Annotated in this window: 47 protein-coding genes and 1 riboswitch (1 of these 48 running past the window's edge); of the genes, 24 read left to right on the top strand and 23 right to left on the bottom strand. The window is 66.1% G+C overall.

The window, feature by feature from the left end; genetic code table 11:
• Positions 1-619, bottom strand: partial view of a TonB-dependent receptor gene (locus ASE50_RS07900; protein WP_056398172.1) — the beginning only. The gene continues 2,177 nt to the left of window position 1, outside the view; only the first 619 of its 2,796 coding nucleotides appear in the window; its start codon is at positions 617-619; its stop codon lies beyond the left edge, outside the window.
• A gap of 484 nt (positions 620-1,103) precedes the next feature.
• On the opposite strand from ASE50_RS07900, the gene ASE50_RS07895 reads away from it, so the two are divergent.
• The 6 genes from ASE50_RS07895 (at position 1,104) to ASE50_RS07870 (ending at position 11,549) form a co-directional block, all read left to right on the top strand.
• Positions 1,104-1,841: a GntR family transcriptional regulator gene (locus tag ASE50_RS07895; protein ID WP_056398169.1), complete on the top strand. Its 738-nt coding sequence runs from the start codon at positions 1,104-1,106 to the stop codon at positions 1,839-1,841.
• A gap of 31 nt (positions 1,842-1,872) precedes the next feature.
• Positions 1,873-2,931, top strand: coding sequence for an SIS domain-containing protein (locus tag ASE50_RS07890; RefSeq protein ID WP_056398166.1), 1,059 nt, complete (start codon positions 1,873-1,875; stop codon positions 2,929-2,931).
• Complete coding sequence (nagA, locus tag ASE50_RS07885; RefSeq protein ID WP_056398163.1) at positions 2,928-4,055, top strand: N-acetylglucosamine-6-phosphate deacetylase; 1,128 nt, start codon at positions 2,928-2,930, stop codon at positions 4,053-4,055. Before ASE50_RS07890 ends, nagA begins: the two co-directional genes overlap by 4 nt.
• A gap of 75 nt (positions 4,056-4,130) precedes the next feature.
• A complete protein-coding gene (gene ptsP / locus ASE50_RS07880) occupies positions 4,131-6,635 on the top strand; it encodes a phosphoenolpyruvate--protein phosphotransferase (RefSeq protein WP_056398160.1) in 2,505 nt (834 codons plus the stop codon).
• A complete protein-coding gene (gene nagE / locus ASE50_RS07875; protein WP_056398154.1) occupies positions 6,632-8,314 on the top strand; it encodes an N-acetylglucosamine-specific PTS transporter subunit IIBC in 1,683 nt (560 codons plus the stop codon). Before ptsP ends, nagE begins: the two co-directional genes overlap by 4 nt.
• Before the next feature lie 214 nt (positions 8,315-8,528).
• Entirely contained in the window at positions 8,529-11,549 is a 3,021-nt protein-coding gene (locus tag ASE50_RS07870; protein WP_082438896.1) for a TonB-dependent receptor domain-containing protein, read from the top strand.
• 60 nt (positions 11,550-11,609) lie between these two features.
• Here the strand turns inward: ASE50_RS07870 and ASE50_RS07865 are convergent, their stop codons facing one another.
• Together ASE50_RS07865 and hemW are read right to left on the bottom strand one after the other, a co-directional pair.
• A complete protein-coding gene (locus ASE50_RS07865) occupies positions 11,610-12,614 on the bottom strand; it encodes a N(4)-(beta-N-acetylglucosaminyl)-L-asparaginase (RefSeq protein ID WP_321163373.1) in 1,005 nt (334 codons plus the stop codon).
• A gap of 61 nt (positions 12,615-12,675) precedes the next feature.
• The gene (hemW, locus tag ASE50_RS07860; protein ID WP_056398151.1) at positions 12,676-13,839 is read right to left on the bottom strand and encodes a radical SAM family heme chaperone HemW; all 1,164 of its coding nucleotides are present in this window, start codon (positions 13,837-13,839) and stop codon (positions 12,676-12,678) included.
• Between the two features lie 20 nt (positions 13,840-13,859).
• Between hemW and ASE50_RS07855 the strand changes: the two genes are divergently transcribed.
• Positions 13,860-14,423, top strand: a complete 564-nt coding sequence (locus ASE50_RS07855) for a CAP domain-containing protein (protein WP_235512245.1) — start codon at positions 13,860-13,862, stop codon at positions 14,421-14,423.
• A gap of 665 nt (positions 14,424-15,088) precedes the next feature.
• On the opposite strand, the gene ASE50_RS07845 is transcribed toward ASE50_RS07855, so the two are convergent.
• The 3 genes from ASE50_RS07845 to ASE50_RS07835 form a co-directional block, all read right to left on the bottom strand.
• Positions 15,089-15,904, bottom strand: coding sequence for an oxidoreductase (locus ASE50_RS07845; RefSeq protein WP_082438895.1), 816 nt, complete (start codon positions 15,902-15,904; stop codon positions 15,089-15,091).
• Positions 15,905-16,146: 242 nt separating this feature from the next.
• A complete protein-coding gene (locus tag ASE50_RS07840; protein ID WP_056398138.1) occupies positions 16,147-17,148 on the bottom strand; it encodes an NADP-dependent oxidoreductase in 1,002 nt (333 codons plus the stop codon).
• Complete coding sequence (locus ASE50_RS07835) at positions 17,145-17,483, bottom strand: SDR family NAD(P)-dependent oxidoreductase (RefSeq protein ID WP_200909498.1); 339 nt, start codon at positions 17,481-17,483, stop codon at positions 17,145-17,147. Before ASE50_RS07835 ends, ASE50_RS07840 begins: the two co-directional genes overlap by 4 nt.
• 89 nt (positions 17,484-17,572) lie before the next feature.
• Between ASE50_RS07835 and ASE50_RS07830 the strand changes: the two genes are divergently transcribed.
• Entirely contained in the window at positions 17,573-18,172 is a 600-nt protein-coding gene (locus tag ASE50_RS07830; RefSeq protein ID WP_235512244.1) for a TetR/AcrR family transcriptional regulator, read from the top strand.
• A complete protein-coding gene (locus ASE50_RS18735) occupies positions 18,169-18,312 on the top strand; it encodes a hypothetical protein (protein ID WP_156347354.1) in 144 nt (47 codons plus the stop codon). Before ASE50_RS07830 ends, ASE50_RS18735 begins: the two co-directional genes overlap by 4 nt.
• A 26-nt stretch (positions 18,313-18,338) precedes the next feature.
• Here the strand turns inward: ASE50_RS18735 and ASE50_RS07825 are convergent, their stop codons facing one another.
• From ASE50_RS07825 to ASE50_RS07760, 15 genes are all read right to left on the bottom strand, one after another.
• Positions 18,339-19,205: an alpha/beta hydrolase gene (locus tag ASE50_RS07825; protein ID WP_162236179.1), complete on the bottom strand. Its 867-nt coding sequence runs from the start codon at positions 19,203-19,205 to the stop codon at positions 18,339-18,341.
• Between the two features lie 41 nt (positions 19,206-19,246).
• Positions 19,247-19,420, bottom strand: coding sequence for a hypothetical protein (locus ASE50_RS19685; RefSeq protein ID WP_156347353.1), 174 nt, complete (start codon positions 19,418-19,420; stop codon positions 19,247-19,249).
• A gap of 59 nt (positions 19,421-19,479) precedes the next feature.
• The gene (locus ASE50_RS19680; protein WP_056398126.1) at positions 19,480-19,695 is read right to left on the bottom strand and encodes a hypothetical protein; all 216 of its coding nucleotides are present in this window, start codon (positions 19,693-19,695) and stop codon (positions 19,480-19,482) included.
• A 26-nt stretch (positions 19,696-19,721) separates the two neighbouring features.
• Positions 19,722-20,060, bottom strand: a complete 339-nt coding sequence (locus ASE50_RS19675; RefSeq protein WP_156347352.1) for a hypothetical protein — start codon at positions 20,058-20,060, stop codon at positions 19,722-19,724.
• Between the two features lie 241 nt (positions 20,061-20,301).
• Positions 20,302-21,921, bottom strand: coding sequence for a glycoside hydrolase family 27 protein (locus ASE50_RS07810; RefSeq protein WP_056398120.1), 1,620 nt, complete (start codon positions 21,919-21,921; stop codon positions 20,302-20,304).
• 73 nt (positions 21,922-21,994) lie between these two features.
• On the bottom strand, positions 21,995-24,481 hold the full coding sequence (locus tag ASE50_RS07805) for a TonB-dependent siderophore receptor (RefSeq protein WP_056398118.1): 2,487 nt from the start codon (positions 24,479-24,481) through the stop codon (positions 21,995-21,997).
• 310 nt (positions 24,482-24,791) lie between these two features.
• Positions 24,792-26,732 carry a methyl-accepting chemotaxis protein gene (locus ASE50_RS07800; RefSeq protein WP_082438893.1) on the bottom strand — a complete coding sequence of 647 codons (1,941 nt, stop codon included), beginning with the start codon at positions 26,730-26,732 and terminating at the stop codon, positions 24,792-24,794.
• Between the two features lie 67 nt (positions 26,733-26,799).
• Complete coding sequence (locus tag ASE50_RS07795) at positions 26,800-27,021, bottom strand: hypothetical protein (RefSeq protein ID WP_414881938.1); 222 nt, start codon at positions 27,019-27,021, stop codon at positions 26,800-26,802.
• A gap of 376 nt (positions 27,022-27,397) precedes the next feature.
• A complete protein-coding gene (locus tag ASE50_RS07790) occupies positions 27,398-28,318 on the bottom strand; it encodes a metallophosphoesterase family protein (protein ID WP_056398113.1) in 921 nt (306 codons plus the stop codon).
• Between the two features lie 68 nt (positions 28,319-28,386).
• Complete coding sequence (locus tag ASE50_RS07785; RefSeq protein WP_056398107.1) at positions 28,387-30,900, bottom strand: TonB-dependent receptor domain-containing protein; 2,514 nt, start codon at positions 30,898-30,900, stop codon at positions 28,387-28,389.
• A 79-nt stretch (positions 30,901-30,979) separates the two neighbouring features.
• Positions 30,980-31,912: a FecR family protein gene (locus tag ASE50_RS07780; protein ID WP_056398104.1), complete on the bottom strand. Its 933-nt coding sequence runs from the start codon at positions 31,910-31,912 to the stop codon at positions 30,980-30,982.
• Positions 31,882-32,454 carry an RNA polymerase sigma factor gene (locus ASE50_RS07775; RefSeq protein WP_056398100.1) on the bottom strand — a complete coding sequence of 191 codons (573 nt, stop codon included), beginning with the start codon at positions 32,452-32,454 and terminating at the stop codon, positions 31,882-31,884. Before ASE50_RS07775 ends, ASE50_RS07780 begins: the two co-directional genes overlap by 31 nt.
• 222 nt (positions 32,455-32,676) lie before the next feature.
• Positions 32,677-33,453: a transglutaminase-like domain-containing protein gene (locus tag ASE50_RS07770; protein ID WP_056398097.1), complete on the bottom strand. Its 777-nt coding sequence runs from the start codon at positions 33,451-33,453 to the stop codon at positions 32,677-32,679.
• Positions 33,454-33,576: 123 nt separating this feature from the next.
• Positions 33,577-34,419: an SUMF1/EgtB/PvdO family nonheme iron enzyme gene (locus ASE50_RS07765; RefSeq protein WP_056398096.1), complete on the bottom strand. Its 843-nt coding sequence runs from the start codon at positions 34,417-34,419 to the stop codon at positions 33,577-33,579.
• Complete coding sequence (locus ASE50_RS07760) at positions 34,416-36,221, bottom strand: arylsulfatase (RefSeq protein ID WP_082438892.1); 1,806 nt, start codon at positions 36,219-36,221, stop codon at positions 34,416-34,418. The genes ASE50_RS07765 and ASE50_RS07760 overlap by 4 nt, the downstream gene beginning before the upstream one ends.
• 172 nt (positions 36,222-36,393) lie before the next feature.
• Here ASE50_RS07760 and ASE50_RS07755 point away from each other — a divergent pair, with 172 nt between their 5' ends.
• From ASE50_RS07755 to ASE50_RS07685, 15 genes are all read left to right on the top strand, one after another.
• Positions 36,394-38,781, top strand: a complete 2,388-nt coding sequence (locus ASE50_RS07755) for a TonB-dependent receptor (protein WP_056398223.1) — start codon at positions 36,394-36,396, stop codon at positions 38,779-38,781.
• Positions 38,782-39,054: 273 nt separating this feature from the next.
• A riboswitch (cobalamin riboswitch) is annotated at positions 39,055-39,278 on the top strand.
• Positions 39,279-39,404: 126 nt separating this feature from the next.
• Positions 39,405-40,382, top strand: coding sequence for a putative oxygenase MesX (locus ASE50_RS07750; protein ID WP_056398092.1), 978 nt, complete (start codon positions 39,405-39,407; stop codon positions 40,380-40,382).
• Between the two features lie 29 nt (positions 40,383-40,411).
• Positions 40,412-41,440 (top strand): methionine synthase, encoded by a 1,029-nt coding sequence (locus ASE50_RS07745; protein WP_056398088.1) that lies wholly within the window; start codon positions 40,412-40,414, stop codon positions 41,438-41,440.
• A 124-nt stretch (positions 41,441-41,564) separates the two neighbouring features.
• Positions 41,565-43,964, top strand: coding sequence for a TonB-dependent receptor (locus tag ASE50_RS07740; protein WP_200909497.1), 2,400 nt, complete (start codon positions 41,565-41,567; stop codon positions 43,962-43,964).
• Between the two features lie 19 nt (positions 43,965-43,983).
• A complete protein-coding gene (locus ASE50_RS07735; protein ID WP_056398085.1) occupies positions 43,984-44,667 on the top strand; it encodes a Fe2+-dependent dioxygenase in 684 nt (227 codons plus the stop codon).
• Positions 44,664-45,293: a PepSY-associated TM helix domain-containing protein gene (locus ASE50_RS07730; protein ID WP_056398082.1), complete on the top strand. Its 630-nt coding sequence runs from the start codon at positions 44,664-44,666 to the stop codon at positions 45,291-45,293. The genes ASE50_RS07735 and ASE50_RS07730 overlap by 4 nt, the downstream gene beginning before the upstream one ends.
• Before the next feature lie 21 nt (positions 45,294-45,314).
• Complete coding sequence (locus ASE50_RS07725) at positions 45,315-45,803, top strand: DUF2271 domain-containing protein (protein ID WP_056398079.1); 489 nt, start codon at positions 45,315-45,317, stop codon at positions 45,801-45,803.
• A 20-nt stretch (positions 45,804-45,823) separates the two neighbouring features.
• The gene (locus tag ASE50_RS07720; protein ID WP_056398077.1) at positions 45,824-46,669 is read left to right on the top strand and encodes a DUF4198 domain-containing protein; all 846 of its coding nucleotides are present in this window, start codon (positions 45,824-45,826) and stop codon (positions 46,667-46,669) included.
• 17 nt (positions 46,670-46,686) lie between these two features.
• Entirely contained in the window at positions 46,687-47,643 is a 957-nt protein-coding gene (locus tag ASE50_RS07715) for an FAD:protein FMN transferase (RefSeq protein ID WP_235512241.1), read from the top strand.
• A 315-nt stretch (positions 47,644-47,958) separates the two neighbouring features.
• Positions 47,959-48,816, top strand: a complete 858-nt coding sequence (locus tag ASE50_RS07710) for a fatty acid desaturase (protein ID WP_056398073.1) — start codon at positions 47,959-47,961, stop codon at positions 48,814-48,816.
• Positions 48,809-49,597: a phosphate/phosphite/phosphonate ABC transporter substrate-binding protein gene (locus ASE50_RS07705; RefSeq protein ID WP_056398072.1), complete on the top strand. Its 789-nt coding sequence runs from the start codon at positions 48,809-48,811 to the stop codon at positions 49,595-49,597. Before ASE50_RS07710 ends, ASE50_RS07705 begins: the two co-directional genes overlap by 8 nt.
• Before the next feature lie 463 nt (positions 49,598-50,060).
• A complete protein-coding gene (locus ASE50_RS07700) occupies positions 50,061-51,110 on the top strand; it encodes an AraC family transcriptional regulator (protein ID WP_235512239.1) in 1,050 nt (349 codons plus the stop codon).
• Positions 51,107-52,576, top strand: coding sequence for a S41 family peptidase (locus ASE50_RS07695; protein WP_056398069.1), 1,470 nt, complete (start codon positions 51,107-51,109; stop codon positions 52,574-52,576). The genes ASE50_RS07700 and ASE50_RS07695 overlap by 4 nt, the downstream gene beginning before the upstream one ends.
• A gap of 291 nt (positions 52,577-52,867) precedes the next feature.
• Complete coding sequence (gene nadB, locus ASE50_RS07690) at positions 52,868-54,457, top strand: L-aspartate oxidase (protein ID WP_056398065.1); 1,590 nt, start codon at positions 52,868-52,870, stop codon at positions 54,455-54,457.
• Positions 54,458-54,551: 94 nt separating this feature from the next.
• Positions 54,552-55,664 (top strand): serine hydrolase, encoded by a 1,113-nt coding sequence (locus ASE50_RS07685; RefSeq protein ID WP_056398063.1) that lies wholly within the window; start codon positions 54,552-54,554, stop codon positions 55,662-55,664.
• 40 nt (positions 55,665-55,704) lie between these two features.
• On the opposite strand, the gene ASE50_RS07680 is transcribed toward ASE50_RS07685, so the two are convergent.
• Positions 55,705-56,787 (bottom strand): glycoside hydrolase family 43 protein, encoded by a 1,083-nt coding sequence (locus ASE50_RS07680; protein WP_082438890.1) that lies wholly within the window; start codon positions 56,785-56,787, stop codon positions 55,705-55,707.
• Positions 56,765-57,367: an HAD-IA family hydrolase gene (locus tag ASE50_RS07675; RefSeq protein ID WP_056398059.1), complete on the bottom strand. Its 603-nt coding sequence runs from the start codon at positions 57,365-57,367 to the stop codon at positions 56,765-56,767. The genes ASE50_RS07680 and ASE50_RS07675 overlap by 23 nt, the downstream gene beginning before the upstream one ends.
• Positions 57,368-57,671: the final 304 nt, after the last annotated feature.

Genomic DNA, 57,671 nt, shown 5'->3' with positions numbered 1-57,671 from the left:
TGTACAGCGCCGAACCGCGGAAGCTGCCGCGCTTCGCACGGTCGTTATATTCGCCGCCGGCGGTCGCGGCGATCGTGTTCGACTTCAGCTCGAGCGGCTTGCGGGTGACGATGTCGACGGTGCCGCCGATGGCGCCTTCCTGAAGCCGGGCTTCGGGCGTCTTGTACAGGACGGCCTGGCTGATGATCGTCGGCGACAGCAGCGAGTAGTTGAACGAACGGCTCGACCGGTCGGACGGGTTGCCGCCCCAGTCGGCCGAGGCGACCGAGTGGCCGTCGATGGTCACGCGGTTCAGCGCGGGTTCGGTGCCGGCGATCGAGAGCTGCTCGCCTTCGCCGAACTGGCGGTCGACGGTGACGCCGGGCAGGCGGGCGAGCGAGTCGGCGATGTTGCTGTCGGGCAGCTTGCCCACGTCTTCGGCCGAGATGACGTCGACGATCGAATCGGCGCGCCGCTTGGTCGCGATCGAGTCGGCGATCGACTTGCGGATGCCGGTGACGGTGATCGTGTCGTCTTCAGCCGTCGAGCTGGTCGGTGCGGGCGCTTCCTGCGCCAGTGCCGGCGTCGCCACGGCGACCAGCGCGGTGGAGGCTAGATATGCGAAACGCGAAAAAGCCATGGTCCCTACCCCTTCTATCCGGGCGCGAAATGCGCCCTCCCCGATTGGCCGCGACGGGCAACGACGCCATGCGCCACGCTTTGGTACTATATTGGTACCATGCAAGCTCGTTTTGGTCGGTCGCAATGTGACCAATTACGATAATAAAATCTACATAAAAATGAAAAAGAGTTGCACCGGTGAGAAAATATGATGCTGCACCGCGCGAAATTGGCCAATTCACACCGTTATCCGTCAATGACACGCAATATACTTACAAAAACACGTAAGGGCTGGTCAACCGTATACAGTAGTAGGTACCGATCAGGCGGTGGTTCGAGGTAGTGCCAATAATGGTACAACGACGCCGGACGACCGGCTAATGCCCCCGGTTTTCGTACCGCTCGCGCACTTGCGTAGTACCAAAAACATACCTATCACGGTGATTGTGAACGTCCAGACCGCCCTTTACGTTGATCGCCCGATGGGTATGAAGGGCGTGGGTATGGAATTTTCAGATCGGGTCGGCCGGCTGCGCGACGACGCGCACGCGCCGCTCTATGTCCAGTTGCAGCAGCTGGTCCGCACCGCGATCGAGCGGAAGATCCTGCAACAGGACGACGCGATCCCGCCCGAACGCGACCTGGCCGTCGAATATGACGTGTCGCGCATCACCGTGCGCAAGGCGATCGAGGGGCTGGCCAAGGAAGGACTGGTCGTCCGGCGGCGCGGGGCGGGGACCTTCGTCGCGGCGCGGGTCGACAAGAGTTTTTCGAAACTGTCGTCCTTTTCGGAGGATATGGTCGCGCGTGGCCGGGTGCCGAGCAGCGCGTGGGTGTCGAAATCGACCGGGCTGGTCACGCCCGAGGAATCGATGTCGCTGGGCCTGTCGCCGGGCGCGCCGGTCTATCGGTTTCAGCGGATGCGCTACGCCGACGACGTGCCGATGGCGGTCGAATATGCGACGATCGCGGGCAATTGCCTGCCGGGCGTCGATGCGGTCGGCGACTCGCTCTATGCGGCGCTGGAGGCGGCGGGATCGCGGCCGGTGCGTGCGTTGCAGCGGTTGCGCGCAATGGCGTTTCCCGCCGAACAGGCGCGGCGGCTGGGGGTTGAGACCGGTCATGCCGGGCTGTTCATCGAACGGCGCGGGTTCCTCGCCGATGGCGACACGGTCGAATTCACCCAATCCTATTATCGTGGCGACGCGTACGACGTCGTCGCCGAACTCAACGCAAGCTGATCCGGCGCGGGCCGGCACCAAGAGGGGGTTCATGACGTCCACCGTCGAAACCGGGCCGAAGCCGGTCGTTGCCGAGCATACCGCCATGCACCGCGAAGCGGGGGAGGGCGGTGCGTCCGCCGCCCGTTTCCTGTCGCGCAATGCGCAGGCGCTGGCCGATCTTGGCGCATCGCTGCGCGCCGATCCGCCGGCGCTGGTCGTCACCTGCGCGCGCGGGTCGTCGGATCATGCCGCGACCTATGGCAAATATCTGGTCGAGACGCTGTGCGGCGTGCCCGTTGCCAGCGCCGCGCCGTCGGTCGCGTCGGTCTATGCGACGCGGATGGAGCGGATGAACGCGCTGGTGATCGCGGTGTCGCAATCGGGCCGCAGCCCCGACCTGCTGCGCACGGTCGAAAGCTACAAGGCGGCGGGCGCGCGAGTCGTCGCGCTGGTCAATGTCGAGGATTCGCCGCTCGCCGCGCTGGCCGACACCGTGCTGCCGCTGTCGGCCGGGCCGGAAACGTCGGTCGCGGCGACCAAATCGTTCATTGCGTCGCTGACCGGCCTCGCCGCGATCGCCGCGCACTGGAGCGAGGATGCCGCGCTGCTGGCGGCGCTGGACGCGCTGCCCGCACAGCTGGAGGCGGCGTTCGGGCTCGACTGGACGGCGGTTGCCGACACGCTGGTACAGGCGCGCAACCTGTTCGTGATCGGGCGCGGCTACAGCTTCGGCGTGGCGCAGGAAGCGGCATTGAAGATGAAGGAAACCTCGGCGCTCCATGCCGAGGCGTTCAGCAGCGCCGAAGTCCGCCACGGGCCGATGGCGATCATCAACGACGGCTTCCCGCTGCTCGGTTTCGCGACGTCGGACGATGCCGGCGACGACGTTCGCGCGGCGGCGGCGGAATTCGCGTCGCGCGGCGCGGCGGTGCATCTGGCCGATGCGTCCGATGGCGACAGCCACCCGCCGACGATCCGCAGCCATCCCGCGATCGAACCGATCCTGATGATCCAGAGCTTCTACCGCATGGTCAACACGGTGTCGCTGCGCCGGGGCCTGAACCCCGATCAGCCGCCGCATCTGCGCAAGGTCACTGAAACGCGATGAGCAGCTTCGTCTTCCGCGGCGGGCGCGTGCTCGCCGACCAGTGCCAGCAGGAAAGCTGCGCGTTCCGTGTCGAGGGCGGCGTCATCACCGATTTCCACGCCGGTGACGATGCGCAGGTGATCGACCTCGACGGCGGCTGGCTGGTCCCGGGTTTCGTCGATACGCAGGTCAATGGCGGCGGCGGGGTATTGTTCAACGACCACCCGACCGTCGCGGGCATCGCCGCGATCGGCGCGGCGCATGCGACCTATGGCACCACCGCCTTCCTGCCGACGCTCATCAGCGACCGGCTGGACGTGGTTGCCGCGGGCCTCGACGCGGTCGATGCCGCGATCGAGCAAGGCGTGCCGGGGGTGGTCGGCATCCATGTCGAAGGGCCGTTCCTGAACCCGCTACGCAAGGGCATTCACGACGCGAACCATTTCCGCGCACTGGACGATGCGGCGATCGAGTTGCTCACCCGGCCGCGCAAGGGCGTGGTGATGGTGACGTTGGCCCCCGAACGCAACGAACCCGCCGCCATCGAGCGGCTGGTCGCGGCCGGGGTGATCGTCAGCATCGGCCATAGCGATGCGACCTATGAAGAGGCGCGCACCGCGATCGACGCGGGCGCGCGCGGCGTCACGCATCTCTACAACGCGATGTCGCCGCTCAAGCATCGCGATCCGGGCGTGGTCGGGGCGGTGCTGGAGGACAAGTCGGTCTATGCCGGGCTGATCGTCGACGGCGCGCATCTGCATCCCGCCGCGATCCGCGTGGCGCTGGCGGCACGGCCGATCGACCGGTTCATGCTGGTGACCGATGCGATGCCGACGGTCGGTGCGAAAGCCAAGGAATTCGTGCTCAACGGGCAACCGATCCATGTCGAAAACGGCGTGTGCGTCGATGCCAACGGCACGCTGGCCGGATGCGATCTCGACATGGCGACGGCGGTGGCCAACACCCACGCACTGGGTGTCGCGTTCGAGGATGCGGTGGCGATGGCATCGGCCAATCCGGCCGCGTTCCTGCGCCTGTCGCACCGGATCGGCAGCCTCGATATCGGGCATAGCGCCGATTTCGTCTGGCTCGACCGGGACCTGACCGTGCGCGGCACGTGGATTGCGGGCAACCGCATCGTCTGACCCCGGTTCGCCGGGACGAACAACAGCATCCGCGCGGATCGCCGGGGGGCGGACGTGCGCACGAAGGGGCCGACCATGACCGCCATCCTGCTGACCGCACCGCTGCAAGGCTGGGCAAACGCGCTCGACGAGGTGCCCGACGCGGTGTTCGCGGGGCGGATGCTGGGCGACGGGGTCGCGATCGACCCGACCGGCGGCACGCTGCACGCGCCGTGCGACGGCGAGGTCCTCACGCTCCATGCCGGCGGCCATGCCATCACCCTGCGCGGGGAGGGCGGGGTCGAGCTGTTGATGCATGTCGGGATCGACACGGTGCAGCTGGGCGGCCGCGATTTCACCGCGCGGGTAGGGGTCGGCGACCGGGTCGAGCGTGGTCAGCCGCTGATCGATTTCGACCTCGACGCGCTGGTGCGGGCGGCACCGTCGCTGATGACGCCGCTCATCGTCACCAATGCCGATGCCTTTCGCATCGTCCGGCGTGAAACCGACCGCGTCGTCGGGATCGGCCAGCTGCTGATGACCGTCGAGCCGATCGCGGCGACGGCACCCGCCACGCCGTCGGCCGAGGGCGAGCGGATCGTGGAGCAGGTGCGCGTGGCGATGGCGCACGGTCTGCACGCGCGGCCGGCGGCGAAGATCGGTGAGGTCGCGCGTGGCTTCGTCGCGACCAGCTGGCTCGGCAAGGACGGGGCCGAAGCCCGCACCACCGGTGCGGTCGGCCTGCTCGGGCTGGGCGTGCGGTTCGGCGACACGATCGACGTGATCGCGAGCGGCCCCGACGCGCGGGAAGCCGTCGCCGCGCTGGTGACGCTGATCGAAAGCGGTATGGGGGAGCGCGCCAAACAGGCCGCGCCCAGTCCCGTGGTCGCCCCGCCACCGCCGCCGCCGGCGGTCACCTTGCCCGAGGGGCAGTTGGCGGGCACGCTGGCGGCGCCGGGCTATACGATCGGCACCGCCCGCTGGCTGCGCGTCGCCGAGATCGCGGTGCCGGTCGACGGGCAGGGCGCGGCGATCGAGGCGGCACGGCTTGATTCGGCACTGTCGGCGGTGCGCGAGACGCTGGCGACGACGACGGGTGAGGGGGCGGCGATCCGCGCCGCGCATATCGCGTTTCTCGACGATGCCGATCTGCGCGAGGCGGCCAATACCGCCATCGGGGAGGGCCGCGATGCCGGCCATGCTTGGCGCGCGGCGACGCGGGCGCAGGCGGCGACGCTGCGCAATCTCGGCGACGCGCGGCTGGCCGAGCGTGCCGACGATCTGCTCGACCTCGAACGGCAGGTGCTGGGCGAACTGACCGGCACGCAGGCGGAGGCGATGACCTTCCCCACCGGCACCATCCTGCTCGCCGACGATCTGCTGCCGTCGCAGGTGATGGCGATCGATCCGGCGAGCGTCATCGGCCTTGCGGTCGAACGTGGCGGGCCGACCTCGCACGTCGCGATCCTTGCGGCGACGATGGGGCTGCCCGCGCTGGTCGCGATCGGCGCGCCGCTGGGGGCGGTCGCAGATGGCGCGACGCTGATCCTCGACGCCGATGGCGGCGTGCTGCACGTCGATCCCGATGCGGCGACGCTGGCCGAGGCACGCGCCCATGCCGATCGCCGCACCGCCGACCGCGACGCCGCGCTGGCCCGGGCGACCGAAGCCTGTGTCACGCTCGACGGCGTCCGGATCGAGGCGTTCGCCAATCTCGGGTCGATCGAGGATGCGAAGGCGGCGATGGCCAATGGCGCGGAAGGGTCGGGGCTGCTGCGCACCGAATTCCTGTTCCTCGACCGCGACAGCGCGCCTGATGCTACCGAACAGGCCGCGCTTTACGGCGCGATCGCCGCCGAACTCGACGGACGGCCGCTGATCGTGCGGCTGCTCGATATCGGTGGCGACAAGCCCGCCCCCTATCTGCCGATCGCCCCGGAGGAAAATCCGGCGCTGGGCCTGCGCGGCATCCGCGTCGCGCTGGCCATGCCCGATATTCTCGAAACCCAGTTGCGCGGCATCCTGTCGGTGCAGCCGGTCGGGCAATGCCGGATCATGATCCCGATGGTCGCGAGCGTCGCCGAAATCGCCGCCGTGCGCACGGTGGTCGACCGGCTGCGCGCCGAACTGGGCATCACCGACCGGGTCGAGGTCGGCATTATGGTCGAAACCCCCGCCGCTGCGGTCACCGCCGCGACGCTGGCGGCGCATGCCGATTTCCTGTCGATCGGCACCAACGACCTGACCCAATATGCACTGGCGATGGATCGCGGCAATCCGGCGGTCGCCTCGGGCATCGACGGGCTGCACCCCGCCGTGCTGCAACTGATCGCGCACACGACCGACGGGGCGGCGCGGTATCGTCGCTGGGTCGGGGTGTGCGGCGGGCTGGCATCGGATCGGCTGGCGATCCCGCTGCTGGTCGGGCTGGGCATCACCGAATTGTCGGCGTCGCCCCGATTCGTCCCCGAATTGAAGGCGCTGGTCCGGCGGCTCGATACCCATCGCTGCCGCCTGCTGGCGGTCCGCGCGCTGGCGGCGGCATCGCCGGCCGAGGTGCGGACCATGGTTCGCGAATTTCTTCAGGAGCAGGGCGTATGAAGTCGATCGTCGAAACGCTGCAGCCGATCGGCCGTGCGCTCATGCTGCCGATCGCGGTCCTGCCGGTGGCAGGGCTGTTGCTGCGGCTGGGCCAGCCCGACCTGCTCGACATCGCCCTGCTGGCGGCGGCGGGCGATGCGTTGTTCAACAGTCTCGGCCTGCTGTTCGCGATCGGCGTGGCCTGCGGCATCGCCCGCGACGGCAACGGCGCGGCGTGCCTTGCCGGCGTGGTCTGCTATCTGGTCGTCAAGAATGGCGGGCCGGTGTTCCTGACCGTACCGGCCGACGTGACGCAGGGCTTCGATGCGGGCGTGGCAGCGACGCTGTCGGCGGCGTGGAAGGCAAAGGCCTTTGCCAAGCTCGACGTGCCGATCGGGATCGTTGCCGGGCTGATCGGCGGCCATGCCTATAATCGCTATGCGACGATCAAGGTGCCCGAATATCTGGCGTTCTTCGGCGGGCGGCGGTTCGTGCCGATCGTCAGCGGCGTGGTGGGCATCGGCATCGCCATCGTGGTCGGGCTGAGCTTCGGCGGCATCACCGCCGCGCTCGATCTGCTCAGCCGTGGACTGGTGGCGTCGGGCAGCTTCGGCCTGTTCGGGTTCGGCCTGCTCAACCGGCTGCTGCTGGTCACCGGGCTGCATCATATCCTCAACAACGTCGCGTGGTTCGTGCTCGGCGATTTCGGGGGGACGACCGGCGATCTGCGTCGCTTCTTCGCCGGCGATCCGACCGCGGGGGCGTTCATGGCCGGCTATTTCCCGGTGATGATGTTCGGCCTGCCCGCCGCATGCCTTGCCATGTACCGATCGGCGCTGCCCGACCGGCGCAAGGCGGTGGGCGGCATGTTGCTCAGCCTCGCGCTGACCAGCTTCCTGACCGGCGTGACCGAGCCGATCGAATTCTCGTTCATGTTCCTCGCACCCGTGCTGTACGCGATCCATGCGGTGCTGACCGGGCTGTCGATGGCGCTGATGGACTGGCTGGGGGTGAAGCTCGGCTTCGGCTTCTCGGCCGGCCTGTTCGACTATGTGCTTAATTATGGAAAGGCGACCCGGCCGCTGATGCTGCTGCCGGTGGGTGCCGTCTATTTCGCGCTGTATTACGGGGTGTTCCGCTTCTTCATCGTGCGGTTCGACCTGAAGACGCCGGGCCGCGATGCCAGTGCGCCGACGATGACCGGCGCGCCGGCCACCGGCGATGGCGCGCGCGGGCGGGCGTTTCTTGCCGCGCTGGGCGGCAGCGGCAACCTCGTCAGCATCGGGGCATGCACCACCCGGCTACGGCTGGTCGTTGCGGACCAAGCGCTGGTCGACGAAGCGGCGCTGAAGGCACTGGGCGCGATGGGCGTGCTGCGCCCCTCGGCCCGCGCGGTGCAGGTCGTGGTCGGCCCGATCGCCGATCAGGTAGCGGAAGAAATTCGCGAAGCCGGGGCCAACGGTCCGGCCGCCCCCCCGGTCCCAGCCCCGCCAGCCGAAGTGCCTGTCACGCAGCCGACCCTTCCGGCGGCGCTGATCGAGGCGTTGGGCGGGGCAGGTGCGATCCTGCGCGCCGAACCACTGGCGGGCCGGATGCGCGTCGAACTGGCCCAACCGGCGACGATCGATCCCGCGACGTTGCCGGGCGTCCGCGCGGTGGCACAGCCGAGCGCGACGGTGGTGCATCTGTTGCTGTCATAGTCCGAAGGTGTGTTGCGGAATTAGCACGGCTGTTAGCAATACGTGTCGCATATATGGTATCTAGTTTTATTCGATATTGACCCTTGTGCGTGCTGGCGGAAAACTGTCGCACAGGTGAACAGGCCGTGAGATGTGACGGGTGACGGTGCGACCCGACTGGGCCGGACTCTTCCTCAAGCGAAAAACGCGACGCTGCGCCAACAAGGGGGAACCAATGAAATCTATCACGAAGCTGCTTGCCACATCCTGTCTCGCGACGATGCTGGCTGGTACTGCCCATGCGCAGGTCGTGCCCGTAGAGGCACTGCCCGATACGAACACCGCGACGACCGACAACGACGACGATGCGATCGTCGTCACCGGCACGCGTATCCGTCGGCCCAATGCCACGTCGGCCGCGCCGATCCAGTCGGTTACGTCGGAAGAAATCCGCTTGCAGGCGGCCGTCAATGTCGAGGACGTTCTCAACCGCTTGCCGCAGATCGCACCGGATGCGCAGCAGAATTATCAGGATTCGGACGGTCGCCAGCGGATCAAGTTGCGCAGCCTCGGCTTCGAACGCACGCTGACGCTGGTCGACGGATTGCGGCTGGGTACGCAGAACGGCGTCGACGCCGGTATGATCCCAGTGGCGCTGATCGAACGCATCGACGTCCTTTCCGGCGGTGCATCGTCGGTCTACGGCTCGGATGCCGTCGCCGGGGTCGTCAACTTCATCCTGCGCAAGGACCTGGACGGCATCAATCTGAATGCGAACTACAATTTCTACAATCACGAGAATAAGGACACGCTGGTCAGTCCCTATGCCCGCGCGGCGGGGTTCCCGGTGCCGCGTGGCCTGACCAACGACGGCGCGCGTGTCGATTTGACGCTGTCGGCGGGCACGAAACTGTTCGACGACCGGCTGAGCGTCATGGGCTTCGTCAACTATCGCAAGGCTGACCTGGTCCCTTACGATGCCCGCGCCAGCTCGGCATGTCAGCTGGTCGAGGCCGGGATCGATGGCCCGCTCAGCTGCTCGACCTCGACCTACACCCAGTACGGTTACCTTAGCCCGCGCGGCGGCACGCAGGCGAACCGTGTCTATGCCAACAACCCCGATGGTACCCGGACGTTCGTTCCGTTCGGCGTGGGCATCCAGGCGAATCCGTTCGACGGGTATTCGTACCAGCGCGAAAGCAACCGCCTGAATGCCGGCGGGTTCGTATCGCTGAAGCTGTCGGACGCGGTCGAGCTGTATGGTAACGGCTTGTGGTTCAAGGACAAGTCGTACAATCGTTTCCCGGCACGGGTGTTCAGCTTCACCGCCTATGGTTCGACCCCGTTCAGCGTGAACTGCAACAACCCGCTGATGTCGACGGCACAGCAGGCCGCGATCTGCGGTACGGCGGCGGGTACGTCGACGCTGTTGCCGATCGAGGTACGCTATCGCTTTAACGCGCTGCCCTATTCGGCCGATCTGTACGAGAATCAGGGCATTCGCGCTGTCGGTGGCGTGCGCGGGACCATCGCCGAAGCGTGGAGCTATGACGTCGCCGGCGTCTATGTGCGCAGTCAGCAGGACGTGACCAATGGTCCGTTCCCGGAATTCGCGAAGATCAACCGGTCGCTGAACGTCGTCAACGTGGGTGGCACGCCGACGTGCGCCACGGGTACCGCCGACGGCTGCGTCCCGTTCGATGCCTTCACTGCGAACAACAACAATACGGCGCTCTACGATTATCTGTTCAGCGGTCGCGACGGTACGTACGGCAACGTCACTCAGTTGTTCGACGTGGTGGCCAACCTGTCGGGTGATCTGGGCAAGTACGGTATCACTGCGCCATGGGCGGACCAGGGCGTGGCATTCGCCATCGGTGCCGAATATCGCAAGGACCGTTTCCTCGGCACCGCCAACCAGGTGTACCGTGAGCAGATTGGCGGCGAGAATTTCCAGCTGCGCCAGAGCGTGAAGGAAGCCAACGTCGAAGTGCAGGTGCCGCTGGTCGAGAAACAGCGCTGGACCCATTTGTTGCAGGTCAATGCCGGCTATCGCCTGTCGAAGTACGATACCAATCCGGATACGTTCAGCACGTATAAGATCGAGGCGCTGTGGGCTCCGATTCAGGACGTCACCTTCCGCGGCGCGTTCAACAAGGCGCAGCGCGCGCCGACCGTGATCGAGATCCGGCAGGCGACACAGCGGCAGTACGGCACGCAGGGTGGTTCGCAGAACGACTTCTGCGCCAGCACAACCATTCAGGTACCCGATCCCACTGATCCCACGCGCACCATCACGCAAACCGTAGCACCGCGTGCGTCGATCGACGTCTGTCGCGCCACCGGCCTTGCGGATTCGCTGTATGGCAGCCCGACGCTGAACTGCCCGAACAACCAGTGCACGGTGTTCACCGGCGGCTTTACCGTCGATCCCGAAACCGCTTGGACCAAGACGTTCGGGGTGGTGCTCAAGCCGCGCTTCCTGCCGGGGCTGACCTTTTCGGTCGATCGCTTCCTAATCGATATCGATGACTCGATCGGCTATGCGGATTACAGCTATTGGCAGGAAGGCTGTCTGACGTCAGGCGGCGACTCGTATTTCTGCGACAAGATCGTCCGCGCGCCGACCACCGGTATTCTGTACAGCGCGCCGGCGACCAATCCGACCTCGGGCTATATCCAGCAGGGTACGACCAACACGTACAAGACCAAGGCGCATGGTTGGGACTTCCAGGGCCAGTATGTTCTGCCGATCGACCGGTTCGGTACGCTCGACTGGATCTTTAACGGATCGTGGACGACGCTGGCTGGCAATCAGGAATCGCCGATCCGCGACGAACGCAACTGCACAGGGCTTTTCGGCAATGGTTGCGGGCAGCTGATCCCGAAATGGACCCATGGCTTGCGCACCACCTACATCACGCCGGACAAGGTCGCGTCGATCTCGTTCAACTGGCGCTATGTCGGCTCGCTGACCCATGCAAAGAACTCGGGCGACTCCGCCGTCGGCGGTACGCCGGAGGACGCACGCAAGACCTTCTATCGCTTCGATCCGGTCAGCTATTTCGATCTGGCGGCGACGTTCGCGGTGGGTAAGCAGTTCACGCTCCGCTTCGCTGCCAACAACCTGCTCGACAAGGTGCCGCCGATCCTGCCGAACTCCTATGACGTATCGCTGGCGCGCAACAACACGATCCCGGCGCGCTACGACTCGCTGGGTCGTCAGATTTCGATTGGCGCTACCGTTAACTTCTGATCCTGCTTTTCGGGTAACGAACTGGCCCTGTCACCATCGCGGTGACAGGGCCTTTTCGCGTCAGGCGCTGCGCAGGCTCGCCGACTTCGACACCGTGCTGCGTCCGTCGTCGCCGGTGACGGCATAGGTGAAGCCCGGCAGGATCGCGAAGGCGCCGACCTGTCCACGCGCGTCCATCGCGAGGAAACCGACCTGCACCCCGTCGAGCGCCGACCCGCGCAACCGGGCGATATGCTCGACCGCTTCGCGACAGGCCGCCATCGGCGACATGCCGGCGCGCAACGACGATACGACGCGGGCGGTGCCGGCGATCCGAGTCACTTCCTCGCCCAGACCGGTGGCGGTTGCGGCACCTACCCCGGCCTCGACGAACAGGCCGCTGCCGACCTGCGGCGAGTCACCCACCCGGCCGTGCAGCTTGAACGCCATGCCCGACGTCGTGCAGGCACCGGCCAGCGATCCGTCGGGCGCGCGCGCGATCATGCCGATCGTGTCATGGTCGAGCGACCCGCCGAGCGGGGCACGGGCGTTCTCGCTATTGGCGGCCGGCGCATATTTCGACGTTTTCAGCCATTTGCGCCATTCGGCCTCGGCTTCGGGGGTCAGCAGCTTTTCGGCGGTGAAGCCGTTGGCCAGCGCGAATTGCCGTGCGCCGTCGCCGACCAGGAAGGTGTGCGGGGTACGCTCCATCACCGCGCGCGCGACCGAAATCGGATGGGCGATATCCTCCATCGCCGCCACCGCGCCGACATGGCCCTTGTCGTCCATGATGACGGCGTCCAGCGTGACGCGCCCGTCGCGATCAGGATAGCCGCCCTTGCCCACCGAATGGTTGGTCAGGTCGGCTTCGGGCACCTGCGCCCCGGCTTCGAGCGCGTCGATCAACGTGCCGCCGCGCTTGAACCGGGCAACGGCGGCATCGTTCGCGGCGGCACCGAAGTCCCATGTCGAAGCGACGCGCAGGACGCCGCCGGCACGCGGCCGGGCGGGCAGGGTCGCCGATGCGGTGGCGGCGGCGAGGCCGGCGATCGCGGTGCGGCGGGTGATGGTCGGCATGGTCGGCATGGTCGGCCCCGTTTTTACTGGTGATGCGCGGTTGTGCGCAGTCGCCGGGAACGGGGCAAGCCTATACCGCGATCTCGCGCAGCACCGCGTCGAGCACCGGAAACCCCGCCGGGGTCAGCGCCAGCCGGTCGCCCTCGCGCGCCACCAGTCCCTGCCGCGCCAGCAGCGCCACCGCGGGGGCGCGCACTACCGCGTCGATCGGTCGTGCGCCCAGCGCCGCGACGCGGGCAAGGTCGATCCCCTCGCGCATCCGCAGGCCCATCACCAGCGCCTCGGTCACGCGTTCGTCGGGGGTCAGCGCATCCTCGCGTTCGATGCCATGGCCGTTGCGCGTCACCGCCGCGATCCAGTTCTCGGGCTTCTTGCGTCGGACCGTCGCCATGCCTCCACGCCGGCCATGCGCGCCCGGACCGATACCGGCATAGTCGCGATAGCGCCAATAGGTCAGGTTGTGGCGGCTCTCCGCGCCCGCACGGGCATGGTTCGACACCTCGTACAGCGGCAGACCGGCGACCGACGTCATCGCCTGTGTGGTTTCGAACAGGTCGGCGGCACGGTCGGGATCGGGCAGGGTCAGCGCGCCCCTGGCCGCCAGCGTCGCGAAGCGCGTGCCCGGCTCGATGGTCAGCTGGTACAGCGACAGATGCTCGGTCCCGAACGACAGCGCGCGGGCGAGTTCGGCTTCCCATGCCGCCAGCGACTGGCCGGGCCGGGCATAGATCAGGTCGAAACTGACCCGCGCGAAATGGCGCTGCGCGACGCCGAGCGCGGCCAGCGCCTCCTCGACGCCATGCGCGCGTTCGAGGAAGGCGAGGGCATCGTCGTGCAGCGCCTGCACGCCCAGCGACACGCGATTGACCCCGGCGGCGGCGATATCGGCGAAGCGGGCGGCCTCGACCGAGGACGGATTCGCCTCCAGCGTGATCTCGATATCGTCGGTCGGCGGCCACGCGCGGCAGGCGGCGTCGATGATCGCCGCGACCGTCGCCGGCGGCATCAACGACGGCGTGCCGCCCCCGAAGAAGATCGACGCCAGCCGCCGGTCGGGCAGTGCGGCGACCTCATGGGCCAGATCGGCGAGCAGCGCCTGCAACCACGCCGCCTGATCGACCGTATCGCGGACATGGCTGTTGAAGTCGCAATAGGGGCATTTCGATACGCAGAACGGCCAATGGACGTAGAGCGCCAGCGGCGGCAGCGTGAGCGGAGGTTGGTCGGGCACCATCGCCGTCCCATATGGGCGTCATGCGATCGATACAAATACTGGCGCCGGTTTTGCTGCTGACCGGCTGTTCGTCGGGCGGCGAGGCAGGCCCCGAACGCATCGTCGAGCCGCGCGCGTTCGAGGGGCCGGCACCGCGCGGGCCGGCGCTGTTGCGACAGGCGATGGACGCGGGCCACCGGGCGGCGCGGGCGGCGGCGGGACTGGCCCCGCTCGGCTGGGACCCTGCACTGGCGCGCGATGCCGCCCGCTATGCCGATACGCTGGCAAAGACCGGTCGGTTCGAACATTCGGCGCAACCGCGCGGCGTTCCCGAACAGGGCGAGAGTCTGTGGACCGGCACGCGCGGTGCCTATCGCTACGACGAGATGGTCGGACATTGGGTCGCCGAACGGCGCGACTATGTGCCGGGCGTGCTGCCCGCTGTGTCCCGCACCGGCAAGTTCGGCGATGTCGGGCATTACACCCAGATCATGTGGCGGACGACGCAGCGGTTCGGCTGTGCCGAGGCGAGCAACGTGCGCGACGACTATGTCGTGTGCCGCTACGTGCCGGCCGGCAATGTCGCGGGACAGCGCGCTTATTAGTAGAGGCGACGGTCCTGCAGCACCTTCCACGCGACGCCGCTGAGAAGCGGTCCTATCCCGCTGGCGGTCGATGCGCTCGATCGACTGTCGGTCTCCATCCGTGCGCCGGTCATCCTCACCCAGGTCGACGTAGCACCAACGCAGTCTACGAACGTCGTCGTTGCCTTGGGTGCCTCTGTCGCCGAAGGTGCCGGTTCCACCATCAATGCCTTTCGGGGCTGGACCGATCGGCTGGCAGCGCGACCCGGGCATCAACGACATCGACCGCAGCTTAGATCAACGGGGGGCGATCCAGTCACGGCTGATGCCCTGATCGCGGCCGACAAGCAGATCATCGAGCGCGCGGACGATCCCGCCCTGACAGGATACTGCCGGTGAAAGCGAGCGATGCGAGGCTGTACGGCAGGCGCTCGACCGCTTCGGCCGTGATCGCTGACAAAGCCGATCCTCGGTACCGCGACGGTGATAAACTTCCCCCAAAAGACGTCGGCTACAAGGTCATGGCAGACGCGATCGATCTGGCTGCAAACACTGGAAATTGACGGCGACGCGGCGCAGGCATCTTGGGATGCATGATCGCACCGCCGGGGGCTGAGCAATACCCGCGCATCGTTGCTTGATGGCCCGTCGTAGGGCTGTCGCCGCGCGCCGTCCGGGGCGCGGGCTCAGGTCGGCATGCGGAACTGCTGCCGCAACGCCTTGTCGAACAGCCTCGCGGGCATGAGGCGACGCAGCAGGCTGATTTGCCGCGCGACCTTGCCGACGGGGTAACGCTGGCGCGGCTGTGCGACCGTGGCGGCCAGACGTACGGCGTCCGCTACGTCGTCGGGAGTGTCGGCGGTGAGCTTGGACTTGGTATAGAAGTCATGCACCCAAGCGCGGCCTGCCGCGTATGCCGCCAGCTTTGCATCCGGTTCGAGCGAGCTATGGTCGAACGAGCCCTGGACGGTGCCCGGTTCGATCAAGGCCACGCGCACGTTGAACGCCCGGACTTCGTGGTCAAGCGATTCCGAATAGCCTTCGAGTGCGTATTTGCTTGCCGCATAATGCGCTGAATATGGTGCGGGAACGAAACCGAGGGCCGAGCTGATATTGACGATACGTCCTGCTCGCTGCAGCCGCATCGACGGCAACACGGCGTTGGTCATGCGCATCACCCCGAACAGGTTGACGTCGAACAGCTGCTGGACCTGGGCCACCGAAGATTCTTCGGCACCCCCGAACATGCCCAGACCAGCGTTGTTGACCAGCACGTCGATGCGGCCGGCGCGTTCGAGTATCGTCTTCACCAGTGCTGCGACGGACGCATCGTCGGTCACGTCGCACGCCAGCATCGTGACGTCTTCAGGGCTCCCGCCACTCGGCCTGCGGCTCGTGCCGAAAACCGTGAAGCCCGTGCGAGCCAGGGCCTCGGCACTTGCCTTTCCGATGCCGGAAGAGGCACCCGTCACGAGAGCGATCCTGCTGGATGTCGAATTCATCGGTGTCTCCTTATCTGTTAGACGCTCCGGACGACCCCGGTCGGTCAGGCGTCGAGAAATGCCATGGCCCTCGCCACGAAGGCGGCGTGATACGGGAAGATGCCGCCATGCCCGGCGTCGGGATACAGGACGAGTTCGGCCCCGGGGATGCGGCGCGTCAGATCCGACGAGTTCTCGCTCGCGCCCGGGTCATTGCGGTTCCCTCGCTTGTGCGATTCGAAGGAGCGGGACGCGTGTATCCGTCATTGGACCGTTACCACCGCCTTGCCCTTCGCGCGGCCGCTATCGACGTAGTCGATCGCTTCGTTCAGCGCATCGAAAGTGAAGGTTCGGCCAACCACAGGTCGGATCGCACCGTCCTCGACCAGCGCGCCGATCCGGGCGAGTTGATCGCCATCGGCCCGCATGAACAGGAAGGCATAATCGACGCCTGCGCGCCTCGCCCGGCGGCGAATGCCGGCACTCATCAGGCGCAGGATGAGGCGGATCAGAGGATTGAGGCCCTGCGCTCTCGCAAAGGCGGGATCGGGCGGTCCCGAGATCGAGATCAGCTTGCCGCCGGGCTTCAACACCTTCAGCGATCGTTCGAGCGTTTTGGGGTCGAGATTGTTGAGGACAACGTCGTATCCCGACAGCAGGGTCGTGAAGTCCTGCGTCCTGTAATCGATGACGACGTCGGCACCGAGGCTGCGGACCAGATCTGCGTTGGTGGCGCTCGCCGTCGTCGCGACGGTCGCGCCGAGATACTTGGCGAGCTGGATCGCGATCGTGCCGACCCCGCCCGAGCCGGCATGGATCAGCACCTTCTGCCCCGGCTTCAGACCGGCTTCCTCGACGAGCACCTGCCACGCGGTCAGCGCAACGAGCGGCAGCGACGCCGCCTCCGCCATCGTTGCATTGGCGGGCTTCGGTGCCAGATCGGCCGCGTTGACCGCGATCCGCTCGGCGAAGGTGCCGATGTGTCGGTCGCGCGGACGACCATAGACGGCATCGCCGACCTTGAAGCGGGTTACGCCTGTACCGACGCCGACCACGATGCCCGCCAGATCATGTCCGAGGATGACGGGCGGCTTGTATGGCAGGATCGGCTTGAACGCGCCGTCACGGATCTTTCCGTCGAGTGGATTGACCGCAGTCGCATGGATTTCGACCAGCACCTCGCCGGCTGCGGCAACGGGGTCGGTCACGTCGGAACGCTTCAGTTGCTGCCCCTTGCCGTACCGTTCCAGCACATACGCCTTCATGCCGCGTGCTCCGCGAGCCGATCGATCGCGTCGGTCGGCTGGTCGACAAAGCTGCCGCCAAAGCCCGCCCCCGTATTGTCGATGCGGGCGCCGATCCGGTCGTTATCGTGCAACCGCGGCTCAACGACGGCGAACTGGTCGGGCTGCGTCAGATCGGCGGGCAGGAACTCGACCGCGACGCCGGCGTCATCGTTCGGTCGCAACGCCGGTCCATCGAGGCGGGCCTCGTCGCGGGTGACCAGCACAAGGCCGTGCCCGCGGCGCGCGAGACGATCGGCGTTGGTCACACCGATAGCAGTGGAAGCACCAGTGATGAGAACGGCAGGGTCGGTCATCGGATTGCCCTTTCCATAGGCGTTGCTATATTGATGACGTGCATCATGATTGCTAAATGTGATAGCCGTCATGAAACGTCAACCGCCCGATGGAGATTATTTCAATGAAGGTCAGCCGCGAGCAGATGGTCGCCAACCGTCGCCGCATCCTGCAGGAGGCAAGCCGGCTGTTCCGCGAGCGTGGCTTCGCGGCGGTAACGGTCGCCGACGTCATGAAAGCCGCCGGGCAGACACATGGCGGTTTCTATGGCCATTTTGCATCGAAGGACGAGCTGATCACGGCAACGGTCACCGACGCATTGGCAGGTGACGGATCCGGGATGGACGATATCGATACATGGACCGACACCTATCTGTCGCCATTGCATCGCGAAAATGCCGATCAGGGATGCCCGATGGCGAGCCTCGCCGGATTGATGCGACATCAGACACCGCCGGCGCGCGGTGCCATGGCCAAAGGGCTGGACGCGCATATCGGTCGTCTGGCGGAAGCATTGCCGGGAGACGATGGCGCGGAGCGGCGCCGTGCGGCGATCGGGCGCTGGGCAGCGATGGTGGGCGCTGTCATATTGTCGCGTGCGATCGATGACGCGGCTTTGTCGAACGAACTGCTGCGCGAGACCCGCGCATGGATCGGACCGACGCAATCCCGTTCTGCCATGGACCACAACGAGGATGTTCGCGCATGAACGTGCGGACCGACACCGCCGCTCCCCATGGGGCCGGGCTATACGACGCTGGAACGCAGGATTTCCTGTCGTCGCGCGTTGACGGACGCCAGCGGCCCGATCCCTGCCGGCTGACGGTGGCGTTACAGGGTGTGCGGTGACCGGAGGGGACCGTCACGTAACATGGTCACCGTCTGAACACGCCGTTTGCGCGGAGCCAATGCTCCATCAACTCTGGCCACCGTGCCAGCGCCGGATCGGACCCGCCCAATCCGGTGCCATGGCTGCCCTTCGCAAAGACATGGAGTTCGGTGGCAACGCCCATGGCCTGCAAGGTGTCGTAAAAGCGCAGGATGCCATCCGCCTTCACGACGACGTCGTTGCTGGTATGATAGATGAAGGTCGGCGGCATCGCAGCGGTCACTGCCCGCGCGGGCAGGAAGCGTTCGTACAGCTTGGGATCGCAGCCCTTTCCGGCGAAAGTGCAATACGGGGAATGCCCCTGCGCATCGATCACCGTCGCCTCCAGCCACGGATAGCCGAGTATCAGGAAGTCCGGCCGGCTGCTCTGCCGCTCGACGGGATCGGTCGCGGTCGCTCGTCCTCGATCGGCCGTGGCAGCGGTCATGGCGCTCAGATGGCCGCCGGCCGAGAATCCGATCATGCCGACACGGGCCGGGTCGATGCCGTACTTGGCCGCATCGGCGCGGATCGAGCGGATCGCCCGTGCGCCATCCAGCAACGGCATCGGCAGGCGCGCCGTTGGACCGTAACGATAGCGCAGGACGAAGGCCGTGACGCCGCGCGAGGCAAACCAGTCAGCGACCTGGCGCCCCTCGATGTTGTCCGCTAGCTCGATATAGCCGCCGCCGGGAGCAACGACGACCGCGGCACCATTCGCCTGCCCCTTTTGCGGGCGGAAGATCGTCATGGTCGGCGTCTGTTCGGTTGTATCGGCCGTCGCACCGGGTGCCCGCCCCGGCCACAGCCGCACGACCTCGGTCTCGATGAAGGCGGCATCGCGCGCCGCATCCTGTGCCGGAGCCGCTGCCACGGGGGCAGCGATCGCCAACGCGGCACCTAATATCCATCGCATCATGCCGCAACGCTCCGCTTCGCCATGTTGCCGACCCGCAAGGTCACCGCCGTTCCGATCACCATCAACACGCCCGCGACATAGAGCATGCCCCGCGCATCGCCGCCCAGCAGCGGGCGGTAAAAAAGCGGGATGGTCAGGCTTTCGATCATCATTGGGATGACGATGAGCATGTGGAATATCCCCATGTAAATGCCGAACGGTGCCGGCGGGACGTGTCGATGAGCATCACCTATGCATTGCCGATCATGCTCGCCCAGCAGATGCCGATCATCGGCAGGTAGAGCCACTGCTTGCTGGCGACGCCGGGAATCGCCAGCATTGCCGCGCCGGACACGGCGAGGCATGCCGCATGGACGCTGCGCGCGCCATAGCGGCGGGTCACCGGCACCATCGCCAGCGCCCCGTCAAAGGCGACCGGGTCGTAGAAGGCACCGATCTGCTCCACCGTCCGAGGAGTCGCGGAAGCCCTGGCTACCCGCATCGCTGATGCCGTGCAGCGACCGGGCGAGCGCGAAGGCGATGAACTGCCAATAGGCGAACATCGCATACCATTGGCGCGGTATCGCGATCCCGAACTGGCAGTCCGGGAACGCGCAGCACCGACCACAAAATCGTCGGCAGCGACAGGATCGCGCCGACGATGAAGGCGGTGCGCGTGACGTCGGGAATGCCGTTGGCGTCCACCGCATCCTTGTCGGGGCCCCACCACATCAGCAGCGGAGGCACGAGACAGGACAAGGCCTGCGCGAGGCCGGTGAAGGCGGATTGCGTCAGGAAGCCGGCCGGCCGTTGCGCGCCGCCGCTGGGCAAGTGGCTCGACATCCGCCATCGTGTCGAGCGCCGGCTGGACGCTTAGAGCGTCGGCGACCGCAAGGCCGCCGCCCGCCCGCGACGGCATCGCTTCGGGTCGCGCCGAGGCACCCGCCCGGATCACCGCGTCCATCCGGGTCCACTATGCTCCCACGTCATGCGTCGTGCCGTCCAATCGCTCCAGCTGCCGGCGGAGCGTTGCGCCAAGCGGTCGAGCCGCCGCTCGAACGGCGTCACCGGCTCAGGACACGCGCAACAGGATAGCCCCGTGACCGGGGACCTGAACTGTGTAATCGGCCGCAGGCGGCACATCGGTGCCGCGCCACACATCGCGCACGTGTTTCGGCGCAGGCAGGCCGATCGACTGCCAGTCGACCGTGATCACCGTCGCTGCTGCGCCACGGTTGAACAGCGCGATCGCGTTCGAACCGTCCGCCAATGGCTTGGCCCAGATCTCGGTGGTGCCCGCCTGGCCTACGCGTTGCCCCTGTTTGCCAAGCCGGTCCTGTCCCACCGCGATCACGGCGGGATTGGCGATGATCGCCTGTACGGCCGGCGTCATGGTGCGCAGGTCGTTGCCGAGGATGATCGGAGACGCGGCCATCGTCCACAAGGTGTAGTGCGTACGATATTCCTCCGTCGTCAGCCCGTCGATACCGACCAGCATCATGTCGGCATCGTTCCACGCACTCGGCCCGGCATGCTCCGCGCTGCCATTGTGATCGAAGCGGTAATCAACCGCGTGCCACAGATCGCCCTCGATGCTGTCGCCGCCGGTGCGCCACATGTGGCCGCCGACCGCATTGCCCCACCGGCCGACGTCGTACAGCCCGTATTGGCACAGACTGTAGACGATATCGCGCCCGGTTGCCTGCAGCGCGGCGCCCATGATCTGGTAGCGCGCCTGCATCTCGACCTTGGTGTCGTAGATGTTGCCGGCGCTGCACCAGTCGTATTTCAGCAGGTCGAACCCCCATTCGGCGAAGGTCTTCGCGTCCTGTGCCTCATGCCCATGGCTGCCGACATAGCCGGTGCAAGTGACGGGGCCGGGCGAGCTGTAGATGCCGATCTTCAGCCCGCGCGCGTGAACGTAATCGACCAGCCCCTTCATGTCGGGAAATTTGGCATTGGCGTGCAGCACACCCGTCGCGTCGCGCTTGCCCTGCCAGCCATCGTCGATCGTGACATAGCGATAGCCGGCATCGCGCAGTCCGCTGCTGACCATCACGTCCGCCATTGCGCGAACCGACTGGTCGTCCACCGCTTCGCGGAACACGTTCCAGCTGTTCCAGCCCATCGGTGGCACTGGCGCGAGGTTGCGCACCCGCAAATCCCGCGGTGCCGGCAGCGGCAGCTTGACCATATTGTCGGGACGAGGCGCATTCTGCTCGATCGCGGCGAGTTCGGCAGCGCTCACCCGGCGCGCCAGGAACGGAGCGACGCCGACGACCGCGTTGCCGATCCACACGTCCATGAACCGGCCATCGGCGGTCAGCTTCGCGCGCATCTGGACAAACGGCGGCTTGCCGGTCAGGTCGAACGCGAAGCCATCGGGCCGCGAAACCCAGTTGGCAATGGGGTAGTCCCAGCCATTGAAGCGGAACATCCCCTTCACCGTGCCTCGATCGTTCGCCAGTCTGAACGAGCGCGGGATGCCGCCGATCGCGACCGAGTCCGGCGTGCGACGTGGGACGACAAGCCAGTTGCCCGTAACGTCGGACAACACAGCGGAACCGGTCGATGTATCGACGGGTGGCCGCGTCGTCTGTGCAGCCACGGTGACCGGCGCAAGGTTGGCTCCAACCAGAGTGGCGGCTCCGATCCCGATCGCGATCGCGCGGAAGACGTTGCGCAGAGTCATCCTATTCCCTTCTCATCCACTATGTCCGACGGTCCGCCCGGAAGCGGACCGTCGGTCTTCACGGTGCGACCGATCAGAATTTCAGGCCGATCGTCGCACTGATGTTGCGTCCCGGGAAGGCGCGCGCGGTGTTGATACCGTTGGTCGGAAGGGTGTCGCCCGACAGACCCAATTCGGTAATCGCAAGGACGTTGAAGAGGTTCTGTGCGTTCACCGACACCTGCAGCGCAGGCGTGATCGCGTATGAGGCGAACGCGCCGGTCATAACGTAGCCCGGGATCTTCAGCTGATTGACGTCCGAGGCGTAGGACGACGTCGTGCCGATGAAGTTCGCGCCCAGCTTGAACCCGTCGATCGCGATCTGCGGCGATGCCTGGAAGATCAAAGCGGCCTGGCGATAGGGCGTGTTGCCATTCAGCGCCGGCGTGACCTCGCTTTCGACGATGCGTGCATGGGTATAGGTCGCCCCGCCGGTAAGCTGGAAGATACCGTAGTTCAGGCCCCCCTCCAGTTCGACGCCGTACGAGCGATATTTGTTGTTGATCGTCCGCTGCTGCGGAATGATGATCTCGTTCGACTCCGCCGTGGTCGCGCGAAAGGCGGTGACGTTGGCGAAGAAGCCGCCCGACCGGTACTTCACGCCAGCTTCCTGCTGGTTGACGAAATTGACCGCGACGTCGTCCGCGATGCTGCCATTGTCGCGGACGCCGCCGCCGAACAGGACGCGATCCGCGTTGAACCGCGCACCCCGGCTGACGCGGGCGAACAAGGCCAGGTCGGTCTGCAACTCGTAATTCGCGCCGACCGACCAGGTGAAGTAGTTCTTGCGGTAATCGACCGGCTTGGCATTGGCGAGGCTGACCACAGGAACCGACCGCTCGGGCACCTGTATCGACCCGTCCTGATCGACGTCGAGCGTCGTAAGGCCGTTGTTGGAGGCGTAGATCCCGTCGGCCTTCGAGCTGTTCCACCGGACGCTGCCGTCGAGGTTCAGGCGGCCGGCCTTCCACGTCGCGGCGATGTAGGGGGCGTCGATCTTGTAGTCGACGTCATAGTAGCGTGCGCAGCAGTTGCCGAATACGGGCTCGCCGTAAGCAATCAGGCCACCCTGCGTCTGGATCTGGCCAGCGGCATTGTAGACGTCGAGAAGGGCAGGGCGGTTGCCCGATACCTCTTGCAGATAGCTGTTCCAGTGCCAGTCCATCTTCACGGCCTGATACGACTTGAAATAGCCGAGCGTGACCGAGCCCGACCCGATGCTCCCGCCGTCGAGATCCTTGCTCAGCGTCAGGATATTGGTGACATTGGTGAAATCGTCGAGCGTGACATTGAACAGCAGCGAGTTCGAGGCAAGGCCGTTGCCGTTCAGCGCGCCTGGATTGGCGATCGTCTGCCCGGCATTGGGGCCGTTGGCGTAGCGCAGCGTCGCGCCAGCGCCGCCGATCGACGTCGCGAACGACGCCGCGGTGTTGACGTTCGCGGCATAGGGCGAGGTAAAGCCACCCGAATTCTTCGCGTAGTTCAATTTGTCGTCGACGTTCCAGCCGCCGCCCAGATCGAACGATGCCTCGCCGCCGATGCCGCGCACCTTGGTCCGATATCCGTCGGCGACGTCGGTACGAATCCGACGTCCGTTCAGGCCGACCGCCAGATCGGAACGGAAATATGGCGACTGGAGCGGATCGCTCTTGGGATCGAAGCCGGGAAAGGCACTGAATTTCGGATCGCTGTTGCTGCCTGTGTTACGGATCGGAACCGGAATGTACACCGGCGACCGGTCGTCCAGAAACTTGCCATTGATGCGGACAAAGCCGTTCGCGAACTTGCGGGTGACGTTGGCCTTGATCTGGCCGCCCTTCTCGGCGTTGTAGCCGATGTCTTTTACGCCGTCGCCGATGCGGTAGAAGCCGCCGATGTGGAAGCTCCAGTCGTCCCCGATCGGGGCACCGTAGTCGGCGTCGATCCGCGTCCGGTTGAAGTCGATCCCCTTGGTCAGCGCGATGTTCCCACCCCTGGTGGTGCCGGTCTTGCTGATGAAGTTGATGATCGCGCCCGGCGCGTTGCTGGTGAACGTCGAAGCGGAACCGCCGCGAACGACCTCGACGCGCTGCACGTTGTTGTCGGGACGGACAAAGGCATCGGCGGTCGCGAACGCGATATCGCCGAAGTTGAGCACGGGCAGGCCGTCTTCCTGAAACTGCACGAACTTCGCGCCGCCACTGGCGACGGGCAGACCACGAACGGCAATATTGGCGTTGCCTTCGCCACCGGATGCCTCGGAACGCAGGCCGGGGACGTTGCGCACGAGATCGGCGCTACCAAGTGGCGCAGTCTGCGCAATCTGCGCGGAGTCGAGGGCACTGATCGAGATGCTGGTCGTCAGGCGACGTTCGGGACGCGAGGTGCCGGTTACGACGATATCGTCATTGGCATTGGCAGGGTCTGTCGCAGCATCCTCGACCGGCGCATTCGTTGGCGCGGGGGCAGTTTGCGCCAGCGCGGCAGCCGGCAGGAATGCACTGAGTGCAGCACTGACGAGCAGATACGACGTCTTCTTCATTCACCCTCTCCCGACCTGCCCACGCTGACCGCAGGCCTTTATGAAGGAAAAGTAGCGAAGCCTGCAATGGATTGCAACAAACGATTGCAGATGGTCGGTCGGTTTGTTGATATCATCCAGCCTTTCTCACCGCACGACCGGGTGAATTCAGCCGGAGTCCCGCCGGATCGACCTTGGCGGCACGAATCGCCCATCGAGCCCATCATGGGGAAGTGGTCGAAGTCGACACGTTCGCGGGTGGGCGCACCCGACCGGCATCCCACGTACGTCTCAGGGGGCGGCGCCACACGCCCCCGGCCCTACCCCGGCATCACCCCGTCGCCAGCCGAGGCACTTCGTCGGCATGGCCATCGGGAGGGATACGCAACATCGCCACCACGCGATCGCACTCGCGTTGGAGCGTTTCGGTCCGTATCCGCATTTCCGCGCCGATCGTGCGGGTGCGATGCGCGACCGACGCGGTTTCGTCGAAGGTTTCCGTCAGCGATCCGAAAATGTCACGCGTCGTTGCCGTGCTGGTTCGGATCGCGCCGATCATGCCTTCGATCTCTGCATTGGCCTTGTGCTGCCGGCTTGCCGTTTCGACGGTGTGCACCGCGGACGATGCAAGCTGATCGAGCGCGTTCCGCAGCGCCTCGTTTATTTTGACGGCGGACAACGTTGCCGTGCTGATGTCCTGAATACGGTCCGCGATCTCGTGCGTCGTGCCGGCCGTTTGATGGGAGAAGTTCTTCATCTCCTGCGCGACGACGGAGAAGCCGCGTCCCATTTCGCCGGCCCGCGCCGCCTCGATCGTCGCATTGAGCGCGAGCAGGTTGGTCGCCTTGCTCAATACCGCGATCCGGGTAGCGGATTGTTCGATCGAACCGACGCTGCGCATCAACGTCTCGTTGGCGGCCTGCGCTGCCGCCGAATGGCTCGCCGCCTGAATGGTCGTTCGGGCGGAGCGACCGGCCTCTGCCGCGACGACATCGACGTTCTCGGCGAACGACCGCAGGCTTTCGAGCAGCGCAGACGTCGCCGCGCTTGCCTGTATCGAAACGGAATGCGCGGTCTCCGCCTGCCGCTGCTGGTCGACGATCGTCGCGAGCGTATGATCGGCGCTGGCGTCCAGATCGTTGGCGGACATGCGCAGGTTGGCGATCAACGGGGCGACCGTCGCCTGAAGCTGATCGGCGACGACGTTCGACGCCGCTGCCATTTCGGCGCGGTGCCGCGTCTCGCCGGTGATCCGTTGCTTCGTCTGTTCTTCGCTGGCGTGGCGCGCCGCCTCCGCTTCGCAAAGCGCAACCTCGGCGGCCTGGCGGGCAATCTGCTGGTCGCGCGCCGCTTCGTCGGCGAGCCGCGTCTCGACCGCGAGATGCCGGTTCAGCGCGATCACCCGACGGACGACGAACGTCGCGATGACCAGGAAGAGCATTGCGCAACCAAGGATCACGGGCAGTATCGCCCGCAGCGCCAGGACAGCCGGCCTCAGTCGCTGCCAGGTGATCATGCCCATCGGCAAGCCCCGCCAGTCCTTTACGTCGATCGACGCTTCATCTCCGGCTTTCAAGCCCGTGGTCGACCAGCGCAGATCGGAAAAGCCGAAGCCTTTCGACCATTCGCTCAAGACCTCGTGGCTCAGCGGCAGCACATCCACGAAGATCCGGTAGGACCGCCGGTCCAGCGAGGTGGCCCCCTTCTCCCACACGATCGGAGAAAAGCCGATCAACGCTGGCTGTCCGCCGAAGCGCGCTACCAATGTTGTCGCGTCACGCCGCGCACGAACCAGCTTTTCGGTCGCGGGCACGCGCTCGAGCAATTCGGAAAGTGTCCGTGCATCGATCATCGTGCTCAGGGCCGGCGCGCTGCCATCGGGCAAATGCGAAAACAGTGTACGGCCGGATGCGTCGATGACGAAACTATACGCGATCGGGCCGCTCCATTGCGATTGCGCCCAGCGTGCGTCGATGGCGTGATAGACGTGATCGGCCGCGTCGTCCCAACACGCGTTGATGTACGTCTCGTTGCTGACGCGGGATCGGTCCCGGTCGAGCGCGCCCAGGACCGCCGTTCCTGCAATCACGTTGGCGTCATGATCGGCGCGACTGACGAGGAAGCCGATGGCCGCGATGCAGGTCAGGAACGCCAGCCCAACAAGTCCCCAAAGCAGATAGGTGAGCGAACGGCTTCCACCACTAACAGGCGCTCGCTGGTCGCGCGACCAAGCCTTCACTGTCCTTGCATATCTGTCGAAGAACGCGCTCATTCATCTTTTTTACCGCAGCAATCTTAATATGTTGTTCTGGCAATCCTGTCGCATGCCGGTCCGGCCATCAAATCATGGACGAGGGGCTATGGTCGCGAGGTTGTTCGGCGAACTGGATGTCATTGTCTGTCAGGATCGGGTGGATGCGATAAGGCACGGCTCTCGGCAGGTGTTCGAGGAACTCCCACGCTGTTCGTCGATCCGCCTTGTCGGCCAGCGGAGTGACCGCGAACTTGCTGGTGCGGTCGACGCCGACGAACCGGCAGAGTTTGCCCTCGGCGGTCTGCACCTCGGCAATGTGCCTGTGGAAGAAGCCGATCGGGTCGCACTTGAAGCGCTGCCGGGACGGTCGGGAATTTTTACCGTTGGCCGTAGGATGGAATGGAAGGTGCCATCGATATGCCAGTCGAGAAGGACGTTTAACCGCGCATGGCATCAGCCCACAGACCGTCGCTCCGGCCGTCGAGGCGCGCGCGGTAGCGGACTATGATCCCGCCCTGTTCGCGGGTCATGGTTTGCGTGCCGGCTTCCTGGCCTAGGCAGGCCTGCAAGGCACCAATCTATTCAAGATGAAAGAGCATGGCCGGCACAAGGCGCTTGCGATGCTCTGCGCCTATGGCAAAAGCCGGGACGCAGGAGCGTCGTCCGGTGTGATAGTTTCTGGGTCAGATGACAACGTCGCGTCGTTCGATGGTACGGAACCCATAGCCCCGATAGCTCGCGATGACCCGGTCGCCATCGATCGCGACGTCCATATACCCTTCGGCGGTGCCAAGGAAACTGCCCTGCCACCAGTTGCCGCTGACCGCGCCGCCGGTGATGAACGGGATGCCGTTCAGGGTTACCGTCTCCGCGACATGGCTGTGCCCCTGCAACACGGCGATGACGTTGTACGGCTGAAACACGCGCAACACTTCACGTGCGTTGACGATGTTGGTCCAGTTGTGCGGCGTGCGCGTCCATTCCGCCGGTTCGTAGATCGACAGTGCGGTGACGAGCGGGATGTGCGTGGCAACAATGATGCGTCGCCCCCTGGGCTGTGCCGCCAGATCCTTCGCCAGCCACGCGAGTTGGCCGGCGTCGATCCGCCCTTCGTAGCTGCGATCGGGAGTGAGGCCGATCGAATCGAGCACCACGAAATGCACGCCCTTGTGGTCGAAGGCGTAATAGGTCGGGCCGAAGCGTTCGATGTAATATTGCTTGCCGTAGTCGGGGGCGGACGGTGCGACCCCGCTGGTCGGGAATACCCCGAAACAGTCGTGATTGCCGATCACGTGATGGACCTTGTGCCCCATCACCTGCTCGGTTTCGACATACAGGTCCATGAGGCGGTTCGCGCGGGTGCGATCGACCTCCAGCGCATCATAGACATGGTCGCCACCCTGGATGACAAAGTCGTAGCGCCCGCGCGCGACCTCGCGAAAGCATTGCCGGCAGCCTTGCGCCGCCTCCAGTTCGGGCTGGATATGGCAATCGGTGACGAAGGCGAAGCGGAACGCCGGGTCCGTCGAACCGGCGATCGCGCGGGCGGCGGGCAGGGCAAGCGGCGCGGCGATCGCGCCGGACAGCAGATGGCGGCGGTGCATGGCGGTTCCCTCGTAAACGTCACCGGCGACGCGATCCTGCCGATCGCGCCGCCGGTGGTTCCGGTCAGTCAGAAATGGGCGCGGATCGTCGCATAGGCCTGACGCGGCGGGGCGACCTGCAAGGTGGTGTAGGTGCCGTCGGGGTCACTGTTGCGGAAGCCGCTGGTGCCGAGCGAGGCGTAATAGCGATGGTCGAACAGGTTCACCACGTTGACGAGCAGTTCGGCCCCCGGCCGCGCCTTCGTGCCCGTCAGGCGATAGCCCGCCGACAGGTCGACCGTCGCCGCGCCCGGCACGGGGCGGTCGTTGGTGAAGGTATAGAAGCGCCGGGTGCGATAATGGCCGCCGGCCTGACCCCAGAACCGGCCATCGTCATAGGCCAGTTCGAGATTGCCGGTGTTGCGGGGCGACGCGACGACCTGGTTCCCCGCGATCAGCACCGCTGCGCGGCCGGGGACGATCACGTCGTCGTCATAGGTCGCGACATTGTAGCCCCAGCTGCCATAGAGCGACCAGTCCGGCGCGAACCGCCAGTTGGCGGCACCCTCGACCCCGCGGGACGTCACGCTGCCGACGTTCTGGAGCACGTTCTGGTTGCCGACCACCGTCGCACTGATCGACGAGGCGAGCAGCCGGTTGGCGAAGCGGACGTGATAGCCGGTCAGCGACAGTTGCAGCGCCGCGTCGTGATAGCGATAGCCGCCCTCGATCGTGCTGGTCGTCTCGGGCTTCAGTCCGTCGCGGATGAAGTTGAACCCGGCCTGCGTCGTGGAAAATGGGCCGCTGGCGGCCGATGCGACGAAGCCGGCCATGTTGCGCGTATAGTCGGCGAACACCTCGTGGTTGCCGTCGATCCGGTAGAGCGCGCCGAGCGTGGGCAGGAACCAGTTGGTGGCGCGGATCGTGCCGTTGATCGGCTGACGGCTCGTGATCGTTTCGGCCGTGTTGCTGGTGATGAGCGCCTTGACGCCTGCGCTTAGCTTCAGCGCGTCGGTCGCCTGCCACGTATCGCCTAGATGGAGCTGCATGACCTTCGTCGTGAAGCGATAGTTCCAGCGGGTGAAGAACGGGTTCTGGTAGAATTTCTGGAACCGTTTCGGCGCGACACCCGCCGTCAGCCCGTAATAATAGGCCTGTTGGTGGAACCGGTTGTCCTCGACCCAGATGCCGCCTTCGACATGATGGTCGCCGAGATCGGCGGCTAAGCGTGAAACGACACCCTTGCGGTCGATGCCGTACTTCACCGCCGATACCGACATCGGCGATCCGCCGAACGCCGCGGGGCTGGGATCATAGGGGCTGGCGAAGGTGCCGATGCCCTTGTCGAGATGCCAATAGGCCGTCGTGCTGCCGCTCAACGTGTCGGACAGGCGATAGGCGAGCTTTTCATACGCCAGCATGTCGCGCCGGACCCCGCCGCCATTGTAATAGACGTCGTCGGCGTTCTTGTAGGGGGCAGGCACCGCGGTGCCGTTCTGCAATGCACGCGCCAGCGTTTCGGCGAGCGCGAAATTGTCGGTGACGTTGTCGACGTCCCAGCCCAACCGGCTCACCAGATCGAACGAAACGTCGGCATAATCGTCCTCGCGGCGGTCTTGCAGGTTCAGATAGGTGGTCGCCGTGACCGCGTCGCCGATCGGCTGCACATAGTGGACGTTCAACTGGTCCTGCTGCTGCTTGCCCGCACCCTTCCACTTGCCGGTATGCTGATGCGCGAACGACAGCGCCACGCGCCCGCCACCGGGCAGGATGCCGCTGTTCGCACGGACGAAGCTGCGCCACGTATCGGCGCTGCCATAGGTCTGGGCCACGTCGATGCCGAAATCGTCGGTCGGGGCCAGCGAGGTGAAATCGATCGTCCCGCCGATGTTGCTCGTCGACGCGGTGCCGAGCGCGCCGCTGCCCTGCGACAGCGTCACCGGACCATTATTCTCGGTGATGAGCGCGCGACCGATCGAAAGGCCGTTGTTGTTGCGATACTGCATGTTGCCGAGCGGCACGCCGTCGAGCGTGTAGCCCATCTGATCGGTCGTGAAGCCGCGGATGGTGATCTGCTGCGCCCATTCATATGCGCCCAGCGGATCGGACGAGACGAAATCGACACCGGACAGTTTGGACAGCGTCAGGAGCGGCGAGGTGCCCGGCGCTTCCTTGGCGAGTTCGCGCGGCGACAGCGTCTGGCTCTGGCGCGACTGGCCGCGTCCGAGCACGATGATCTCCTGCGTCTCCGGTTCCGGCGCGGTCGCCTCGCCGACGATGGTCGGGCGGGGCCTGGCGGTCGGAGCGACAGCGCGCAAGGCGATCATCGTCGCGCTTTGCGTCCGGATTTCGAGCGGTTGCCCCGCCATCAGCCGCCGCAGCGCCGCATCGCGGGTATAGGTGCCGCGCAGCGCCCGCACCTGCCGCCCGGCCAACGCATCGTAGGGAAACAGGATCTGCACCCCGGCCTGTTGCGAAAACCGGTTGAAGGCGGTGGTGGCATCGCCCGCCTGGATGTCGAAATGATAGGTCCGCTCCGCCGCCTGGGCAGCAGCGGGCACCGCCGCGCACAGCAGCGCGACGCCGTTCAGATACCGAAACATGAAATCCCCCGAACACTCTGTCGTTCGGATGGAAGGACGGATCAGCGGTACGGAACCGCCATTCGATCCCGAAATTTATTTATGCGGTGACCAGCAGGATCGTACCATCGGCATCGCGTCGCGCGACGATGCCGAAGCTCGCGTGCATCGCCGACAGGAACTCGCCGACGTCGCTGGTCGAAAAGCGGCCACCGAGGCGCAGACCGGCCAGCTTCGGTTCGCCGATCGCGATCTTGTGCCGCAGATAGCGGTTATATTCGGCGAGCGCATGGTCGAGCCGGTCGCCTTCCAGCACCAGTACCCCCTGCCGCCAACCGCGCATACGCTCGATCGCGGCATCGTCGTCCGGTTCGATCCGTGCCGTATCGGCGGTGAGCGACAGCCGTTCGCCGCCGTGTGCGGTACGGTCGCCGGCGGCCGCGCTGCCGTCGAGCACGGTCAGGGCACATTCCGATGCGCCCAGTCGCGCGTTGAACGACCCGCCGCCCAGTGTCAGGTGCCCGGACGGGGTGCGCAGGTCGATCGGTGTCGCGCCATTGCGACAGTCGATCGCCGCCTCGCCCCGATCGAGCCACAAGGTCGGACGATCGCCGCCGGTCCGCCAGTACAGGATGCTGTCGGTATTGAGATCGACCGTCAATCCGTCGTCGATGCGGATCATCCGTCGTTCGCCGACCCCGGTTTCCGCCCGGTCGCGGGCATAGGCGCTGTAGGCGAAGCCGCCGCCCGTCGCCACTGCGATACCGGTGCCGATCGCCCCGCGCAGGACCATCCGACGCGACGCGCGGCGTGGGGCAGGCATCGGCTGCGCCGGCTGCTGCAACGGTCGCAACGCGCGCACCCCGTCCAGCGTGCGCCATGTCGCCGCGACTTCGGCAAAGGCGACGGCGTGCCTGACATCGGCATCCCGCCATCGTTCGAACGCGGCACGATCGGCAGTGCCCGCGTCGAGCGCCACCAGCCATGCCGCCGCCCCGTCGGTCAGTTCCGTACCTGCTGCGTGGTCGTCCATTCGCTCCGGCTGTTCTCTTGCGCGTCCGATCCCGCCGTCCGCATCGCCGTGGTGAGCAGCGACAATCCCTTGGCGAGATGCTTTTCCACGGTAGAGACGGAGATGGAAAGCATTTCCGCTATCCCGCCCGGCGACAGTCCGTCGATTTTTCGCAAACGGACCACCCGCGCGCATTGCGGCGGCAGCGTGTCGATCAGCCGCAACAGTTGGTCGAGATCCGCCTTGCCCGCCGCGACGCCGAAGGCGTCCGGGGCCGGATCGGCAAGCGCCAGTGTGTCGAGCGTCGCCAGATGATCGATCGACACGACCTGCGCCCGACGCAGCCGTTCGATCGCCAGATTCTGGACGATCGTCAGGACGAAGGCACGCGGGTTCTGGATCGACCGGTAATCGGCGGTGGCCAGCACGCGGGCATAGGCCTCCTGCACCAGATCGTCCGCTTCACCGGCACCGCAGAACAGCGTTGCCTTGCGACGATAGGCCGGCCCGAACGGCAGCACCTCCGCCATGAACCATCGATCAATGTCGCGGAGCCAACTCACACCCGTCACCCTCGAACGTCGCGGTTGCTCCTATGCAAGCTATGTGACGCGACCGCGACAGCGCCGATGCATACTATCGAACACCGCGTCGGTGGAACGGCTTGACCATCACGCATACCCCAGGCAGCCGATTGTGAAGGTATATCCGCTTGCGGGAGGTCGGCACGCTTCCGCCAACGGCCACTATTGGGGCGGAGCCGTCAAACCGGATTGCCTGATCAGCTATACTGCTTCGACTGCGACCAGCTGCGCGTTCATGACCGCCTTCCCGTAGGCGGTGAGGAAGGCGACATCGGCGGCGTCGCGGCCAATGCCAATCTTGGCCATCGCTGCTTCCTGCGCCATGCCCGTTGCATCGACCAGATGCCATTCGCCGCCGATGAAGACCTCGGCGACGGCGTGGAAGTCCTGCGGCTCGACGCCGAGAGCGTAGACACTGGCGATCCGGGCTGGAATGCCAGCCGCGCGAACCAGCGTAATGACGACGTGAGCGTAGTCGCGGCACACGCCTTGCCGACGTATGAAGGTGTCCGCCGCTGTCGTTTCCGCAGTGCTCGCGCCCGGCACGTAGCTGAAGTGGGTCTTCACCCAGTCACGAATGGCGATTACCTTCGCACCGCCCTCCAATCCGCCGAACTCGGCATCGACGAAGCTCTGGAACTGATCGGACGGGCAGTAGCGCGATGGCATCAGGTACTGGACGGTTTCGCCGGGCAGGCGATGATGCGGGACCATCCGCAGCGTCCGGCAATCGGACAATAGCCGGTTAATTGACACGGTTGCCCGATAATCGACTGTGAAATGACCCTGCGTTCGCAGCCATATGCGCTCCCCGATGGAGTCCTGCGCATCCACCCGGGCAAGATACTGGTTGTCTGAAATGTCGATATGCGTTTCTTCGATCGTCTGCTCCGGGATGGCCGCGGCCTCCACCTGCAGCAGAATGTCGGTGGGGTGCTCGAACTGATAATCGAGCTTGGCCTGGATCCGGATCTTCATATCGATGCGATGCACGAACCCACCCGATAGTGCACCCTTTTTTACCGCGTAGGCGTGCGGACTAACGCCCGCCGCTGGACTGCCAAGGTGCCTGCCGAACGGCCGACAATGGGGTCGGGTGGGTCATTTCGGGCTGTAGGCGACGCGGAACCCGATATGCGATGTCGGGAAGTCCTGTTCCTGCGCCTGGAACGCGGCGGGACGGAAGTTCGCGCAATAGTTGGTGGCGCACAGGAAACTGCCGCCCTTGACCTGTCCGACGGCGCCATCGCCCGCGACCCATTCCCAGACATTGCCGACCATATCGTACACGCCGAAGCCGTTCGCTGCGAACCGGGCAACGGGTGCGATACCGGCATAGCCGTCGGCGCCGGTATCGATCAGCGGGAAGACGCCTTCCCACACATTGGCCCGTGCCTTGCCATGATCGAACGCCCACGCCATCGCGTCGCGCGGCGTCGCTTGCCCGCCGCGGGCGGCGCGTTCCCACTGTTCGACATTTGGCAGGAAGCCGCCGGCCCATGTGGCGTAAGCGGCGGCGTCCGATCGATCGACATGCACGACGGGGTCCTGCCACCGCCCTGCGATCGAGCTGCCCGGCCCCTGCGGATGGCGCCAGTCCGCACCCTTCACGAACCGCCACCAGCGCGCGGCATTGTCGAGCGGGACCGGTTCGGTGGGAGCGACGAACACGGCCGACCCGCCGTCGCGTTCTGCACGGGTCCGATGCCCGGTGGCGGCGACGAAGGCGGCGAACTGCCGGTTGGTCACCTCATGCGCGTCGATGCGAAACGCGGCGACGGAGGTCGCGGTGCCAGGTCGACCGGCACCGTCCTCGCCAAGCAGTACCGTGCCGGCGGGGATCGGGACGCAGCGGTCCGTCGCATCGCAGCCGGGCGTCGGGCGGTACGCGCCGGTCGAGACCAGTGCCGCCGCCGCGAGCAGCAGCACCGCCGTCCGCCTCATGGTTTCGCACCCGTGGCGGCACCCGTGGCGGCCGGTGCCGGTGCGTCGGGGAGCGGAACGACCCCTTTATCCCGGGCATAGCGGTCATAGGCCGCGACCAGTTCGGTGAGGCGTGCCGGCTCGGCCGTTGCGAGATCGCGCGTCTCCCCCGGATCGCGCGCGACATCGAACAACTGCCAGCGCCCGGTGCTGACCCCCTTGCGGGTGTAGCGGTTGGTCCCGGCGGGCAGGTACACGACCTTCCAGTCGCCCCTGCGCAAGGCGCCGCGGTAGAAGAGTTCGTAGCCGACGGCTTCGTCCGTCGAGCGCACCTCGGCAGCGGTGGCGGCGAGGACCGGGCGCAGGCTGTGCCCCTGATGCGCCACGATCGGGCGTCCGGCATAGGTCGCCGGCTGCTTCTGTCCGGCATAGTCGAGCAGGGTCGGCGCGATGTCGCGCACGTCGAGGTTGGCGGTGGCGATGCGTCCGCCGCCCGCCACCCCCTTGCCCGCAGCGAAGGCGCTGACACGAATGCCGCCCTCGGTCGGATAGCCCTTGACCAGCCAGGAGGGGGTAGAATTGGCCTGTGCCCAGCCCGCGCCATAGCCGACATAGCTGGTCGCCGCACCGATATTGGCGAGGCGGTTGTCGATGCGAAGGGCCGGATCGGGGGGCGTCGGCGCGTCGGGATCGACCGGGGGTGCCTTCGGGTCGGCGACCTTGAACCGGGGGGAGGGCCGGTCGATCTCATTACCCTCCGGCCCGTTGTCCGACAGGAACAGGATGATCGTATCGTCGTAGCGACCCTGCGCCTTCAACGCCGCGATCATCCGCCCGACATTCTGGTCGAGCCGGTCGACCATCGCCGCATAGACCTCCATCTTGCGCGCTTCGATCGCGCGTTCGTCCGGCGACAGCGAGGCCCATGGGCGGACCTGTTCGGTGCTGTGGGCGACGGCGTCCGCCGGGACCAGCCCCAGCTGCTTCTGCCGGGCGAGCCGGGCATCTCGCAACGCTTCGTAGCCGGCATCGTAGCGGCCCTTATACCTGGCGATCGTTTCCGGCGGTGCCTGTAGCGGCCAGTGCGGGGCGGTGAAGGGAAGATAGGCGAAAAACGGGCGGTCGTCGCCCGCGCGCTTCGCCTGATCGAGATAACCGATCAACCGGTCGGCGAAATAGTCGGTCGAATATCTGCCGGCAGGCAGGGCGGAAGGCTTGCCGTCATCGCGGTAGCTGGGGGCGAGCTCGGCCTTCTTCCATGCCGCATTCTGGTCCGCGCCGAAATGGTTGGACAGCCCCTGCAGCAGCGCGAAACTATGGTCGAACCCGCGCGCCGCCGGTTCGCGGTCGGGGGTCAGGCCGAGATGCCATTTCCCCGACATCAGCGTGGTATAGCCGCCGGCGCGCAGCAGTTCGGCGATCGAGGCGACGCGGTCGTTCAGATAGCCTTCGTAACCGGGCCGGCCGCGGGTCGCGTCGCTCAACAATTCGGCCATGGTGCCGAGGCCCGCCTGATGATTGTCGACGCCGCTCATCAGCATCGATCGGGTCGGCGAACAGGTCGGTGCGGTATGGAAGCCGGTGAAGCGCACCCCGGACAACGCCAGCGCGTCGAGGTTCGGGGTCGCGATCTCCCCGCCGAACGCGCCGATGTCGGACCAGCCCAGATCGTCGGCGACGATGACGAGGAAATTGGGGGAGTCTTTGGGTGCGACCGCAGGCGCGGCCGGGGCCGGGGCCGGCGGAGTTTGGGGCGCGGCGGCGGCGGGGAGCGCGAACAGCAGCGCGGGAAAGGCGGCGGCGATCAGGGGCTTGGCCGGCATGGGGTCTCCGAAGGTGGCGAAGGTTACACGCCCGGCATAGCCCCAACCCGAAATCCAACAATAAAGAATATCTATCAAATCGATGGGAATAAGTGCGTTCGTTTCGGTGGCGTCCCTATCCTAGCCAGTGGCGGTCCGGCGGGTGCCGCCGCCATTCGACGAAGGACCATCGATGCCGATTTCGCCTGCCCGCGCCCGCCGCCTGTCGCTGTTCGCCGGTGCCGCCCTGTTCGCCACCCCCGCTTTTGCCGCCGATCCGGTGCCGACGCCCGACGAAGTCGACACCGAGGCACCCAAGGCAGCGGCAGGCGGCGAGGATATCGTCGTCACCGCACGCCGCCGCGCCGAACGCAGTCAGGACGTGCCGATCGCGATCAACGCGTTCGGGGCGGCGCAGATCGAGGCGACGCGGACCTATAATTTGCGCGACCTGCAACAGCTGACCCCCAGCCTGGTCGTCACCAATACCAACCCGCGCAACACCAGCATCAACATCCGCGGTCTCGGCAACAATGTCGCGGTGTATAATGACGGGCTGGAGCCGGCGGTCGGCGTCTATGTCGATGGCGTCTATTTGGCGCGGCCCGGACAAACGGTGTTCGACCTTGCCGATCTGGAGCGGATCGAGGTGCTGCGCGGGCCGCAGGGGACGCTGTTCGGCAAGAATACCTCGGCCGGTGCGGTGGTCGTCACGACCAAGGCCCCGACGTTCGAACCCGAGGCGGGCGGCGACGTGTCGCTCGGCAATGTCGGGTTCCGCCAGTTGCATGCCTATGTCTCGGGACCGATCACCGACAGCCTTGCCGCGCGGCTGTTCGTGTCGAAGACCGATCGCGACGGCTTTACCCCGAACCGCTTCGACGGACGGCTGGGACAGGATTTCCACGACCTGAATCTGCGCGGACAGCTGCTGTACAAACCGACCGACGCGCTGACGCTGCGGCTGATCGGCGATTGGGGGCGGCAGCGTTCGTTCACCGCCGGCACGATCCTGCTGGGCGCGATCCGCAGCTATGACAACGGCACCAACTTCGCGAACAACTATTACGACCGTGCCGCGCGGCTGGGCTACACGCCGGTGCCGGCCAACCCGAAGCTGCGCACCACCGATGTCGATGCCAATCCGCGCTATGCGATGAACCAGCATGGCATCAACCTGACCGCCGATCTCGATCTGGGTGCGGCGACGCTGACCTCGGTCACCGCCTATCGCGCGTGGAACTGGTATCCGCATAACGACGGCGACAGCACCAGCATCGATGCCGGGGCCGATTTCCACCAGAGCAACGAGCAGCGACAGGTCAGCCAGGAACTGCGCATCGCGTCGAACGGCGGCCGGCCGGTCGATTATGTCGCGGGCCTCTATTATCTCTATCAATCGATCCGTGCGGAGGCGGTCAACCGCTACGGGACGCGTGCCGCCGACTGGTTCCTGCCGCCGACCACCAATGCCGCGGTCGGCGCGGCGGCGCTGAACGAGTATAATGTCGTCAGCCAGTCGCGGCCGGTGACCGACAGCTATGCCGCGTTCGCGCAGACGACATGGCATGTCGTGCCGGGCGTCGATCTGACCACCGGGCTGCGCTATACCTATGAGACCAAGACCGGGTATTTCGATCAGGTCGCGACCGGGCGGTCGCTGGCCGGGCTGACCGCGGCGCAGCAGGCGGCGGCACAGACGATCCGGTCGCGCTACGGCATCGCCAATCGCTATGACGCGGAAACCAAGGAAGGGCGGCTGTCGGGACAGGCGACGCTGTCGTGGAAGGTCGCCGAGCCGGTACTCGGCTATGTCACCTATGCACGCGGCAACAAGTTCGGCGGGCTGAACCTCGCCAACATCACCACCACCGGGCAGTTCGCGGCCAATCCGGTGATCGCGCCCGAGACGATCGACAGCTACGAAGCAGGCGTCAAGACGACGTGGTTCGGCGGGCGGCTGACCGCCAATGCCGCCGCCTTCTGGACCGATGTGAAAGACTATCAGACGACGATCATCGATATCGAACGCAACGGCGTCAGCTTCTTCACCAACGCCGCCAAGGTCCGCACGCGCGGGTTCGAAGGGGATGTACGCGCGACGCCGACGCGGTGGCTGACGCTCTACGCATCGGGCACCTATGACGATGCGCGCTATATCTCCTACGCCAATGCGCCCTGCCCGATCGAGATCACCGGGCGGACATTGTGCGACCTGTCGGGGCAGCGATTGCCCGGCGTTTCGGAATGGGCGGCATCGGCGGGCGGCGAGGTCCGCGCACCGATCGCCAATATGGCCGGGCGGGGCGGGGAGGTCTATTTCGGCAGCGATTACAGCTATCGCTCGAATACCAACACCACCGCCAGCCTCAGCCGCTACTCGGTGATCCCGGCCTATGACCTGGTGAACCTGCGCTTCGGATTTCGCACCGGGGACGGGCTGTTCGATATCCAGCTATGGGGTCGCAACGTCACCGACGAGACGTATTTCCTGTCACGCGCCGCCGCCAACACCGGCGCAATTGCCGGTACGCTGGGTGACCCGCGAACCTATGGCATCACCCTGCGCACACGCTTGTGATGCGGCCGGGTACGGCGGCGTTCCCGAACGAATGGCCGGTATACAGGAGCAGCATGGGGTGTCGGTCCGCCATGACCTGCTGCCCGTTTACGTCGAAACTCGGGCAACCCCGCGGTTGAACGCTGCACCGTTGCGGGCAATCGCGCTCCTGTCGATCGGATGTTTCGGCATTGCCCGCAGCACCGACCGTCGCCGTACCCGTCTTCGCTCCGCGAGCGAAGTCGTGATATAAAGATATCTTTATATCGTCATTGACAGGTTCGGCCCGATGGTGTTGAACGCCCGCGTCGAGGTTCCCCATCCCAGGCGTGGCGATGGGGCTAAGACGGGAAGCCGGTGGTGTCCTTCGGGGCAGAATCCGGCGCTGCCCCCGCAACTGTAAGCGGCGAGCGGCGGCTCCATTTCGTGTCACTGGGTTCCCGCAAGGAGCCTGGGAAGGCCGGAGCCACCGCAGCGACCCGTGAGCCAGGAGACCTGCCTTTCGACGCCATAACGTTCCTCGGACGGGGGTTCCTCCGGTGGATCGCGCTTGATGCGACGGTCCGTGGCGTGATGCCGTTCCGGCCCGTCCGTACCCTGCGCGCTTTCGCCAGACCTCCCGCCCGCAAAGCCTGGGTTGAGTCATGACGAATAGCGGCTTCACGTTCACGCTCGGCAGCATCGCGTTCGACGAGGAATATCGTCCGGCCGACAACACGCGCATCACCACCAACTTCGCCAATCTCGCGCGGGGGGACAGCCGCCGGGATAATCTGCGCAACACGCTGGCGATGATCGACCATCGCTTCAACGCGCTGATGCATTGGGACAATCCCACCGGGGATCGCTATACGCTGGAGCTGATCATCGTTTCGGCCGCGCTCCGGACCGGCGAGGACGCCGAACCCTTCCCGCTGATCGAGATCCTGCACACCGTCGTCGTCGACCGGACCCGCGACGAGCGGACCGACGGCATGGTCGGCAACAACTTCTCCTCCTATGTCCGCGACTATGACTTCAGCGTCGTCCTGCCCGATCACCTCCGGGCCGGGGGCGGCGGCGCGCCCGAGGGGTTCGGCGATCTGCACGGCAATCTGTTCAGGCAGTTCGTCGGTTCCAGCGCCTATCGCGACCGTTTCCGCAAGGCCCCGGTCATCTGTCTGAGCGTGTCGAGCAAGGAAGTCTATCACCGGACCGCCAACACGCATCCGATCCTCGGGCTGGAATATCGCACCGACCGCGCCTCGGCGACCGACGCCTATTTCGCGAAGATGGGCATGACGGTGCGCTATTTCATGCCGCCGCACGGCGTCGCGCCCTTGGCCTTCTATCATATCGGCGATCTGGTCAGCGATTACACCAACCTCGAACTGGCCAGCACCATCGCCACGATGGAGACCTTCCAGAAGATCTATCGCCCGGAGATCTACAACGCCAATTCGGTCGCCGCCGCGCAATATCGGCCGAGCCTGACCTACCAGGACTATTCGCTGACCCGCATCGTCTATGATCGCGAGGAGCGCAGCCGGCTCGCCGCCCGGCAGGGCAAGTTCGCCGAGGAGCATGTCATCAAGCCGCATGGCGCGGCGCTCCGGCGCTGGTCCGCGACCTGCGGCCTGTAACTCCCCCGCTACACGAAGGATTTTGCATCATGACGACCCTGTTGCCGACGACCACCGCGGGCAGCCTGCCCAAGCCTTCGTGGCTCGCCCGGCCCGAGACCCTGTGGTCGCCGTGGAAACTGGAGGGCGACGAACTGATCGCGGGCAAGCAGGACGCCTTGCGCCTGGCGGTCGACGATCAGCGGCAGGCGGGGATCGACATTCTGGGTGACGGCGAACAGACCCGCCAGCATTTCGTCACGACCTTCATCGAGCATCTGGACGGCGTCGATTTTGAGAAGCGCGAGACGGTGCGCATCCGCAACCGATACGACGCCAGCGTGCCGACGGTCGTCGGGGCCGTCTCGCGACCGAAACCGGTCTTCGTCGACGACGCCCGTTTCCTGCGTGCGCAGACCGAGCAGCCGATCAAATGGACGCTGCCGGGACCGATGACGATGATCGATACCCTGTATGACGCGCACTATCGGAGCCGCGAGAAACTGGCATGGGAATTCGCCTGCATCCTGAACGAGGAAGCCCGCGAACTGGCGGCGGCCGGCATCGACATCGTCCAGTTCGACGAACCCGCGTTCAACGTCTTCTTCGACGAAGCCAATGACTGGGGCATCGCCGCGCTGGAGCGTGCGGCCGAAGGACTGACGGCCGAGAGCGCCGTTCACATCTGCTACGGCTATGGCATCAAGGCGAATACCGACTGGAAGAAGACGCTCGGCTCCGAATGGCGCCAGTATGAGGAAACCTTCCCCAACCTCCAGAAGTCGACGATCGATATCATCTCGCTCGAGTGCCAGAATTCGCGCGTGCCGATGGACCTGATCGAACTGGTCCGCGGCAAGAAGGTGATGGTCGGCGCGATCGACGTCGCGACCGATACGATCGAAACGCCCGAACAGGTCGCCGACACGCTGCGCAACGCGTTGCGCTTCGTCGATGCCGACAAGCTGTATCCCGCCACCAATTGCGGGATGGCCCCGCTGTCGCGCAGCGTCGCACAGGGCAAGCTGAAGGCGCTGGGGGCCGGGGCGGCCATCGTTCGCAGGGAATTGGCGGGTTGACCGGGAGCGGGTCGTCGGCAGCGAGCCACGAAGGCGCACCGGTAGCGTGCCATAAGAATGGCTCTCATTAGCATTGACTCTGCGACTTACTCGCAATAGCTGCGTCGTCCAACAGGGGGACGACATGATCGAAAAGACTAGCTTTCTCGCAATGACCTGCGTCGGGTTCATCGCCACCGCGCCGGCGCTGGCGGCGGAAAAGGACGTGCGTCCGGTGGCGGCACCGATCACGGCGCAGGACCATGTCGACGATCGCGACGTGATCGTCGTGAATGGACAGAAGGCTGCGGATGCGAAGGTGGAAAGCCCGAAGGCGACGTCGGCGTTGCGCGACACGCCCCAGACGATCACGGTCCTGAACGACCAGACGATCCGCAAGCAGAATCTGCAGACGCTGCGCGACGCGCTCCAGACCATTCCCGGCATCACCTTCGGTGCCGGCGAAGGTGGCGGCGGCTATGGCGATTCGATCAACCTGCGCGGGTATTCGGCCGCGAACGACATCACCGTCGACGGCGTACGCGATTCCGCCCAATATAGCCGGACCGACCCGTTCAACCTGCAACAGATCGAAGTCTATAACGGCGCGAACACCGTCTTCAACGGATCGGGATCGGTCGGCGGCACGATCAATCTGGTATCGAAGGTGCCGGGCGTGCAGGACCTGTCGATCGTGCAGGCATCGGTCGGTACCGACGATTATTACCGCGCGTCGATCGATGCGAACAAGCGCGTGTCCGATCTGGTCGCGGTGCGGCTGACCGGGGCCTATCACCATAACGGCGTGCCCGGCCGTGACGTCGAGAAATTCGAACGCTGGGGCATCGCGCCGTCGGTGACGATCGGCATCGGCGGTCCGACCAGCCTCACGCTCGCCTATGTCCATCAGGAAGACCGCAACACGCCGCTCTATGGCGTGCCGTATTTCCAGAGTCCGATCGGCGGCGGCGTGCTGCCCGGTGTCGATCGCGCCGATTATTACGGCATCGCCAATCTGGATCGGCAGGACCAGACGGTCGACCGCTTCACCGCGACGTTCCGCCATGCGATCGACGACCAGCTTTCGGTACGCAACCTGACCCGGTGGCAGCGGGTCGCGCAGGACAGCGTCACCAGCGCGCCGCAGGGCACCTATTGCCTGTCCACCACCGGGTTGCAGCCGGTCGGCGCGAATGCGGCGGCGACCGTCGGCATCGCCTGTCCGACCGGCCTCGCGCGGGGCAACTGGCGGCCGTCGGGACCGCGCGGGCTGTCGCGCGACCAGGTCAACGACCTGCTCTACGATCAGGTCGATCTGCGGCATGAGGCCGGCGAAAAGGGCGGTTTGCGCAACGTCGCCAATATCGGCGTGTCGGGCGGAATCGAAAGCTATCACATCACCAGTGGCAGCCTGTTGCGTACCGCGGCCGGTGTCGCGGTGACGCCCCCCGACCTGTCCATCGCCAATCCCGACACGCGCTGGACCGGGCCGGTCAACCTGACGGTCACGGCGCAGGCGCGAGCGGAAACGCAGAACCTTGCCGTCTATGCGTTCGACACGCTGGAGCTGAACCGCTGGTTCGAACTGAACGGCGGCGTCCGCTGGGAAGTGCAGGACGCCCGGTTCCGCAACCTGCCGCTGGCGATCGTTCCGCCGGGCAGCACGCAATTGACGCTGGCGCAGCAGGCGGTGCAGCGTTCGAACGAACGGTTATTCTCCTATCGCGGTGGCGCGGTGTTCCATCCGGTCGAGGCGGTCAGCATCTATGCCGGATACGGCAAGTCGAAGACGCCGTCGTCGCAGACGGTACGTCTGGGTTGCGGCGTGGTGTCGGCCACGCCCAACGCGGCCGGTGCCGCCGACCCGTGCGCGGTGGCCCCCGAAACCGCCGAGAATATCGAGGCGGGGGTGAAGGCCGCGCTGTTCGGGCGCAAGCTGGAAGTGACCGCCGCCGTGTTCCGCAACGAACGCACCAATTACCGGGTGCCGTCGAACGATCCGGCATTGCCCGCCGGGTTGCAGGTGCTCGACGGCAAAGCGCGTGTCGATGGTATCGCGGTCGGGCTGTCGGGATCGATCCTGCTGGCGTGGACGATCTTTGCCAACTACACCTATCTCGATGGCAGGGTGCGGCAGTCGATTTCCGACCGGGACCTGAATGCCGGTGTCCGCGATCCGCAGGCGGGGGCGACGCTGGTGCAGACACCCGAACATTCCGGGTCGCTGTTCACCACCTACAAGCTGCCGTTCGGCCTCGAACTGGGCTATGGCCTGACCTATCAGGGGTCGATCGCGCTGAACGTGCCGAATGCGTTCCAGCCCGTGCAGTTCCGCGCGGACGATTACCTGATCCACCGGGCCTATCTCGCCTATACGATCGCGGAGCGGGCGACCTTGCAGCTGAACGTCCAGAACTTCACCGACGAACGCTATCTGACCGGTATCCGCAGCAACGTGAACGGTACGACCGGCGCGGTCACCGGCGGCTGGGCGATGCCCGGCGACCGGCGGCAGGCGGTGCTCAGCCTCTACTACAACTTCTGACGGGGACGGGCCGGGGCGGATGCTGATCGCAATTCCAGACGTGCTGGACGAAGCCACCCTCCACCGCGTTCGCGCGCTGATGGCGGGTGGCGCGTGGGTCGACGGCAACGTCACCTCCGGCCCGCAATCCGCACTGGCCAAGCGCAACCGACAATTGCCCGAGGACAGCGCGACCGCACGCGAGGCGGGCGGCATCGTGCTCGATGCGCTCGGACGGTCGCCGCTGTTCTTCGCCGCCGCGCTGCCGCTGAAGGTCTTTCCGCCGCTGTTCAACCGGTATGAGGGCGGCGAGGCGTTCGGGCTGCACGTCGACAACGCCATCCGCATGAAGTCCGGAACCGACTTCCGTATCCGCAGCGACCTGTCGGCGACGCTGTTCCTCGACGACCCCGACAGCTATGACGGTGGCGAACTGGTGATCGAGGACCGGTTCGGTCCGCAGACGGTGAAGCTGCCGGCCGGGCATATGGTGCTCTATCCCGCCTCCAGCCTGCACCGCGTAACCCCGGTCACGCGCGGCGTGCGTACCGCCTGCTTTTTCTGGGCGCAGTCGATGGTCCGCGACGATGGCGAACGACGGCTGCTGTTCGACCTCGACCAGTCGGTCCAGGCATTGGGCGGGGAACGCGGGCAGGGCGATGCGGTGGTGGTCCAGTTGACCGGGCTGTATCACAATTTGCTGCGCCGCTGGGCCGACGCATGAGCGTTGCCGCCAAACGCCGGCGCAACTGGCGCGCATGGTGGGCGAAACAACTGATCGCGTGGCACTGGATCAGCGCCGGCATCTCGCTGGCGGCGATGTTGCTGTTCGCGATCACCGGCATCACGCTGAACCATGCCGCGACGATCTCCGCCGAACCGGTCGTCGCCGAACGACAGGGACGGCTCTCCGCCAGCCTGCTGCGTCCGCTCGGCAGGGCGGCCGAGGCAAAGGCGACCATTCCGCCGGGCGTCGCCGCCGATATCGAACGGCAGGTGACGCTGAACGTCGCTGCGCATCCGGTCGAATGGTCCGATGGCGAGGCCTATATCGCGCTGCCGCGTCCCGGTGGCGATGCGTGGGTCAGTATCGACCTGACCAGCGGGGCGATCCGCGCCGAAACCACCGATCGCGGCTGGATCAGCTACCTCAACGACCTGCACAAGGGGCGCAATGCCGGGACCGCGTGGTTCTGGTTCATCGACGTGTTCGCCGTCGCCTGCGTCCTGTTCTCGATCACCGGGCTGCTGCTGCTGCAACTCCATGCCAGGCGTCGGCCGTCGACCTGGCCGCTGGTGGCGGCGGGGGTGGCGCTGCCGGTGATCCTTGCCATGTTCCTGATCCACTGATTTTCGGGGGGAGATATCCTGATGCGTATCCTGTCACTGGCGGTTCTGGGCGGCGCGACCGTCGCCGCCGCACCGGCACCGCCTGCGGGGACGATCACCGTCACCATCCCGCGCCTGTCGGTCGCCGAATATCACCGGCCCTATGTCGCCGTGTGGGTCGAACCGGCGGGCGGCGGCGCGGCGCGGACGCTGGCGCTGTGGTACGACGTCCGCAAATCGGGCGCGGAGCCGGGGACGAAATGGCTCGCCGATCTGCGCGCATGGTGGCGCAAGGGCGGCCGCAGCCTGAAACTGCCCGCCGACGGCGTGAGCGGCGCGACCCGCGCGCCCGGTGCCCACACCATCCCGCTGCCCGCCGACCTGCGCCCCGGCAGCTATGTACTGAACGTCGAAGCCGCGCGCGAAACCGGCGGCCGCGAACTGGTGCAGGTGCCGCTGACCGTGCCCGCCAAGGCCGCCCGTGCGAGCGGATCGCACGAACTGGGTGCCGTGACGCTCACCGCCCGCTGACCCTTCGAAGGAGTTTGCCCATGCCCCGTTTCGCGCGCCACCTGCTTGCCGCTGCCGCCCTGTTCTCCATCCCCACCGTCGTGTCGGCGCATCGGCTGTGGATGCTGCCGTCCGGTACGGTATTCTCCGGCACCGATAGCTGGGTGACCGTCGATTTCGCTGCCTCGAACGACCTGTTCTATGCCGATCATCAGCCGGGACGGCTGGACGGGGTCAAGGTGTGGCAGCCCGACGGCAGCGCGGGGCAAGTGCAGAATGGCGCGACCGGCCGCTACCGGTCGGTGTTCGACGTGAAGCTGGACCAGCCCGGTACGTGGAAGATCGGGACCGAGATGTCGGGCCTGATGGGCAGCTTCAAGGTGAATGGCGAGGAGAAGCGCGTCGGCGGCCGCGGCGGACCGCCGGGACCCGATGGCGTGCGCCGGCCGCCGCTGACCGTCGCCGACATTCCCGCCGATGCGACCGATGTGAAGCTGATCGAGACCAGCAACCGCAACGAGATTTTCGTGACCGCCGGCGAGCCGACCCGCACGGTGCTGAAACCGACGGGCAAGGGGCTGGAGATCGATTTCGTCACCCATCCCGACGAACTGGTCGCAGGCGAGCAGGCGCGGTTCCGCTTCCTGGTCGACGGACGGCCGGCACCGGGGCTGAAGGTGACGGTGGTGCCGGGCGGCAAACGCTATCGCAATGCGGAGGGTGCGCGCGAGTTGACGACGGGCACCGACGGCGTGCTGGCGATCGATTGGCCGGCGGCGGGAATGTATTGGCTCAGCGCATCGCACGAGGATGCGAAGCCCAGCGTCGCACGCGCGACCGCACGGCGGATGGGCTATGTCACCACGCTGGAGGTGACGACGCCCTGAGCCTGACCCCGCGTATCGTGCTGCCGACCGAACCGTCGGCGGCGGCCCTCGCCGATCACGATCCCGGTGCGATCGTCGCGACCTTGACCGGCGTGGCGATGGGTACGCGCTGGACGGTGGCGTGCGCGCTGCCCGCGGGGGCCGACCGGGACGGGCTGCGCGCCGCGATCGATGCCCGGTTGCGCGACCTCGTCGACCAGATGAGTCACTGGGAACCGTCGTCGGAACTGTGCCGGTTCAATGCGCTCGCCCCCGGTGGCTGGGCCGACCTGTCGCCGGATTTTGCGGCGGTGGTCGACCTGTCGCTGCGGGTGGCCCACGCCAGCGACGGCGCGTTCGATCCCGCGATCGGGCGTCTGGTCGATCTGTGGGGGTTCGGTCCGCCCGGACCGCAGCCCGAACCCGGTATCGCGGCCATTGCCGCGGCGCGGTCCGCCGGGGGATGGGCCCGCCTGCGCCGCGACCCGGCGGGGCGGCGTCTTCGTCAGCCCGGCGGGTTGGCGCTCGACCTGTCGGGCGTGGCGAAGGGCTATGCCGCCGACGCGATCGCCGACCTGCTGGCCGAACGGGCGGTACGGCATTGTCTGGTCGAAATCGGCGGGGAATGCGTCGGGCGGGGGATGCGCCCGGATGGCGACCCGTGGTGGGTCGACCTCGACGATCCGCTGGACACGGGACACCCGCCGTTGCGCCTCGCGCTGCACGAATGCGCCGTCGCGACGTCGGGCAACTATGTCCGGGGCGACCATTCCCTCGATCCGCGCACGGGCCGCCCGGCGACGAACGGGGTCTTGTCCGTCAGCGTCGTTGCCGGGACCGCGGCGCTCGCCGACGCCCAGGCAACCGCGATCCTCGTCGCGTATCCGGACAGAGGGTTGATCGAAACGCTGAACCTCGCGGCGCGTATCGTCGTGAGGAACGGTGTTTCGATGGATGAGATACTGACTGCGCAGTTCGAAAAGATGATGATCTAGCCGGCAATCGTTATTGGTCGGTACGAACACAGCGCAGCCTTGGTCGTCGAATGCACGGGCCGAGCGGCATCGTACGCTCTACGATAGACATTAGATTACCTCCTGCGCGCCAGCGTCGACCGTTCCGAGACGTGCATCGGTACCGTCTGGTCCCGGCGGCTGGCGCGCGACGCGACGCCAGGCCGCGCTCGTTCGCGTGGAAGCAGATATTGCGACCCGGACGCTCGGCGCGAACGCTCGCGAACGTCCACCGGGTAGCCGGGGAGGGAATGCAGCGGGACTTGCCATCATTTATCCTATCGATAAGATGGGAATATGAATCGGACGACGAAGATCGAATGGCCGACGGTCGCACTGGCGGTGGCAATCTATGGTGGATGGATGGCGGTGACGGCCGTCCACGGGCTGTTGCCGGTGCCGCTGCTGATGCTCGCGGGCGGTTGGTTTCTCGGATGGCACGGATCGTTGCAGCATGAGACGATCCACGGTCATCCGACGCGCCATCGCCACGTCAACGACCTGATCGGCGGAGTGCCGTTGTCGCTGTGGCTACCCTATGGTGTGTATCGCCGCACGCATGTCGCGCATCATCGCTCGGCCGCGCCGACCCATCCGGTACATGACCCCGAATCGCGCTACGTCGCGGGCGGGACAGGGTGGACGTTGCGGATCGCGCGGTTGCGATCCACGCTGGCCGGGCAGATGGTCCTCGGACCGGTCGCCAGTATCGCGCTGTTCCTCATTACCGAAGGAGCGCGGGCATGGCGTCGGCCAGCGGCGTTCGCGCGCGAATGGGGGCCGCATCTGCTGGGCGTCGCACTGGTACTGGCCTGGCTGCGCGCGGTCGAGTTGCCGATCGGCACCTATCTGGTCTGCTTCGTGCTGCCGGGACAGGCGGCGTCGTTATTGCGTGGATATGCCGAGCACCGGGCGGATGCGCCGGGGCCGTCGCGCGCGGCGACCGTGATATCGCACGGACCGCTGGCGCTGCTGTTTCTCAACAATAATCTCCACGCAGCGCACCATGCTGATCCGGGCGCGCCGTGGTATCGCCTGCCGGTTGTCGAGACGCAGCGGCAGGGACGGAACGAACCGCGGGATCGGGGCTATCGCGATGTGATCCGCCGGTTCGCGTTCCGTGCGCATGACACGGTGCACCATCCGCATGGATGAGATCGCATGGCTGGGTATGTACGATCATGCCGGACAACATGCGGCGAACGACCGGTTCTGGACGACGATCCGCGACCATTTGCGCGGAGCCGGCGTCCCGCACGTGCCGGCGGCATTGACCCGCAGCGTGGCGACTGCCGCGGTCTGGGGCCACCCCCGGTTGTTGCTTGGCATGATCTGCACCCGGCCATGGGCATTGGAGCACAGCGATCTGCAGTTGCTCGGCCATCCTGCCTATGCCGGGACCGACATAGCCGGCGAACATCGCAGCCTGATCGTGGTGCGGCGTGACGATCCGGCGCGCGACTTGGCCGATCTGTGCGGGCTACGGGCGGCAATCAACGATACGGGGTCGAACACCGGCATGGCGTTGTTGCGCGATGCGGTGGCGCCGCTGGCAAAACATGGGCGATTCTTCGGCAAGATCCTGACGACCGGCGCGCACCGGTCCAGCGCGATCGCGGTCGTGGCCGGCGAGGCGGATGTCGCAGCGATCGACGAAGTGACATTCGCCGCGCTTTCCCGCTTCGAACCCGAACTGACCGGACAATTGCGGGTGTTGGCCCGCAGCGCCTCATCGGCGACCCCGGCATTCGTTACAGCCGCTGCAACGCCGACAGAGATCGTTATCCTGCTGCGCGTCGCACTGGAACGGGCGGTAGCCGACGCTCCCAAGAAGCTCGGGATTACGGGCATGATCGCGAATAGTGTCGGTCTGCGCAACCGCGTCCTGGCGCAGGACGCTGCCGCGCGTGCGGCGGGCTATCCGGCGTTGGCCTGAGTGATCGGATCGGCGCGACGACCGTTCCGCGTCATCCCTGCGGGTGACCGCTACGCAGCGGGCCGCTGTCAGGTCTGCGGCCGCAGGCATGGCGTTCGATCCCCTTTCGTCATTCCCGCGCAGGCGGGAATGACGAGATTCCGTAGTTGTCGCCGAAGGTCGATCGGCCCTGGAACCTGACAAGCCCGAAGCATCCCGGCACCGGCCACGGCATTCTGCGTGAACAGGCGGTCGCTGCCGGACCGTCGCCAAGCCCGCGCGAGCATCGGGATTGGATCGAAAACGACCGCTTATGCGCAGGCTTGCTATGACCGTGCACCTACTGTGCTAACGGTCGGGGATGGACCTGGTCTTTGGTTGGCGCAGCGCCATGCTGCTTTCCGCAACGCTCGTGTTGCTTCCATTGGCAGCGGCCCTTGCATCGAGTTTGCGAAATCGACTGGCGAACCGGACACTTGCCTTCTTGACCATCGTCCTGGTCGGCGTCTTTACCCCGTGGCTCATCGGGTTCGCAGGCTTTTACGACCGATGGCGCTGGCTGACGTTTCTGCCGGTTGCGGTTCCGCTGCTGGTCCCCGCGCTGCTCCGCTTCTACGTCCACGCGCTGGTAACGGACACCCTCCCGCCGCGGTGGCGCGGGATGCTCGTGCCCGGATTGGCCGAGTTCGCGTTTCAGGCGGTCAGCTTCTGCCTGCCGATGCCTTTCAAGGATCGCTGGGCCGGCATTGCCTTTTCGGTCGTCACGCCGATCCTCTCGATCGCCCTGATCGGCAGCTTCGCGGTGCATATGGCAGCGTCGGTGCGGCTGCTGCGTCGGTACCGGGCGGTGCTTGTCAATGTCGTCGGGGACGATGCGCGCTTTGCCGCCCGCTGGTTGTCGGCCGCGATTGCCGCTTTCGCGATATTGTGGAGCATCTGGGCGACGGTGCTGATCTGGGACTGGTTCGATCCGCTGGGCTATACCGGGTTGATGTGGTTGTATCTGATGATCGCTTCCGCCGCACTGTTCCTCGCGATCGAGGGGTGGCGTCATGCCAGCTTGCCATTTCCGAATCTGTCGACGCTCGAATGCGTTCCGGCAATACCGGCCAAAGGACCGGCACGCGACTGGTCGCGACAGGGGGCGGAGTGGGCCGAGCAGACCCGCCTGGCCGGGTGGGCCGGCGACCCCGACATTGACGTGGCAACGCTTGCCCGGTTGCTGGGGACCAACACCGCCTATCTGTCCCGCGCATTGAACGAGGGATTGGGTCAGAACTTCTCGACGTTCATCAACGGATTGCGGTGTCGCGCGGTCGTGGACCGTTTGGAAGCGAGCGACGATCGCGATGTGCTGACGCTCGCACTCGAAGCCGGCTTCGCATCGAAGGCCAGCTTCAACCGGGCGTTTCGAGCGACGACCGGGATGACGCCTTTCCAGTATCGGACTCACGTCGCAAAAGCGAAAAACCATGGTGCGTTACCGGAAACGAGGCGACCGGAGCCGGGATTGCCTGCCATCCCGGGGGCATGAACCGACGCCATCTTCTCGCGGCCCTTGCCGCACTTCCGCTGATCTCCCATGCTGGTCGGGCCGCCGCCGCCGCCGATTTCGGAGGTGTCCGCGAAGACCTGGCGGTACTGCGGGCGGCGATGGCGATCCATCCGGGGCTGCACCGCTATCTGTCGCCGGTCGACGTCACCCGACATCTCGCCGTCTTCGAGCAGGACTATGGTGCCGGCGCACGAGCGGGATCGCACGAGCACTGTTTCCTCGCGCTGTCCCGGTTCCTGACCACCATCCGCTGCGGACACAGCTATCCCAATTTCTTCAACCAGACCGATCCCGCGGTGAAGGCGCTGTTCGATCGACCGACCCGGTTGCCGTTCGATTTCGAGTGGATCGGGCGATCGATGGTCGTCACCGCCGACCATAGTGGAACGGGCGCGTTGCCGCGGGGGACTGTCATCACCGCGATCAACGGACGCAGCGCCGGGCAGGTTCTGGATACGCTGATGCCCCATACCCGTGCCGACGGCCATAATGACGGCAAGCGCCGTTCGCTGCTGGGCGTGCGGGGGGCCGAGGACATCGAGTATTTCGACGTCTTCCAAGGGCTGCTGATGCCGCCTGCAGGGGGCGTGCATCGTCTGTCGATCGTGCGGCCCGATCGGCGCGAACTGCGCGTCGCGCTACCGGCAATCGGTCTCGCCGCCCGGCAGGCGACGATGACCCGAGTGCGCGAGGATAGCGATGCGGCGCGCTGGACCTATCATGTGCGACCGGACGGGGTCGCCATACTGGACATGCCCGGTTGGGCGATGTGGAACTCCAAATGGGACTGGCGGAACTGGCTGTCCGATCGCCTCGACGATGCGGCAACCGCCCGCGGTCTGGTGATCGACCTGCGCCGCAACGAAGGCGGTGACGACTGCGGTGATCCGATCCTTGCCCGTCTCATCGATCGCGATCTGGCAGGGTGGACCTTCGAGCCGAAAGTTCGGTTCCGGGAGGTGCCCGCAGCGTTGGCTCCCCACGTTTCGACATGGGACGATCGTTTTCGTCGCCTCGGTGTCGGTGGTGCCGATCTGGGCGATGGCTGGTACGGGCTGCCGGAACGCGAAAAGCTGCTGCCCATCCGCCCGGCGGCGAAGCGCCTGACCGTTCCGGTCGCGGCGTTGATCGGCCCGGCGAACAGTTCGGCGACGTTCGGCTTCATCAATGCGGCAAGGGCCAGTGGGCGGATCAGGTTGTTCGGTGAACCGACCGGGGGCAACCGACGCGGGATCAATGGCGGCGGCTTCTTCTTTACGAAGCTGCCGGCGAGCGGAATCGAATTCGACCTGCCGCTGATCGGCTATTTCCCGACGACCCCGCAGCCTGACGCGGGCATCGAACCGGATGTCTTCATCCGCTCGACGGCGAATGCGATCATTCGGGGAACCGACCCGGCGCTGGACGCGGCGGCAATATGGGCAGCAGCGCGCGTCTCCGGTTGATTTGTCCCCCGATCAGTCGGTTACAGGCGGCACAATTTCGGTCGTGAGCCCTGGTGGAAGGCATTCTACGCCCGAAGCCGCTCGTTCCCGAATACCATCGTTGACGTGCAACTTGCAGCATGGCGAGCGGTAGCTATCCGCTGCGGGACTGCTGATAGTTGTCGGGCGGGCCGCGATCGGAAGGCCGCCGATACGCCGTGGTCGCCGCGCACCGCCCTCGCCACCGCATCCAACCTTGTCACACCGCCCCGAACCCGCATAGTCGCCCTCCCAAGCCGATCGGAGTGCCCCTTGTCCCACGACCCTGCCCAGACCGACATCCTCATCATCGGATCGGGCGCCGCCGGCCTGACCGCTGCGCTGCATCTGGCCGAGCGGTTCCGTGTCACCGTGCTGGCGAAAGGCGCGCTGAACGAAGGGTCGACCGCGTGGGCGCAGGGCGGGATCGCGGCGGTGTTCGAACCCGGCGATACGTTCGAAAACCATGTCGAGGACACGATGGTCGCCGGTGCCGGGCTCAACGACCGTGCGGCGGTCGAGTTCGTGGTCGAGGGTGCGCCCGCCGCCATCGAACGGCTCGCGGCGCTGGGCGTGCCGTTCAATATGGAGGGCGAGGCGCTGCACCTGACGCGCGAGGGCGGCCATTCGCACCGGCGCATCGTCCATGTCGACGACGCCACCGGCTGGGCAGTGCAGGAGGCGCTGATCCGGGCGGCGCGGGCGCATGCCAACATCACCCTGCTGCCCGACATGGTCGCGGTCGATCTGGCCACCAGTCGCCATGAGCAGCGTTATTCGGGGGCGGGCAATGTGTGGGGCGTCTATGCCTTCAACCGCACCACCGACCGGGTCGAGCTGTACACCGCGCGCGCGACGATCCTCGCGACCGGCGGGGCGGGGCGGACCTATCTGTTCAGCACCGCGCCGCGCGGCGCGACCGGCGACGGCATCGCCATGGCGTGGCGCGCGGGATGCCGCGTGTCGAACATGGAATTCATGCAGTTCCACCCGACCTGCCTGTACAATCTGGAGGTCAAGAACTTCCTGATCACCGAGGCGGTGCGCGGCGAGGGCGGGAAGCTCATCAACCCGACCACCGGCAAGAATTTCATGCCCTATTACGACCCGCGCGCCGAACTCGCGCCGCGCGACATCGTCGCCCGGGCGATCGATGCCGAGATCAAGCGGTTCGGGCTGGATTACGTCCATCTCGACATCAGCCACATGGACCCCGACTTCGTGCGCGGCCATTTCCCCAACATCCACGAAAAGCTGCTCGGCCTCGGCATCGACATGACGCGCCAGCCGATTCCGGTGGTGCCGGCGCAGCATTATACCTGTGGCGGGGTGGTGATCGATCGCGACGGGCGCACCGACCTGCCCGGCCTGTATGCGGTGGGCGAGGTGTCGCAATCGGGGCTGCATGGTGCCAACCGGCTCGCGTCCAACTCGCTGCTCGAATGCTTCGTGTTCGGCGAGGCGGCGGCACGCGACATCGCCGCGCGCTGGGACGCATTGCCCCCGCCGCCCGCGATCCGGCCATGGGACGAAAGCCGCGTGACCGATTCGGACGAAGAGGTCGTCATCAAGCAGAACTGGACCGAAATCCGCCGGTTCATGTGGAATTATGTCGGCATCGTCCGGTCGACCAAGCGACTGGAACGCGCGCGCCACCGCATCGCGATGCTGAACGAGGAAGTCGCCGACTATTACGGCCATTTCCGCGTCACCCCCGACCTGATCGAGTTGCGCAACCTGCTCCAGTCGGCGGACCTGATCGTCCGGTCCGCGCTGCACCGCAAGGAGAGCCGCGGGCTGCACTACACGCTCGATTACCCCGAAACGGCGGCGGAGGCAGTCGATACGATCCTCGTCCCCTGACGCTACGGCATGGGTTTGCGCCATTCGTCGTCTGTGCGGGGAGATTCGTCGCAAGGCGGCAACAACGTCTTGTAATGTTAATCGCCCTCGCAGCATGGTCGGCGCAGGACGGGGTGAGAAGATCGTGCAGATGCTGAAGAAAGTCCGGCCGCAACAGGCGGCGTTGGTAATGGGACTGATGGCGCTCGGCGGCGTGGGTCTGGCGACGCGGACATTGCCGCCCGCCGCGCAGGCGGCCGTGCCGAAAGCGGCGGTTCCGGTGCCGCTGCCCGCACCGACGCGCCCTGCGCCCCCGGCGCTGGTCGCGACGATCAATGCGCTGGGCGGCGGGTTTCAGGGCCGGGTCGGGATCGCGGTGCGCAGCATCGACGAGGGCTGGGTCGTCGGCCATGCGATGGATCAGCGCATGCCGCAGCAATCGGTCAGCAAGCTGTGGGTCGCGCTGACGACCATGAGCGCGATCGACGAGGGCAAGCTGGCGCTGACCACCCCGGTCACCATCACCCGCAGCGACCTGACGCTGTTTCATCAGCCGATCGCGTATCTGATGAAGGACGGCGTGTTCCGCACGACGGTCGGCGATCTGCTGCGTCGCGCGCTGACGCTCAGCGACAATACCGCCAATGACAAGCTGCTCAACCTTGCCGGCGGGCCGGTGGCGGTGCGCGACTTCATCGCCAGCCGCGGCCTCGGCAATATCCGCTTCGGGCCGGGCGAGCGGCTGTTGCAGGCGAAGACCGCCGGGCTGCCGTGGAAACAGGAATATTCGCAGGGCAACGCCTTTGCGCAGGCGCGGTCGCAGCTCGACCCCAATGTCCGCCGCGCCGCCTATCAGGCCTATGTCGCCGATCCGCCCGATGGCGCGGGGGCAGGGGCGATCGCCGATGCGCTGGCACGGTTGCGCCACGGCATGTTGCTGACGCCGCAATCGACCAGCTGGCTGCTCGACACGATGAGCCATACCCGCACCGGCCGCGCCCGCCTTCGCGCGGCGTTGCCCACCGGGTGGAGCGTCGCACACAAGACCGGGACCGGACAGGATCTGGGCGGGCGGACGGCGGGTTTCAACGATGTCGGCATCCTGACCGCCCCCGACGGCAAATCCTATGCCGTGGCGGTGATGATCGGCGATACGGCCCGGCCGGTGCAGGAGCGCCAGCAACTGATCCAGACGGTGGTGTCGGCGATCGTCGCCGTGCACGGGTAAAGCGGTCGCCACCCATATCCCCGCGCGAGCGGGGATATGCCTACCGCTTCGTCAGTAACCTCGGCCCGACACCCTGGTCGGTAATCACCACCGGCGCGATGCTGCCATCGGGACGGAAGGTCAGCCGGTCGATCGCGATCTCGCGGTGATTGCCGTCGGTTTCGCTCAATGGGCGGCGGTGATAGACGATATACCAGTCGTCGGTGCCGGGAAGCCGCAGCAGCGAATGATGCCCCGCGCCGCGCGCGATGCGGGCATCCTGTTGCAGGACCACGCCGCGTGGGCTGAACGGCCCGACCGCGCTCGGCCCGGTGGCATAGGCGACGCGATAGTCCGGCCCGGTCCACTCGCCCTCCGACCACATCAGATAATAGACGCCGTTCCGCTTCGCCATGAACGGCCCCTCGACATAGTCGGGCGAGGGGGTGATCGCCTTGAACGTCGTGCCGTCGGCAAAGGGCATGATTCCGGTCAGCGTATCGGACAGCCGCACGACGTTGCAGTGCTTCCATCCGCCATAATAGAGATAGACCTGCCCGTCATCGTCTCGGAACGCCATCTGGTCGATCGGCTGCGCGCCGTTTACGATCTTGTCGATCAGCGGTTTGCCGATCGCATCGCGAAACGGCCCCTCCGGCTTGTTCGAAACGGCGACGCCGATGCCGCCGGTCTGGGCATCGTTCTTGATGTCGTTCGCGCCGAAGAACAGATAATAGCGCCCGCGATGCTCGATCGCCGAAGGTGCCCACATCGAATAGGCCGCCCAGCCGACCTGCTCGACGTCGAGCACGCGGGGATGCCGCGTCCAGTGCACCAGATCGCGTGACGAAAACGCGTCGAGGAACGTCTGCCGCAGGAACGGATACCAGATATGCGGCGCGCTGCGCTCCTTCACCTGCCACGGGGTGAAGCGACTCTGTGGCGCGGGCGGACCCTTGTCGGCGGAATAGGTCGGATAGATCCAGTAGCGGTTTCCGAAGATGCGGATCTCGGGATCGGCATACCAGCCCGGGATCGGCGGATTGGCCGCCAGCGCCGCACGCGGCAGCGCCGCAGCGGCCCCCATCGCCGCCAGCAGCGTCCGGCGGCCGATCGTCCCATCAGCGATAGTCGGCAATGGCATAGCGTCCCTCCTCGGCCGGAACGCGCGGTCCGACGATCGCGACCGCCGCCCCCGCCGCGTTGCCCGCCGCCACGCCGGCCGGCGAATCCTCGAACACCAGACACTCGCCGATCGGGACGCCCAGCCGGTCGGCGGCAAGGCGGAAGCCCTGCGGATCGGGTTTGCCCTTCGTCACGTCCTCGGCGGTGACGAACACCGCCGGCACCGGCAGCCCGATCGCCGCCAGGCGTATTTCGGCAAGGTTGCGCGGCGCGGAGGTGACGATCGCCCAGTCATCGGGGGCAAGGCCGGCGATCAGGTCGTGGATGCCCGCGATCGGCACGACGCCGTCGACGTCTTCGAGTTCGGCGGCGTTCAGCCATGCGGCTTCGGCATCGACATCCATGCCCGGCGTGGCGAAGCGCCGCACCGTATCCTCGCCCCGGACCCCGTGACACACCGCGATCAGCGCCTCGGCATCGATGCCATGCCGATCGCACCAGCGCCGCCAGACGCGTTCGACCGCTGCGGAGGAATCGAGCAGCGTCCCGTCCATGTCGAACAGGAAGGCGGCGTAGGCGGTATCACGGAACGATGGCATGGGCGCGGTCGTACCGGGCGGGGGCTGCGGAGGCAAATGGCGGTTCGCCGCTACGGGGTGTAAGTACCCCCGCGCAGGCGGGGGCCCAGAGCCGCACAGAACCGCGGTCTGCTTGTGTCGCCCTGGACCCCCGCCTGCGCGGGGAGTGTTCACGTCGGACTCTGTAGACGTTTTCTGGCGAGGAAGATGTCGAGGGTGATCTCGAGCATCTGTTGGGTCTTGGAAGCGCGTTTGGTTCGGCGGTTGAAGCGGGCCAGCATGTCGCGGAACGAGGCGTTGGACGATTCGATCAGATGCGTCTGCG

The organism is Sphingomonas sp. Leaf5, from assembly GCF_001421155.1.
Taxonomy (GTDB): Bacteria; Pseudomonadota; Alphaproteobacteria; order Sphingomonadales; family Sphingomonadaceae; genus Sphingomonas.
This window is presented reverse-complemented; position numbering and strand designations above follow the sequence as displayed.

Coding starts and splice junctions, on each gene's coding strand:
- ASE50_RS07895 (WP_056398169.1), top strand. CDS start 1,104: ATGGAATTTTCAGATCGGGTCGGCCGGCTGCGCGACGACGCGCACGCG.
- ASE50_RS07890 (WP_056398166.1), top strand. CDS start 1,873: ATGACGTCCACCGTCGAAACCGGGCCGAAGCCGGTCGTTGCCGAGCAT.
- nagA (WP_056398163.1), top strand. CDS start 2,928: ATGAGCAGCTTCGTCTTCCGCGGCGGGCGCGTGCTCGCCGACCAGTGC.
- ptsP (WP_056398160.1), top strand. CDS start 4,131: ATGACCGCCATCCTGCTGACCGCACCGCTGCAAGGCTGGGCAAACGCG.
- nagE (WP_056398154.1), top strand. CDS start 6,632: ATGAAGTCGATCGTCGAAACGCTGCAGCCGATCGGCCGTGCGCTCATG.
- ASE50_RS07870 (WP_082438896.1), top strand. CDS start 8,529: ATGAAATCTATCACGAAGCTGCTTGCCACATCCTGTCTCGCGACGATG.
- ASE50_RS07865 (WP_321163373.1), bottom strand. CDS start 12,614: ATGCCGACCATGCCGACCATCACCCGCCGCACCGCGATCGCCGGCCTC.
- hemW (WP_056398151.1), bottom strand. CDS start 13,839: ATGGTGCCCGACCAACCTCCGCTCACGCTGCCGCCGCTGGCGCTCTAC.
- ASE50_RS07855 (WP_235512245.1), top strand. CDS start 13,860: ATGCGATCGATACAAATACTGGCGCCGGTTTTGCTGCTGACCGGCTGT.
- ASE50_RS07845 (WP_082438895.1), bottom strand. CDS start 15,904: ATGAATTCGACATCCAGCAGGATCGCTCTCGTGACGGGTGCCTCTTCC.
- ASE50_RS07840 (WP_056398138.1), bottom strand. CDS start 17,148: ATGAAGGCGTATGTGCTGGAACGGTACGGCAAGGGGCAGCAACTGAAG.
- ASE50_RS07835 (WP_200909498.1), bottom strand. CDS start 17,483: ATGACCGACCCTGCCGTTCTCATCACTGGTGCTTCCACTGCTATCGGT.
- ASE50_RS07830 (WP_235512244.1), top strand. CDS start 17,573: ATGGAGATTATTTCAATGAAGGTCAGCCGCGAGCAGATGGTCGCCAAC.
- ASE50_RS18735 (WP_156347354.1), top strand. CDS start 18,169: ATGAACGTGCGGACCGACACCGCCGCTCCCCATGGGGCCGGGCTATAC.
- ASE50_RS19685 (WP_156347353.1), bottom strand. CDS start 19,420: ATGCTCATCGTCATCCCAATGATGATCGAAAGCCTGACCATCCCGCTT.
- ASE50_RS07810 (WP_056398120.1), bottom strand. CDS start 21,921: ATGACTCTGCGCAACGTCTTCCGCGCGATCGCGATCGGGATCGGAGCC.
- ASE50_RS07805 (WP_056398118.1), bottom strand. CDS start 24,481: ATGAAGAAGACGTCGTATCTGCTCGTCAGTGCTGCACTCAGTGCATTC.
- ASE50_RS07800 (WP_082438893.1), bottom strand. CDS start 26,732: ATGAGCGCGTTCTTCGACAGATATGCAAGGACAGTGAAGGCTTGGTCG.
- ASE50_RS07790 (WP_056398113.1), bottom strand. CDS start 28,318: ATGCACCGCCGCCATCTGCTGTCCGGCGCGATCGCCGCGCCGCTTGCC.
- ASE50_RS07785 (WP_056398107.1), bottom strand. CDS start 30,900: ATGTTTCGGTATCTGAACGGCGTCGCGCTGCTGTGCGCGGCGGTGCCC.
- ASE50_RS07780 (WP_056398104.1), bottom strand. CDS start 31,912: ATGGACGACCACGCAGCAGGTACGGAACTGACCGACGGGGCGGCGGCA.
- ASE50_RS07770 (WP_056398097.1), bottom strand. CDS start 33,453: ATGAAGATCCGGATCCAGGCCAAGCTCGATTATCAGTTCGAGCACCCC.
- ASE50_RS07765 (WP_056398096.1), bottom strand. CDS start 34,419: ATGAGGCGGACGGCGGTGCTGCTGCTCGCGGCGGCGGCACTGGTCTCG.
- ASE50_RS07760 (WP_082438892.1), bottom strand. CDS start 36,221: ATGCCGGCCAAGCCCCTGATCGCCGCCGCCTTTCCCGCGCTGCTGTTC.
- ASE50_RS07755 (WP_056398223.1), top strand. CDS start 36,394: ATGCCGATTTCGCCTGCCCGCGCCCGCCGCCTGTCGCTGTTCGCCGGT.
- ASE50_RS07750 (WP_056398092.1), top strand. CDS start 39,405: ATGACGAATAGCGGCTTCACGTTCACGCTCGGCAGCATCGCGTTCGAC.
- ASE50_RS07745 (WP_056398088.1), top strand. CDS start 40,412: ATGACGACCCTGTTGCCGACGACCACCGCGGGCAGCCTGCCCAAGCCT.
- ASE50_RS07740 (WP_200909497.1), top strand. CDS start 41,565: ATGATCGAAAAGACTAGCTTTCTCGCAATGACCTGCGTCGGGTTCATC.
- ASE50_RS07735 (WP_056398085.1), top strand. CDS start 43,984: ATGCTGATCGCAATTCCAGACGTGCTGGACGAAGCCACCCTCCACCGC.
- ASE50_RS07730 (WP_056398082.1), top strand. CDS start 44,664: ATGAGCGTTGCCGCCAAACGCCGGCGCAACTGGCGCGCATGGTGGGCG.
- ASE50_RS07725 (WP_056398079.1), top strand. CDS start 45,315: ATGCGTATCCTGTCACTGGCGGTTCTGGGCGGCGCGACCGTCGCCGCC.
- ASE50_RS07720 (WP_056398077.1), top strand. CDS start 45,824: ATGCCCCGTTTCGCGCGCCACCTGCTTGCCGCTGCCGCCCTGTTCTCC.
- ASE50_RS07710 (WP_056398073.1), top strand. CDS start 47,959: ATGAATCGGACGACGAAGATCGAATGGCCGACGGTCGCACTGGCGGTG.
- ASE50_RS07705 (WP_056398072.1), top strand. CDS start 48,809: ATGGATGAGATCGCATGGCTGGGTATGTACGATCATGCCGGACAACAT.
- ASE50_RS07695 (WP_056398069.1), top strand. CDS start 51,107: ATGAACCGACGCCATCTTCTCGCGGCCCTTGCCGCACTTCCGCTGATC.
- ASE50_RS07685 (WP_056398063.1), top strand. CDS start 54,552: ATGGTCGGCGCAGGACGGGGTGAGAAGATCGTGCAGATGCTGAAGAAA.
- ASE50_RS07680 (WP_082438890.1), bottom strand. CDS start 56,787: ATGCCATTGCCGACTATCGCTGATGGGACGATCGGCCGCCGGACGCTG.
- ASE50_RS07675 (WP_056398059.1), bottom strand. CDS start 57,367: ATGCCATCGTTCCGTGATACCGCCTACGCCGCCTTCCTGTTCGACATG.